This is a genomic window from Photobacterium alginatilyticum, assembly GCF_009910675.1.
GTDB classification, from domain to species: domain Bacteria; phylum Pseudomonadota; class Gammaproteobacteria; order Enterobacterales; family Vibrionaceae; genus Photobacterium; species Photobacterium alginatilyticum.
This window is the reverse complement of sequence record NZ_RSEJ01000018.1, coordinates 115,209-172,879: the sequence shown is the minus strand read 5'-3', so window position 1 is coordinate 172,879 and position 57,671 is coordinate 115,209. Positions and strand designations below refer to the sequence as shown.

The 57,671-nt window shown below is 46.6% G+C and carries 53 protein-coding genes and 4 pseudogenes (2 of these 57 cut by a window edge); 20 read left to right on the top strand and 37 right to left on the bottom strand.

Translation table 11 applies throughout. The annotated features are described in order from the left end of the window. A protein-coding gene (phaC, locus tag EIZ48_RS17170) for a class I poly(R)-hydroxyalkanoic acid synthase (protein ID WP_160653955.1) crosses the window boundary here: on the top strand, positions 1-37 show its end. Its footprint begins 1,784 nt before the window's first position; 37 of the gene's 1,821 nt are visible here — the last part of the coding sequence; its start codon lies off the left edge, out of view; it ends in the stop codon at positions 35-37. A gap of 76 nt (positions 38-113) precedes the next feature. Here phaC and EIZ48_RS17165 read toward each other — a convergent pair. Beyond that, positions 114-553, bottom strand: a pseudogene (locus EIZ48_RS17165) (CoA-transferase). A 252-nt stretch (positions 554-805) separates the two neighbouring features. On the opposite strand from EIZ48_RS17165, the gene EIZ48_RS17160 reads away from it, so the two are divergent. After that, positions 806-1,723 (top strand): TIM barrel protein, encoded by a 918-nt coding sequence (locus EIZ48_RS17160; protein WP_160653952.1) that lies wholly within the window; start codon positions 806-808, stop codon positions 1,721-1,723. Positions 1,724-1,728: 5 nt separating this feature from the next. Beyond that, a pseudogene (locus tag EIZ48_RS17155) lies at positions 1,729-1,962 on the top strand (hypothetical protein); the annotation flags it as partial. On the opposite strand, the pseudogene EIZ48_RS17150 reads toward EIZ48_RS17155, so the two are convergent. Next, positions 1,958-2,528, bottom strand: a pseudogene (locus EIZ48_RS17150) (LysR substrate-binding domain-containing protein); the annotation flags it as partial. The pseudogenes EIZ48_RS17155 and EIZ48_RS17150 sit on opposite strands and share 5 nt — an antisense overlap. Here EIZ48_RS17150 and EIZ48_RS17145 point away from each other — a divergent pair. Both EIZ48_RS17145 and EIZ48_RS17140 read left to right on the top strand, forming a co-directional pair. Continuing rightward, positions 2,494-2,689, top strand: a pseudogene (locus EIZ48_RS17145) (MurR/RpiR family transcriptional regulator); the annotation flags it as partial. The pseudogenes EIZ48_RS17150 and EIZ48_RS17145 sit on opposite strands and share 35 nt — an antisense overlap. A 125-nt stretch (positions 2,690-2,814) precedes the next feature. Further along, positions 2,815-3,699 carry a DMT family transporter gene (locus EIZ48_RS17140; protein WP_160653949.1) on the top strand — a complete coding sequence of 295 codons (885 nt, stop codon included), beginning with the start codon at positions 2,815-2,817 and terminating at the stop codon, positions 3,697-3,699. A gap of 109 nt (positions 3,700-3,808) precedes the next feature. On the opposite strand, the gene EIZ48_RS17135 is transcribed toward EIZ48_RS17140, so the two are convergent. From EIZ48_RS17135 to EIZ48_RS17085, 11 genes are all read right to left on the bottom strand, one after another. Further along, a complete protein-coding gene (locus tag EIZ48_RS17135) occupies positions 3,809-4,165 on the bottom strand; it encodes a DUF6404 family protein (RefSeq protein WP_160653946.1) in 357 nt (118 codons plus the stop codon). A 248-nt stretch (positions 4,166-4,413) separates the two neighbouring features. After that, positions 4,414-4,899, bottom strand: coding sequence for a prepilin-type N-terminal cleavage/methylation domain-containing protein (locus EIZ48_RS29765; RefSeq protein ID WP_160654066.1), 486 nt, complete (start codon positions 4,897-4,899; stop codon positions 4,414-4,416). Between the two features lie 1,152 nt (positions 4,900-6,051). After that, positions 6,052-6,351: a DUF6404 family protein gene (locus tag EIZ48_RS30095; RefSeq protein ID WP_369127478.1), complete on the bottom strand. Its 300-nt coding sequence runs from the start codon at positions 6,349-6,351 to the stop codon at positions 6,052-6,054. A gap of 155 nt (positions 6,352-6,506) precedes the next feature. Beyond that, positions 6,507-6,869 (bottom strand): DUF6232 family protein, encoded by a 363-nt coding sequence (locus EIZ48_RS17120; protein WP_160653940.1) that lies wholly within the window; start codon positions 6,867-6,869, stop codon positions 6,507-6,509. Between the two features lie 286 nt (positions 6,870-7,155). Then, positions 7,156-7,359 (bottom strand): hypothetical protein, encoded by a 204-nt coding sequence (locus tag EIZ48_RS17115; RefSeq protein WP_160653937.1) that lies wholly within the window; start codon positions 7,357-7,359, stop codon positions 7,156-7,158. Between the two features lie 114 nt (positions 7,360-7,473). After that, entirely contained in the window at positions 7,474-8,142 is a 669-nt protein-coding gene (locus EIZ48_RS17110) for a hypothetical protein (protein WP_160653935.1), read from the bottom strand. A 20-nt stretch (positions 8,143-8,162) separates the two neighbouring features. Further along, a complete protein-coding gene (locus tag EIZ48_RS17105) occupies positions 8,163-8,381 on the bottom strand; it encodes a DUF6500 family protein (RefSeq protein WP_160653932.1) in 219 nt (72 codons plus the stop codon). Between the two features lie 145 nt (positions 8,382-8,526). Next, on the bottom strand, positions 8,527-9,105 hold the full coding sequence (locus EIZ48_RS17100; RefSeq protein ID WP_160653929.1) for a hypothetical protein: 579 nt from the start codon (positions 9,103-9,105) through the stop codon (positions 8,527-8,529). A 100-nt stretch (positions 9,106-9,205) separates the two neighbouring features. After that, positions 9,206-9,778, bottom strand: coding sequence for an ester cyclase (locus EIZ48_RS17095; RefSeq protein ID WP_160653926.1), 573 nt, complete (start codon positions 9,776-9,778; stop codon positions 9,206-9,208). Positions 9,779-9,813: 35 nt separating this feature from the next. Continuing rightward, on the bottom strand, positions 9,814-10,341 hold the full coding sequence (locus tag EIZ48_RS17090) for a cytochrome b (protein WP_160653924.1): 528 nt from the start codon (positions 10,339-10,341) through the stop codon (positions 9,814-9,816). Between the two features lie 32 nt (positions 10,342-10,373). Beyond that, positions 10,374-10,982 (bottom strand): short chain dehydrogenase, encoded by a 609-nt coding sequence (locus tag EIZ48_RS17085; RefSeq protein WP_160653921.1) that lies wholly within the window; start codon positions 10,980-10,982, stop codon positions 10,374-10,376. Between the two features lie 103 nt (positions 10,983-11,085). Between EIZ48_RS17085 and EIZ48_RS17080 the strand changes: the two genes are divergently transcribed. Then, positions 11,086-11,976: a LysR family transcriptional regulator gene (locus EIZ48_RS17080; protein ID WP_160653918.1), complete on the top strand. Its 891-nt coding sequence runs from the start codon at positions 11,086-11,088 to the stop codon at positions 11,974-11,976. A 32-nt stretch (positions 11,977-12,008) separates the two neighbouring features. Here the strand turns inward: EIZ48_RS17080 and EIZ48_RS17075 are convergent, their stop codons facing one another. The 7 genes from EIZ48_RS17075 to EIZ48_RS17045 all read right to left on the bottom strand — a co-directional run bounded on the left by EIZ48_RS17075 (position 12,009) and on the right by EIZ48_RS17045 (position 18,062). Then, positions 12,009-12,380, bottom strand: a complete 372-nt coding sequence (locus EIZ48_RS17075; protein WP_160653915.1) for a hypothetical protein — start codon at positions 12,378-12,380, stop codon at positions 12,009-12,011. Between the two features lie 14 nt (positions 12,381-12,394). Then, on the bottom strand, positions 12,395-13,009 hold the full coding sequence (locus tag EIZ48_RS17070) for a CDP-alcohol phosphatidyltransferase family protein (protein ID WP_160653913.1): 615 nt from the start codon (positions 13,007-13,009) through the stop codon (positions 12,395-12,397). Between the two features lie 143 nt (positions 13,010-13,152). Beyond that, the gene (locus EIZ48_RS17065) at positions 13,153-13,551 is read right to left on the bottom strand and encodes a hypothetical protein (RefSeq protein ID WP_160653910.1); all 399 of its coding nucleotides are present in this window, start codon (positions 13,549-13,551) and stop codon (positions 13,153-13,155) included. A gap of 194 nt (positions 13,552-13,745) precedes the next feature. After that, positions 13,746-15,383, bottom strand: a complete 1,638-nt coding sequence (locus EIZ48_RS17060) for a BCCT family transporter (RefSeq protein WP_160653907.1) — start codon at positions 15,381-15,383, stop codon at positions 13,746-13,748. A 25-nt stretch (positions 15,384-15,408) separates the two neighbouring features. Next, entirely contained in the window at positions 15,409-16,524 is a 1,116-nt protein-coding gene (locus EIZ48_RS29955; RefSeq protein WP_160653905.1) for an enolase C-terminal domain-like protein, read from the bottom strand. 14 nt (positions 16,525-16,538) lie between these two features. After that, positions 16,539-17,714: a UxaA family hydrolase gene (locus EIZ48_RS17050; protein ID WP_160653902.1), complete on the bottom strand. Its 1,176-nt coding sequence runs from the start codon at positions 17,712-17,714 to the stop codon at positions 16,539-16,541. Positions 17,715-17,717: 3 nt separating this feature from the next. Further along, the gene (locus tag EIZ48_RS17045; RefSeq protein WP_160653899.1) at positions 17,718-18,062 is read right to left on the bottom strand and encodes a UxaA family hydrolase; all 345 of its coding nucleotides are present in this window, start codon (positions 18,060-18,062) and stop codon (positions 17,718-17,720) included. Between the two features lie 221 nt (positions 18,063-18,283). Between EIZ48_RS17045 and EIZ48_RS17040 the strand changes: the two genes are divergently transcribed. The 6 genes from EIZ48_RS17040 (at position 18,284) to EIZ48_RS17015 (ending at position 30,043) form a co-directional block, all read left to right on the top strand. Beyond that, positions 18,284-18,970 carry a GntR family transcriptional regulator gene (locus tag EIZ48_RS17040; protein ID WP_160653895.1) on the top strand — a complete coding sequence of 229 codons (687 nt, stop codon included), beginning with the start codon at positions 18,284-18,286 and terminating at the stop codon, positions 18,968-18,970. A 644-nt stretch (positions 18,971-19,614) separates the two neighbouring features. After that, entirely contained in the window at positions 19,615-20,907 is a 1,293-nt protein-coding gene (gene ltrA, locus EIZ48_RS17035; RefSeq protein WP_192928617.1) for a group II intron reverse transcriptase/maturase, read from the top strand. Positions 20,908-21,510: 603 nt separating this feature from the next. Next, positions 21,511-23,049, top strand: a complete 1,539-nt coding sequence (locus tag EIZ48_RS17030) for a flavocytochrome c (RefSeq protein ID WP_160653892.1) — start codon at positions 21,511-21,513, stop codon at positions 23,047-23,049. 25 nt (positions 23,050-23,074) lie between these two features. Beyond that, on the top strand, positions 23,075-23,539 hold the full coding sequence (locus tag EIZ48_RS17025; protein WP_160653889.1) for a cytochrome c3 family protein: 465 nt from the start codon (positions 23,075-23,077) through the stop codon (positions 23,537-23,539). 17 nt (positions 23,540-23,556) lie between these two features. Then, positions 23,557-25,272 (top strand): cytochrome b/b6 domain-containing protein, encoded by a 1,716-nt coding sequence (locus EIZ48_RS17020; RefSeq protein ID WP_160653887.1) that lies wholly within the window; start codon positions 23,557-23,559, stop codon positions 25,270-25,272. Between the two features lie 352 nt (positions 25,273-25,624). Next, positions 25,625-30,043 carry a hypothetical protein gene (locus tag EIZ48_RS17015; protein ID WP_160653884.1) on the top strand — a complete coding sequence of 1,473 codons (4,419 nt, stop codon included), beginning with the start codon at positions 25,625-25,627 and terminating at the stop codon, positions 30,041-30,043. A gap of 86 nt (positions 30,044-30,129) precedes the next feature. On the opposite strand, the gene EIZ48_RS17010 is transcribed toward EIZ48_RS17015, so the two are convergent. The 4 genes from EIZ48_RS17010 to EIZ48_RS16995 all read right to left on the bottom strand — a co-directional run bounded on the left by EIZ48_RS17010 (position 30,130) and on the right by EIZ48_RS16995 (position 37,825). Next, complete coding sequence (locus EIZ48_RS17010) at positions 30,130-34,020, bottom strand: non-ribosomal peptide synthetase (protein WP_160653881.1); 3,891 nt, start codon at positions 34,018-34,020, stop codon at positions 30,130-30,132. Positions 34,021-34,659: 639 nt separating this feature from the next. Then, positions 34,660-35,433: an alpha/beta fold hydrolase gene (locus tag EIZ48_RS17005; protein ID WP_240152997.1), complete on the bottom strand. Its 774-nt coding sequence runs from the start codon at positions 35,431-35,433 to the stop codon at positions 34,660-34,662. A 68-nt stretch (positions 35,434-35,501) separates the two neighbouring features. Then, entirely contained in the window at positions 35,502-36,737 is a 1,236-nt protein-coding gene (locus EIZ48_RS17000; protein WP_160653875.1) for an MFS transporter, read from the bottom strand. 323 nt (positions 36,738-37,060) lie between these two features. Beyond that, entirely contained in the window at positions 37,061-37,825 is a 765-nt protein-coding gene (locus tag EIZ48_RS16995; protein WP_160653872.1) for an AraC family transcriptional regulator, read from the bottom strand. A 134-nt stretch (positions 37,826-37,959) separates the two neighbouring features. Between EIZ48_RS16995 and EIZ48_RS16990 the strand changes: the two genes are divergently transcribed. After that, positions 37,960-39,111, top strand: a complete 1,152-nt coding sequence (locus EIZ48_RS16990) for a multidrug effflux MFS transporter (protein ID WP_160653869.1) — start codon at positions 37,960-37,962, stop codon at positions 39,109-39,111. Between the two features lie 108 nt (positions 39,112-39,219). On the opposite strand, the gene EIZ48_RS16985 is transcribed toward EIZ48_RS16990, so the two are convergent. The 5 genes from EIZ48_RS16985 to EIZ48_RS16965 all read right to left on the bottom strand — a co-directional run bounded on the left by EIZ48_RS16985 (position 39,220) and on the right by EIZ48_RS16965 (position 42,885). Next, positions 39,220-39,606, bottom strand: a complete 387-nt coding sequence (locus EIZ48_RS16985) for a carboxymuconolactone decarboxylase family protein (RefSeq protein WP_160653866.1) — start codon at positions 39,604-39,606, stop codon at positions 39,220-39,222. An 82-nt stretch (positions 39,607-39,688) separates the two neighbouring features. Then, positions 39,689-39,997: an AzlD domain-containing protein gene (locus EIZ48_RS16980; protein WP_160653863.1), complete on the bottom strand. Its 309-nt coding sequence runs from the start codon at positions 39,995-39,997 to the stop codon at positions 39,689-39,691. Then, positions 39,994-40,737, bottom strand: a complete 744-nt coding sequence (locus EIZ48_RS16975) for an AzlC family ABC transporter permease (protein WP_160654062.1) — start codon at positions 40,735-40,737, stop codon at positions 39,994-39,996. The genes EIZ48_RS16980 and EIZ48_RS16975 overlap by 4 nt, the downstream gene beginning before the upstream one ends. A 183-nt stretch (positions 40,738-40,920) precedes the next feature. Continuing rightward, positions 40,921-41,775: an AraC family transcriptional regulator gene (locus EIZ48_RS16970; protein WP_160653861.1), complete on the bottom strand. Its 855-nt coding sequence runs from the start codon at positions 41,773-41,775 to the stop codon at positions 40,921-40,923. 204 nt (positions 41,776-41,979) lie between these two features. Beyond that, on the bottom strand, positions 41,980-42,885 hold the full coding sequence (locus EIZ48_RS16965) for a LysR family transcriptional regulator (protein WP_160653858.1): 906 nt from the start codon (positions 42,883-42,885) through the stop codon (positions 41,980-41,982). A 110-nt stretch (positions 42,886-42,995) separates the two neighbouring features. Here EIZ48_RS16965 and accD point away from each other — a divergent pair, with 110 nt between their 5' ends. Continuing rightward, on the top strand, positions 42,996-43,862 hold the full coding sequence (gene accD, locus EIZ48_RS16960) for an acetyl-CoA carboxylase, carboxyltransferase subunit beta (RefSeq protein ID WP_160653855.1): 867 nt from the start codon (positions 42,996-42,998) through the stop codon (positions 43,860-43,862). A 128-nt stretch (positions 43,863-43,990) separates the two neighbouring features. Here the strand turns inward: accD and EIZ48_RS16955 are convergent, their stop codons facing one another. Then, the gene (locus EIZ48_RS16955) at positions 43,991-45,373 is read right to left on the bottom strand and encodes an aminotransferase-like domain-containing protein (RefSeq protein ID WP_160653852.1); all 1,383 of its coding nucleotides are present in this window, start codon (positions 45,371-45,373) and stop codon (positions 43,991-43,993) included. Between the two features lie 96 nt (positions 45,374-45,469). Here EIZ48_RS16955 and EIZ48_RS16950 point away from each other — a divergent pair, with 96 nt between their 5' ends. Then, the gene (locus tag EIZ48_RS16950) at positions 45,470-46,369 is read left to right on the top strand and encodes an EamA family transporter (protein WP_160653850.1); all 900 of its coding nucleotides are present in this window, start codon (positions 45,470-45,472) and stop codon (positions 46,367-46,369) included. 285 nt (positions 46,370-46,654) lie between these two features. Further along, positions 46,655-47,002: a RidA family protein gene (locus tag EIZ48_RS16945; protein ID WP_075767195.1), complete on the top strand. Its 348-nt coding sequence runs from the start codon at positions 46,655-46,657 to the stop codon at positions 47,000-47,002. Between the two features lie 168 nt (positions 47,003-47,170). On the opposite strand, the gene EIZ48_RS16940 is transcribed toward EIZ48_RS16945, so the two are convergent. After that, positions 47,171-47,662 (bottom strand): MarR family winged helix-turn-helix transcriptional regulator, encoded by a 492-nt coding sequence (locus EIZ48_RS16940; RefSeq protein ID WP_160653847.1) that lies wholly within the window; start codon positions 47,660-47,662, stop codon positions 47,171-47,173. Positions 47,663-47,754: 92 nt separating this feature from the next. On the opposite strand from EIZ48_RS16940, the gene EIZ48_RS16935 reads away from it, so the two are divergent. The 4 genes from EIZ48_RS16935 (at position 47,755) to EIZ48_RS16920 (ending at position 52,017) form a co-directional block, all read left to right on the top strand. Then, on the top strand, positions 47,755-48,960 hold the full coding sequence (locus EIZ48_RS16935; protein WP_160653844.1) for a multidrug effflux MFS transporter: 1,206 nt from the start codon (positions 47,755-47,757) through the stop codon (positions 48,958-48,960). Between the two features lie 118 nt (positions 48,961-49,078). Beyond that, positions 49,079-50,260, top strand: coding sequence for an HlyD family secretion protein (locus EIZ48_RS16930; protein ID WP_160653841.1), 1,182 nt, complete (start codon positions 49,079-49,081; stop codon positions 50,258-50,260). After that, the gene (locus EIZ48_RS16925) at positions 50,250-51,311 is read left to right on the top strand and encodes a DUF2955 domain-containing protein (protein ID WP_160653838.1); all 1,062 of its coding nucleotides are present in this window, start codon (positions 50,250-50,252) and stop codon (positions 51,309-51,311) included. Before EIZ48_RS16930 ends, EIZ48_RS16925 begins: the two co-directional genes overlap by 11 nt. A 418-nt stretch (positions 51,312-51,729) precedes the next feature. Next, positions 51,730-52,017 (top strand): DUF1496 domain-containing protein, encoded by a 288-nt coding sequence (locus tag EIZ48_RS16920; protein ID WP_240152996.1) that lies wholly within the window; start codon positions 51,730-51,732, stop codon positions 52,015-52,017. A 104-nt stretch (positions 52,018-52,121) separates the two neighbouring features. Here the strand turns inward: EIZ48_RS16920 and EIZ48_RS29095 are convergent, their stop codons facing one another. From EIZ48_RS29095 to EIZ48_RS16895, 6 genes are all read right to left on the bottom strand, one after another. Continuing rightward, positions 52,122-52,286 (bottom strand): hypothetical protein, encoded by a 165-nt coding sequence (locus tag EIZ48_RS29095; RefSeq protein ID WP_175577586.1) that lies wholly within the window; start codon positions 52,284-52,286, stop codon positions 52,122-52,124. Positions 52,287-52,649: 363 nt separating this feature from the next. Then, complete coding sequence (locus EIZ48_RS16915) at positions 52,650-52,949, bottom strand: YfcZ/YiiS family protein (RefSeq protein ID WP_160653835.1); 300 nt, start codon at positions 52,947-52,949, stop codon at positions 52,650-52,652. 123 nt (positions 52,950-53,072) lie between these two features. After that, positions 53,073-53,420, bottom strand: a complete 348-nt coding sequence (locus EIZ48_RS16910) for a hypothetical protein (RefSeq protein ID WP_160653832.1) — start codon at positions 53,418-53,420, stop codon at positions 53,073-53,075. A 99-nt stretch (positions 53,421-53,519) separates the two neighbouring features. Continuing rightward, on the bottom strand, positions 53,520-55,025 hold the full coding sequence (gene glpK / locus EIZ48_RS16905; protein WP_160653829.1) for a glycerol kinase GlpK: 1,506 nt from the start codon (positions 55,023-55,025) through the stop codon (positions 53,520-53,522). Positions 55,026-55,045: 20 nt separating this feature from the next. Next, positions 55,046-55,909 (bottom strand): MIP/aquaporin family protein, encoded by an 864-nt coding sequence (locus EIZ48_RS16900; RefSeq protein ID WP_160653826.1) that lies wholly within the window; start codon positions 55,907-55,909, stop codon positions 55,046-55,048. Positions 55,910-56,371: 462 nt separating this feature from the next. Beyond that, positions 56,372-57,671: the 3' portion of a RecQ family ATP-dependent DNA helicase gene (locus EIZ48_RS16895; RefSeq protein WP_160653824.1), read on the bottom strand. The gene runs 626 nt beyond the window's last position; only the last 1,300 of its 1,926 coding nucleotides appear in the window; the start codon falls outside the window, past its right edge; its stop codon occupies positions 56,372-56,374.

Below are 57,671 nucleotides of genomic sequence, written 5' to 3'. Positions count from 1 at the left end.
CGAACAGCATCAGCAGAAGGCAAGTCAGAAAGCTTAATCCTTTTACTTTGTCACAATTGAAAAGCCAGCAGGTTATCTGCTGGCTTTATTCGTTTTTACCGGAAAAATGTGGGTTACAAATCTGATGGCAGTGCCATCGTGGTCAACGATGGTGAGATGAATAGCGGGGCCTCGGTGGCCGCCTGAATCTCATCAATGGCGGTCAGAGGCAAAGAACATTGTTTGAGCAGCTTAGGTTTGCCTTTAACAGTATGTTCCATGGCCACTATGACTTTCTGGGCACCAACTACCAGGCTCCTGTGGTTGCTGTAATTGGCTGACCGCCTGCATTGACCAGATCCGGGTCAATATTGTGTTCGTCTGGCATCTCGCCGATTCCGGTAAGGCCATTTTTTGCTTGCAGCAGAATCTCAATATCACTGGTAACTTCATTGGCAACCAGCGACGGAAGACCGATACCGAGGTTAACGACATCGCCGTCGTGTAGCTCCTGGGCCACTCGCCAGGCAATCATTCGTCTGCTCTGGTGCTGATTGCGGTGATAGCAAACCATTAAAGCTGCCTATGGGGGTACGCTTGGCAGCAACGATATAGAGAGGTTCCATAGACTTATATCCTGTCAAAGTGCTTTTCTGCGTGGATTCAGTCTACGAGTGAGTGAAGTGCGAGCGTTATAGCCAAAGATTCAAAACCGTTTTGCATATATGCAATACCAAGGTGGGCTATGCATCACGTATTTTCTGGGCACTTCATTCTAGGCTATGAATAATTTCTCAATTTTATGAATGATAAGAAGGGTATACCTATGAGTAACTTGATTGCATGTGCGCCATGCTGCTGGGGGGTAGAGTCTGCTGACAACTCCTATAACCCCTCCTGGATGGATGTGTTGTCTGAAGCTAAGCAGGCACGGTTTGTCGGTACCGAGCTCGGGCCATATGGCTACTTGCCGCGGGAGGCCGACACGCTCAATACCGCTCTGCATCTAAAAGGGCTGGAAGTGTGTGCCGGTACTATTTTTGAGCCGCTGTCAGATGCGAACAAGCAGGCCGACATTTTAGAAAAAACTGAGCAGCTATGTACGCTGCTGCAACAAATCGGTACTGAAAGGCTGGTGGTCATCGATTGCGTGAATGATATTCGCAGCCACTTTGCTGGAGTTAGCGATGAAGCTCCGCGTTTGGATGATGCCCGCTGGACGCAGATGATGGAGACGATCCGCAAGATCAGCAACATCGCGAGTCAGTACCAAATCCGGGCAGTCGTGCATCCTCATGCCGGTGGTTATATCGAATATCAGGATGAGATCGAGCGTATGCTGGCAGACCTTTCTCATGAAGAAGTCGGATTGTGTCTTGATACCGGACATCTCTATTATGCCGGTATGGATCCCGCAACCAGCCTGGTGAGATATGCCGATCGTCTAGATTATGTGCATTTTAAAGATGTCGATGCAGCGAAGTATTATCAGGCCGTCGAGAAAAGAGTCGGCTTCTGGCAGGCTTGTGCTGATGGTGTGATGTGTCCGCTGGGTGAAGGGGCGGTTGACTACGGTGAAGTCAGTAAGGCTTTGCAGGAAATTGGTTATAAGGGTTGGATTGCCGTTGAGCAGGAAAGGGATCCTCGCCAAGCCGCAACAACCCTGCCTGATTTGAAGAAGAGCCGAAAATTCCTGGTAGATAATGGTTTTGTTGCTAGCTATTCAGGTAAGTACGAAAACTGATAACAATGATAGTGACCGATCCTTGGTTTTATCTTACTGTCGTACCTGCTGTATTGATATTCGGGATCGGAAAGGGTAGCTTGGGCGGCGCTTTGGGGATTATTGCTGTTTCCCTGATGGCGCTGGTCGTTTCTCCAGCTCAGGCCGCTGCTATTCATGCCGGAGGCGGCCCTGCCAGTATTTATCTGCTACCGTTGCGGCTCGACAAGATCACTCTCATTGCCACGATGGCAGTACTTCAGACTCGACAATAAAAGCTGGTAGATACGCAATACCGGCTCCCAACTTTGCAGTAACAAGTCGCTGTCGTTTACCTCGAGCGATTTAGGTACTTTAACAATCTGGCTTTCACCGTTTGGGTAAAAATCCAGTCATTGCTTCCTGTGAGAGTGGTCGCGAACAAGCACTGATGTTTGGCTAAATCTGCCGGGACATCAGGGGCAGGGTTTCGCGCCAGATAAACCGGGGAGGCCACGACAATAAACGGGCTCTGCATGATTTCGCGGCGCACAAGATGGAGATCTTTTTCTCGGTATCCCTGATAGCAGGCGTTGGCACTGATCACCAAGTCACTTTCACCTATATGATCCAGCGCCCAGGGAGTAACTTTAATACTGAAGGTAACGTCGCTGTTTTCGGCCATATACTGGCTGATTTTTTCCATCAGGTAGTGGTTGGCATACACCGGGGTGCAGGCAATATTGAGGTGACCTTTGTCATGGTGCTGAAAGTCTTGCAGGGTACGGCAAAGGTGCTCGGCATTGTCGACCATAGGAGAAAATTCGACGAACAGATTTTGCCCGGCCGATCTGGATACACTGAAAGAGCTGATTGTTAAGCGCTACGACAAACTCAGTCATCGCTTACAGCAGGTTGCGGACTATGTTGATGGCGCAGCCAATGCTCGTTGTCGTCGAGACAATGGCAACCATTGCCGAACAGGCGGATGTACCGCTGTCGACACTCTGCTTACATAAGAAAATACCAAATTAGCCCTGCAGCATACTTATTGGTTTTGGTAATGACTGCTTTGAAGATAGAATAGCCAGTCTTTGCAATATCGCCTCTCTTTCACACTTGTCAGGTACATTATGACTTTGGATCGTCGCGCTGATCTTATACTGATCGCTACAACTATGCTGGCGGCTGCCGGATGGATTTTCTCGAAAGAGGCCATTCAGGGTCTGCCGCCGTTTGGTTTTGTCGGTACACGCTTTGTATTGGCGTCGATGTTTCTGCTGCCATTTTGTTTTTCGGCGTTAAAGAAAGTCAGCCGCGGTGATTTATTCAGGGCAATGGGCGTTGGCTGTTTGCTAGGCAGTGCGCTGTTGCTATGGATCTATGCTGTTTCTGTTAGTGACACCCTGGGCGAAGGCGCGTTTATTATGAGCCTCTCTATGCTCTTTGTGCCCTTGGTTGCCTGGCCATTGTTCAGGCAACGTCCACCGCGGATGTTCTGGTTCTCTCTGCCGCTGGCTTTCGGTGGCCTGATGCTGCTATCGCTGGGCGGAGGCTGGCAACAGTCGGCTAGCCAGATATGGTTTGGACTGGCTGCATTGATGCTGGCCCTGCATTTCAATTTCAACAGTCGCTGTGCTCAGCGTATTCCTGCTTTATTACTGACATGTATTCAGCTGTTTGTTACCGGGAGCATGGGGCTGGTGGCTTCGCTGAGCTTTGAAACCTGGCCGCAGCATGTTGGCCTGGATATCTGGGGCTGGTTTGCCATGAGTGTAGTGATCGCAACCAGTTTGCGCTACGTCATGCAAACAACCGGGCAGAAGCACAGTACTGCCGCCAACGCCGCGATTATCATGGTGTTGGAGCCGGTATGGACAGTGTTTCTGAGTATTCTCTGGTATGGCGAGCAAATGCCGATAAACAAAGTCCTCGGTTGTAGCTTGATTTTGATGTCACTGCTGATTTACCGCGGCGGCGCAAAGATCATGGCAAAGTTGAAGGCGGTGCGAGCATAAACTTATAACCAGTCATAGGCGTTTATCCGCCGCAATCAAGGCAACGAACTGGGCTAGCTGGCCGGTCAGTAGCATATGATGAACTGCCATTTTGGTGTTTGGCTCTATCTTAGGTGAAGTCTTTATCTTTTAACCATTTCTCCCATTGATATAGCTTCAAACGCTTTGCTTTTCTTTTAACTTTGATGGCTAGAATGGCGCCGGTAGTAATACCAAATAATAAAGCGGCATATAACTGGGTGATATCTAACCCGATAAATTGCCAGACAAATAGCCACATGAAAAAGCCCCAAGATAATGTCCCCAGGACTGTTTCAAGCCAAAATAACTTCATGGGGCTTTCAAATAAACGTGGCTTACCTTTCTTTCCTGTTAACTTATAAAATAGGGCGGGAAAGGGTTTAACCTCATCTTTTGTTGCACCAAGTGAGATCAGATATACTTGGACAAATTCATCCTTTTCCATTGTCGTGTGCCTTAAAACAGAGAACGCAGGAAGGTGTTGTTATTACTATTATTGTTAGTAATAAGAGCGAGCTTACTGAGTTAACTTATGAATACAATGGCAAGACGATATATGAATATTATCTCTGCAGTTAGTGATCATGCGCTCACAATTCTTATTAGGAATAAGCGCATTCTGCCAGATGCATCACATTGTATAGAAATGAATAGTCATGAGGTGTTATTGTGAAATCACGTAATCGGAGAGTATTAACTGCGTTTAGCTAATTTAACCTCACCATTTATTTCTGAATAGGTTAACGTATATGGCGCATCAATAAACTTATATGTGCATTTATTGCCACCAGTATTATTGCCTGATGCAGTTGGCTTTTCGTAGTCATCTCGAGTCAGGCTGGAACCCGGTAATAGATTCTCAAGGATATCTTCGCAGCCTTGTAATTTGTCGATTATGCGAGGGTAGCCTGTTTCATTAAAATGCAGGTTATAAATCGTATAGCCCCACTTACCTTCTCGGCCTTCAGTCACATCAGGGTCGGGTTCTCCATCAACGAGCCATTTACTATGAAAAAGCTCAACAGCAGAATGGAATGATCCTTTCAGGCTTAAATACGTTGCTTCCCTTGCATCATCTTGTACATTTAAAAACCTTGGAGCAGCTGTTACCGAAATGATTGCCAGAAGAACAATAACGACAATTAACTCAATTAATGTAAAACCTTTTTGCAACTGCACCAACTTGCCCTCCTAGCTTCTGGGCAAGAATTATGCAATACGTTGAGTTGTCTTGTCTACTTCATGACAGCTAAGTTGCAGTATTTACGGGAATATTTCGGCAAAAAACACGCTCGAGTAGAGTTTTAACTCTAGTTTTATAAATGTTATTAATTGAGTGGTAAAGTTTAGAAATTTTCTTATTTTAAGATGGTGTGAACCTGTTGGTACTTGAAAGTAATATGAGCCATGGCTGTATTCGATAAACTATCAATACCAAAGAAAGTTCTTCCCCTTGAGCGATGGAGTAACTTGGTTGATGAAGCCAATAGAAGGGGAAGTTAGATGGGGTTGTTATGAATTATCGTCTGTTTGATACGATATTATTGAATTCGGTGTTACCAGCCTCCTCCAGCTCCCTCTTATATGAACAGTTGCTGCCAATTGGGTTTTACCGAACAAGGGGGAGGGCTGATCGCTGGAGCTTTGACTATTATTGTCAGTAGTAAATTCTATGTGCTAATAAGTAATAGGAGCCGTGGCTGTATTCGATAAACTATCAATACCAAAGAAGGTTCTTCCCCCTTGAGCGATGGCATTGCTTGGTTGATGAAGCTAATAGAAGGGGAAGTTAGATGGGGTTGGTGGTGGCGTTATGAGTTATCGCTTGTTTGATTCGATATTAATGGAATACGAATTGCCAACCCCCTCCAACTCGCCCTTTTTTTGAACAGTTGCTGCCAATTGGGTTTAACCGAACAAGTGGGAGGGCTGTTCGCTGGTGCTTTGAGTATTATCGTCAGTAGTAAATTCTATGTGCTAATAAGTAATATGAGTCATGGCTGTATTCGATAAACTATCAATATCAAAGAAAGTTCTTCCCCTTGAGCGATGGAGTAACTTGGTTGATAAAGCCAATAGAAGGGGAAGTTAGATGGGGTTGGTGGTGGTGTTATGAATTATCGTCTGTTTGATACGATATTATTGAATTCGGTGTTACCAACCCCCTCCAGCTCCCCCTTATATGAACAGTTGCTGCCAATTGGGTTTTACCGAACAAGGGGGAGGGCTGTTCGCTGGTGCTTTGAGTATTATCGTCAGTAGTAAATTCTATGTGCTAATAAGTAATATGAGCCATGGCTGTATTCGATAAACTATCTGAATGTAGTTTGGTTAACCTTCAAGCTCCTCCCACCTCGAAAGTGTGTATCGCTTCTTGCACCATTCGGCGTGGAAGGCGATATACAGGCAGTAGGTGACTGTCATCATCAGGCAGGACAACAGTATGCGATCAATGGAAGTATCAATCTGAACCCAGTTGATGAGCGTGATGACGATGCACCAAGGGATGACGAAGCCGAGCCAGGCGACGGCGATATTCATGAAGAAGGAGTTGTAAGGGAAGGGCCGGATACTGAAGCCCAGACGGCGAATACCTCTCAGGTAAGGCGGGTTATAGCAGGATTCTCGCATGCCTGTTAGTCCGAGTTCTCGGTGAGCGAGCCTCAGTTTATTCTCAAAGCACATAAAATCCCTTTAACATTAGCTTTTAAAGAGAGATATTCTACTCCTGAGCTGTATTTCATCAAGTTGCATATTGTTGAGTTTAGTTTTCAATAATCGTGATACTACCGGTCAATACTTTCTGCGATGGTTTTGAATAGGGCAAATTCCTCGGCTCTTCTGCCTCGGGCTAATGGAGCCCAATGATCGCCGCTTTCATCTGTGCCGCTGAATTCGGCCCGAAGCTCATATTTCTTGCTCGTCAAAACGGCAAACAAGGCACCGATAAGCATGAGAACAGGACCAACAATAGGAAGGAATGCCCAGCCAACCGCAGACACGGCAAGGGAGATACACAGTATCCGGATGAGCTGATCTTTAAGGCGTAGTTCTTTGGCTTCTATGGTCAGTATTTTTGAAAGAGGGTACACGTCCTTCTTGACTGTCAGTGTGTTGTCTTTTAAATAAATGTCTTGTTCTTTGTACATCGTTCGTCCTTACTGAAAATCTGAAGTTGTTACATACCGTGTGAACAAACCTATCAATATCAAACACTTCACTATACATACTCACATGGCAAATGAATTGCATCAAGATGAATATGTGTAACGGTTTATGAATGCTAATGAGTTTGTGAACAACAACAGGCTACATGCAGCAGATTTTCGCAGTAGTCATCAGATATTCCACACAAATCACTATTGGTATTATTGGTTAATGGTTGACTTGGTATGGTTTTGGTAAGAAACCTCACCACTTGAAGAAAGAGGGGGACTAGTCGTTGTTTAGGTTGCCTAACGGGATCACTTTCTCGACCACCCAACTTACTAATGAGTAGGTGGTAACGAAGATAGCGAGATTAGAGACTGCGGTGATGAAATTAAAACCTGACGATAAGATGCCGTGGTCTAGGCCTAACCCGCTTTTGACGGTAAAGACTAATAGCACCGTTATTACCAGAATAATTGCCGACTTCACGATTGGGTTTTTCCTGTTTTATTGTTGGTGTTTACGTAAATCTGGTAGCGAAATAACAAACCGCCCGTGCAAGGTTATCTCAGGTACCTGAATCACGAGCGGCTTTGTTGCTATTTAATTAGTCGTTTTTAGCATGAAGACTTGCTCTGATAGCAAATCTACACATTGATCAACGCCATTATCTAGATAGTTTTTCAGCAATGAAGCTTTGTTCTCCAATAGTTGTTCTTGCGTTGGAGGATTTTCATCATCGCCCTGGACTGTTGTACATAATGTTTCAGCTACAACTTTTTCGCTTGCAGACTCAATCAGTCGCAACCGTGCAGTATATGTCACTTTATAGTGTGACCAGTCAGACGGGTAGTAGTTAAACATCCAGTTAACCGTTTTTACATCCAGTACGTAATCTGCCCCGGAGAAGCTTTTTAGCAAGTTTGAAACGTTATCCTCGGTGGCAATATTGCTGTTGAGCACTTGCTTCATTTGTCTGGCTTTTACCAGGTTATCGCTAAGCTTATTAGCAATGGCTACAGCAGGATCTGGGATTTCATTTTGTTCAGTGATCTCGTTACCTTCGGATATCATTGCGGCGGCACCAATTGGGCCCAATGCGGCTTTGCCTGCGGTAAACGCTGAAAAATCTGCTTTGGGGTAATTGGCATTTACGATGGTTTTTTCAGTAAGCTCCATCGATTTTTCTTGAGACAAAGGGGTATGGTTGACTGTTGCACAGCCAGTAAGGCCAGTGGCAAGGATTGCCGTAAAGAGTAACTTCTTGAACACACTATTTCTCCATATTGGTGTTATTCTTCAGCTCTAACTAAGCTGATGATCTTTCGAGCTTTTTCAAAATGGTCCAGTTTATGGGTCTTAATCCACCAACTGGCTGCTTCCATCAATAGTTCCGGGTCATCATTCTTGTTGGCGAAGAATGCATAAAATGACACACCGACACTTTCGCCTTTTTGAGCAATTTTCTTTTGGCAGATCTCGATAACTTTCTTTCTTAGTGACTCACGCATAGCTTTTCAATCTCTTCTGGAGGAAATAATGGAGAGACGAAACCCTACGCGATAACAGTCATGAACTCAATAAAATACTGTGCTTATGTACAGTACCCGTTAGGGAGGGAGCATCTACTCCCTACATATGCTGGTGAATAAAGCGTTACGCACCAAAAAAACCAATCGAGTACAGCCAATGGAGAGGTGCGGCGACTACAATGTAAGAGCTCCAAAAACAGGCTATGGTGATACCAAAGACGCGAAAGCTTGAATGGAATGTATATTCTTCCGAGTCCATTATCTCATCTTTGTTGAGATGGAATTTCTGAGAAAGGAAAAATGCCAAAATTACATAGACAATGGTGAATGTGATTGCCGGGACTTCCTGCGGAACAAAAGGAGCGGCGAAAATGAGGGAGATAATAAATACAATTCCAAGAATAATGGTTGCCTTGGAGTGGTTTTCTTTTTTAAGTATCGAAAAGTTAGCCCACAGAAAATAAATCAACCCAACGGGCCCGCCAAGTGCACCGCATGCCACTTGTTTTGGTGTATAAATTCTAGTCGTAGCAGAATCTTGAGTATTGCTCATGTCTGAATAAAACCTTTTAAACGTAATAGTGATATCAGCAGAAGTGAAAAGATTTATAACTGATGGTTCTAATATCAATACGTTAAAAGCAGAGTAAAGCAGGGCTTTGTAAGCTTTCGGGTCAACTCTCACTATTTTCTTACTAACCACGACTGAACTCGATAAATTTGGGTCAAATTTATCTCCTGTGTTTATCAGACCGTGACTAGTATAAAGACCGAGTATTTCTACTCGGTCTTTAAGTATTTATCTATTCCAACCCAATCTGTTTATTCCAGTCGGCGTTATCCCAGAACAGGTATTCCTCGGCGATGCGTCCGTTTTCCCATCGCGCGATAGTGGCAATCTTTATTCGCACTTTTTGTCCGGTTGGTTGTTTGACCGTACCGTCTGGAAAGGTCAGCGGTTTTACCCAGCGGCCTTCAGAGATACTGATGCCTGCTGTCCACTCGCCGTGGCCAAAACCGACGATGTGATCGGTGACTTTGAAATCAAAGACATCGAACAGAAACTCTAACTCTTCAGAGTGTGGCGGAAATGGTGATGTTTGTGTTCCGTCGGGGTTGTGAACAATCACATTGTCGGCGTGTATTTCACCAATACGTTTCATGTCTCGGTTATTAAAGGCGACTAGATCCAGTTCGTCAAATGTTTCGAGGTGCTTGGCCGTTTGAGCCCGTTCTGCTTTGTGGGCATTAACTTGTGCCTGTAACTCGGCAATTTGCGCCTTGAGCTCGGCAACACTTTCAGATGCCATTGCTGTATTTGCCGTTATCCCTAGGGCAAGTGAAGCGATAAGTAGAGGTTTAATGAATGTGTTCATGTTGTGCTCCTTTTGCAGGTCTTAGTTACTTTTGCTTATAGAATTCGTTTGAGTACGTCATTTTCTTTGTCAAAGAGCCTGTGCTTGATAGCACCGGCGATATGGGCGACCAGTACGGCGATGAAGAGATAAGATGCCCATTTGTGAAGGACGTTGGTGACTTCAAAGACATTTTGGTCGTCGGCAATCAGCTCCGGCAGATCGATACCGAAGAAGTGGACGCCACTGCTGTATTCGTAAGCGCTAGATTGCAAATAACCGAGTATTGGAATAAGCACCATCAGTACATACAGAGAAGCGTGGGCAACTTTCGCTGCCAGCTTTTCATGCTTGGGCATGCCTTCAGGCAGCTGTGGCAGTGAGTGGCGCCGTCTGTTTACGAGACGGATAATGACAAAGATGAACGCCAGAATGCCGAATGATTTATGCCAGAAATACAATGATTCGGAATGTTCCATATTGTCCATATCGAAGGGAGTCATAACGATCCCCAGAATAAGAAGGCCGATGATCAAGGCGGCACTGAGCCAATGAATGGCTCGGATCGAAATTGGATATTTCATGAGTAAGTCCTGCTGAAATTAAAGAATGTCTGTTATTGGCCCGGTACCGGTAGTCCGCCCCATGCACGGAAAACCTTGCCTGTTGAATTGCCTTCAATGGCATCGATATAAAAGCTGGCAACCTGCTCGGCACTCACGAGCCCTCTGCCGGTACGTTCCGGCTCAACAACCGGTGCAGGGCTGACAACATTTAGCCGTAACCCTCGCTCTAACAAGGGAGCCGTGTGCTGGACAAACGCATCGATTGCGGCGTTGAACGGGCCGGTGGCGATGCTGTAGCCATTGGGATAATGGCTAAGGAAACCACTGGTTAATGTGATTGAGCCGTTGGGCTTCAGGTAGTTTTCTGCAATACGTACGATTCTGAATTGGGCAACCAGCTTACGCTCTGCGCCAAAGCGGAAATCTTCATCTGATAGTTCATGGTAAGGTTTGAACTTGCTGTCTCCGCCGACGACAACGACGACAGCGTCGAGTTCACCTAGCTCTTCAAACACAGACTGGACGGCTTCGGTATTGGTGTAGTCAGTGACGAAATCACCACTTCGAGAACCAATTCTTACGACCTCATGCTTGGGTGTTAGCTGATCGACCACTTTGTTTCCAATCTTTCCGGATGCGCCGAATACTGCAATCTTCATGATATTCACCTTGTCATCATTGTTGATAAGGGAAGTGTATGAGGTTTACTTGTTTTCCAGAATACGATTAAATGCGAAATGATTATTTCCAGAGCGCGAAATTATGGATAAGCTAAAAGCTATGGCGATTTTTGTTGAGATTGCCGAACAGGGCTCTATGTCGGCGGCTGCACGAAAGCTAGGCGTTGTGAACTCGGTAGTCAGTAAGAATTTGACTGAGCTGGAAACCTGGCTGGGGCGAAAACTGGTGTATCGGTCAACACGGAATATGCGTCTGACACAAGATGGCCATAAGCAGCTTGAACATTTCAGGGATATCCTGGATCGGGTGAATGCACTGGACGTTCACACGGATGAAGAGACAGTTCAGGGGGAGGTTAAAATAACGGCGCCAATCTACCTTGGACACCAACTGCTGGTGTCACATATTCCTGAGTTTCACCGTCAATATCCCTTGGTAAAGTTGCATCTTGAGCTGAGTGATGATTTTGAAAATATGATCAATGAGGGGTTTGATGTTGCGCTGCGTGCCTCGCAGATGCTTGACTCAAGCTTTATTTCTCGTCGTTTATCAGATGCTTCATTGGTTGTTGTCGCCAGTCCTGACTATATCTCTCAATATGGCGTTCCTTCTTCCCCCAAGGCATTAGTAAAACATCAATGTCTTGTTGAAGGGGCACTGGATAGCCAGCGGCGTTGGCGGTTTAAAAATAGCCGTAATGAACAGGTTTCAGTTGCTGTCGATGGGGCGGTTTCTACTAATTCGGGCACGAGTATTAAACAGTTGTGTGAAGCTGGATTGGGGATCGCGCAGTTGCCAAGTTTTCTTGTTGAAGAGAGTATCGCCAGCGGGAAGCTGGTGGAGGTGTTGCCTGACTATGCGTTAAGTAACTTTTACCTGCACTTGCTCTATCATCAAAAGGGAACCCGTAATCTGGCCGTTAAAGCGGTTGTTGAATACTTTGTTGCTAAGCTCTCTGGTAAGAAATACTAGCTGTTTTAGTTGTTTGATATTGCGGTTTGTCGTTATACGAATGCGTAGACAATGAAGGCCCCAAACGCCGCGGCGAGAGTGCCGCCAATACGTCCGTAAGGCTTTGCGAAAGACAGGGCCCATGCCATCAGACGGTGGAAGCTGCGCCGACCGATGGCGGCTAAAATGAAACCGGCAATGAGAGACAGCCAGCCAATGATCTCGATGATGAACGGAAACCTTGATACGTCAGATTGAGCGATCAGCAAAAAACCAATAATCAACCTGACAACAACGGCCAGTACGTGGATTTGCAGGCTGCCGAGGTGCCGTCTCAGATAACCAAACACCACTGTTGGTCTAACGAGAATGAAGCTCCCGATTAGAATGATTAGCAAGCCAAAAAGTATGATGATCGAAGTCATAATAATTGCGCCGTTTAAGGGTGCTGGCTGTGTTTGGAATGGTCTTGGTCTTGGTTTTGACTTCGGCTTTTGCTGCTATGTTCAGTGAGGCTTTTCTTTCCCCAGGTGAAGACATAATGTCCGCCGCTGATTATTACCAAAGAAATCAGCAGCCACAGACCAATTTCGAAAAAGATTTCGGGCAAAATAGGGTAGACCTGTTGCGTGATTAGCATGAGAGCAAAGGCAATCTGTACAAACGTACTTGCTTTGCCCCAAAAGCTTGGTGCGACTTCGTAGCGGCCAAAAAGGCAGTAATAGGCAACAGCCCCGACGAGAATGATCACATCTCTGATGATGACGATGACGGCGACCCACACAGGAACTAGCCCGACGATGGCAAATGCGATGAATGCACTTATTAGCATCGCTTTATCTGAAAGGGGGTCGGCGATTGCCCCGAAGCGGGTCATGGCATCCAGTTTGCGGGCTAACCATCCGTCAAGCCCGTCACTGACTCCGGCGAAGAAGGCAATCCACAGCACTGTCGAGTAATTTCTCTCCAGGATCAACAGGCAAATTGGTACCGCCAAAATGAGACGTAATGCCGTCAAGATGTTTGGAATTTGCTTGATCACACGACAGGCCATGATAGGTACCGTCCCCTGCTGCTGCCTCTAACACCAGTGTATACCATTCCCCGTAGTATTTTTTTTAACTGAGCCCGTAGGCCTTTCTCTAAGCCTGTAAATCTAGGTTGAGCGGTCGATACTTAGTTGGATTTTCTAGTAGCCTATAGCTCGCAACGGATCTCTGAGATAGGGACTTGTTGTTCGCCAAAGCAGACAAACCCCTCATGCTTGTAGCGCTTTCCGAATGAGATCCTGTCAGTCTGGTTGTCTTTCATTTTGAGGCTTTGTGCGGTGATTTCTTCTCCGTCGTAGAGTACGGCGGTGAATGAATCTCGGATGGTTGATATAAGGCGGCTCCCACTCCCCGATATTGTGAACTGAACACTGGCGCAGCGTTGGGAAGGCGTTTTCAGAATGCTCTGTACTTTGTTTTCTTCATCGAGGATAACGGATTGTTTTTCCGCTTTGATATCAACAGTGCTAACACTTTGCAGATTACATTGTGCGGCAAAAGCGGTGTTTGAAATAAAGAGCAGAAGGTAGAGTGCTTTGTGTAACATGTAGAAACCATAATCTATTAATGACCGGCAATCTTAACACATGTGCAAGCCATTTTGTGTATGCATTTGTACGCATTTGTCGTGTATGAACGGATGGCATAAAGGCGGCAAATGGTTGGTGCGCTCCTGAATAAAAAAATCCTCCGCCACTGGCAGAGGATTTTTGGTAGTAGCAGTAGTGTTATATTTGCCTTTTAACCTTCGTTAGTTGATGGCGACATATAGGCTGCTTGACTATCATCGGCACTTGCCGTTGTGTTGCTGGTTGACTCTGTCTTTGCTGCGTTAGTTACCTTGCTGGTAGACTGATTAGCAACGATTTCCGTTTCACCACCAAAGTCCTCTTTTAGCCACTTGTTGAAGCCGTAGAGCATGATGAATATAACTATCATCAGCGGTAGTGAGGTCACAATAGCCAGCGTCTGAACGGTATTTAGCGGAGCATCGATAAACATCATCGTCAGCGGTACAGCCGCCAGAATCAAACACCAGAACAGACGAAGTGCCGTTGGTGGGTTGGCATTTTCATCGAGCTGGTTTGCAGCTGTTGCAGCCAGAGTAAATGAAGCCGAATCCAGCGTAGTCGCCAGGAACAGTGTCGACATTATCGCGAAGATAATAATGAACAGCGAGCTTGCCGGTAGGGTATTTAGCACGGCGATAACGGTTGCAGAACCACCGTTTTCGGTAATTGAACGGGTCACATCAACAATTTCGGTCAGGTGTACATTCATGCTGAAGCTGCCCAGAACACCGAAGAAGATGAAACAACCCGCGCTGCCGCCGATAACCATGCTGCCGATCACTTCTTTCAGCTTGCGGCCTTTTGATACCTTAGTAACAAACAGCGCCATGAATGGTACATAGGTCATCCAGTATGCCCAGTAGAATACGGTCCATGAAGTCGGGAACGAGCCGCCTTCAACCGGATCGGTCCATAGGCTCATGCGAATGAAGTTCTGTAGCATCAGGCCGTAACCATTGGTCATCTGGTTGATGATGAATGAGGTTGGACCCACGATAAGAATAAGCAGAACAAAAATCACTGCCAGCTTGGTGTTCATATCGCTCAGTTTTGCCATCCCTTTTTCAATGCCGACATAAGAGCTGACAGAGAACAGTGCAGTGATGAATAGCATCAGACCGACGTTCATGGCAAAGCTGTTTTCAACACCGAGTAAGTAGGCAATGCCTTCTGTCACCATAGGGACACTCAGACCCAGGGTGATACCCATGGCACCCACACAGCTGAAGATGAAAATGGTATCAATGACTTTACCGATCACTGGGTTGTAGAAGCGGCCCATGATGCTTTCACACACCGCACTAAGCTTAAGCTGCGGGTTCTTCTTCACGTGGAAAGAGTAGGCGACGGGTAGCGAGGCAATACAGTACAGAGACCAGGCTGAGATCCCCCAGTGGAACATGTTATAGCTGGTTGCCCACTCCGCGGCCATTGGCGAGTAAGGTTCTACACCAAATGGTGGTGTCATGTAGTAGTAACCCCACTCGACAAACGCCCAATATACGGTTGCCGAGCCCAGTCCGGCGCAAACCATCATCGCCAGGTAGGTAAACTGGGAGTATTCTGGCTTGTCGTTTCCGAGTTTGATTTCACCGTATTTGCCAAGAGCAATCTTGGCGAGAAAGATGACACTGAAGAAGCCAAAGAAAAGGAATACCTCACCAAACTGGTTAGTCAGGGTGTTAAATAGTTGGCTGGCTAGCGCATTTCCCTGTTCTGGAAAAAGTGTCAGGCCAACAACTACAAAGAGAATAACCGACAGGCTTATTGCCATTAACGGTTTGTCTATTTTACGTTCACTGTACATAACTAAAAATCCTTCTACACGTTTCTTATATTCGGTATTTATTGATCACGTCTTCACTCAGTTCGATACCAAGTCCCGGAGAGTCCGGTACCGGTACGTAACCTTGTGAAAATGGCAGTCGGTTGCTCATGAGATCGGTAAATAAAGGACTGCTGCTTTGGGAGTATTCCATCAGCGTGCCGTGCTCACAGGCGGCTAAAAAGTGGACCGAAGCCGCAAGCAAGATGCCGGTACTGAACCCATGGGGGACGAGCTGGGTACCGTGTAGCTGGGCAAGATCGTAAATCTTCTTCATCTCGGTGATACCCCCGCAACGGGTAATATCAGGCTGGACGATGTCGACTTCAGATTGTTCTAGGAAGGACTTAAATTCATAGCGGGTCGTGAGTGATTCTCCGCCGGCTAGCTTGGGTTGGATCTGGCGAGACAGGCGCGAATAGCCAACCATATCATCTGCCAGTACGGGCTCTTCGACCCAATTTAGATTGAACGGCTCCAGGCGTTTGCACATTTGGGCTGCATGGCCGGTCGTACGCCATTTGGAAGCCAGATCTATCTGTACTTCTATTTCGTCGCCAACGGCTTCGCGTACGTGGCGAACAATTTGGTAGTCCGATTCCGGATCATCACCGAAGACACCGCCACCGAATTTAATACTGGTGAAGCCCTGGCGAACAAGATTCAGGGCGATCTCGCGGTTATTCTCCGGCTTGCTGTCTGGAATAAAAGTACCGTAGGCACGGATTTGGTCACGGTATTTTCCGCCCAGCAGGGTATGCACCGGTACGCCATAGAACTGACCGGCAATGTCCCATAGGGCGATATCGATCGCGCTGATGGCGTGGATCCCGGCACCACGGCGTCCCATGTAGTTGGACGCCCAGTACATCTTGTTCCACAAACGCTCGATTTCCAGCGGATTCTCGCCAATCAGCAATTCACGTAACCCGTAGCAATACAGGTTCGAATGCGGTGTTTCGATACATGCCTTGACGACAGCAGGGGAGCTGTCTGCCTCGCCAATACCGGTAACGCCGGCGTCGGTATGGACTTTGACGATAACGGCATCTTCGCCCCATTCGCAGGGCTGATCAGGCTCAGGTACTCTTAAGCAAATGACTTCTATATCTGTAATACGCACTGCTCAGTCCTTGGTTATTGAGGTTCGATACAAATGAGTTTTTCCAGACGCTGATCTTTTTGATACAACGTGCAGTAGGCGAAACCGATATCTTCGATGGCAGTCGCCTCACCCTGAACAATATTTTCCAGCGTGTGAATGATCCGGTCGGCGCAAGAGTGAATGCTGTCGGTTCCCTTCATGATCCCGCTGACATCAACATCAATGTCTTCAGTAATTTGGGCGGCATTACCGCTGACTCGGATCACCGGTACGATCGGGTTGTTGAATCCGGCACCGCCTGTGGTCCACAAGATCACCTGGGCACCGAGGGAGGCGAAATGCATACCGGAGCCGCCACATAAGTGCGTAGTTTCGGATAGGTACATCCCCGGCTTTGTCGGGCGTTCGGTCATCTTGGCATTGATCCTCAGTACATCCTGGATCGGACGGGTACCGGTTTTGTGCAGTGCACCAAGGGCTTTTTCTTCGAGTGTGGTCAGGCCGCCGACACTGTTGCCGATGCTCATGGTCTCGACATTAGTGCCTTCGATGTGCCAGCGTTTCTCTTCTTCATTGATGAGGCGATCGATCTTGTCGGCGATGTCGGGGGTAACAGCCCGCTCGCGCAGGATATCTTCACAGCCGACAAGTTCGATAAGCTCACCGGCCACGCAGGTGGCACCTTTATCAACCAGCAGATCGGCGACGCGACCGACTGAAGGGTTAGAGGCAATACCTGAACTGGTATCAGAGCCGCCGCACTTAATACCTACGACCAGCTCGCTGAGTGGGATAGGCTCAGGCTGGATTTGGCCGGCATAAGCCGTCAGCTCTTTTGCCAGCTCGGTGCCCATTTTGATGGTGCTGCGCGTTCCACGTGATTTGATAATCGACAGTGTCTGTACTGGCTTGCCTGCATTGCGGATAGGAGCGGCCAGGATCTCCGGGTCGATACTTCCGCATCCCATGTTCAGCAGCAGGGCACCAGCCACATTAGGGTTCAGTGCGGCGCCAACCATAGTGCCGACCAGCTCTTCGTTACCACCGTACATACAAGTGTTGTAGTTAGTGACCACAACCGTATCGGGCACTTTTTGGCTGATGGCGCGGGCAATACCTTCTGCACATTCATCAATGGCCAGAATGAGTACGTGATTTCGGATCCCCGCGCGGCCGTCGGGGCGACGAAAGCCTGAGAAAAACTGCATTCGTTACTCCTCGATCTGCATTTGTTCAATGATTTGCTTGATGATCGGTTCGGGGATATCAACCCGGGTGCTGCGGACGTTTTGTACATGCACCAACTCGCCGACAGGTATCGACTTGATGGCAACACCAATGTCGTAACCCGCTTTCTTGATTGCTTCCTGAGTCGAGATAGCGTTTACCGCGACTTTATTGCCGAACGTGATGGCCTGCTTGCAGGTCACAATGCCTTGTGCCCGGTTGCCGTCATCAATAATTTCAATCTGCTGTCCTTTTTCGACATCTGCGAGCAGGGTCGCCACGTTGTCATTCTGGGAAAGTAAAATTGCCTTGTTCAAAGGTGTGTCCATAAATCCTCATAGATTGCTCATTGTCGGACAATCGACAGTTGGCAATCTTAATGAGTAATTCCAAAATAAATGCGACCCAAATCACTTTTTGTTTTATCCATACGATTTTTGTATGATTGTCTGACAATCGTCACGTTTTATTGATTATGCGAATTGTTGACTAATCCGGTAGAATTAAGGCAACTGCGGTATTCCGCTATCTGTAGATGTATGGAAAGATAATGAAAATCGTAAAACAGAGCTTAGAGGAGCAGGCCGCTGGGTATCTGCGTGAGCTGATCCTCAGTGGAAAATACGGAATGGGCGAAAAGCTGGTGGAGAGTGCACTGGCGAAAGATTTGGAGCTGTCGCGCAGTACAGTGCGGATGGCACTGAACACCTTGGCCCATGAAGGTTTGGTGGTTCAGAAACCCTATGTTGGTTGGCAGGTGATCAATATTACCGAGAATGACCTGTGGGAGCTGTACCACTTACGTGTCGCTCTGGAAACGCGCTCTGCCTGGCTGGCGGCTGAGCATATTACCGAAGAGGGCAAAACCCGACTGCATGATTTGATGGACTATTACCTGCAAGTTGGCCGCAGTGAAGGTGTCACTTGCCTGCAAATCAGTAAGCTTGAACTTGAATTGCACACATTAATCATTGAGCTAAGCGGCAATATGCGCTTGCACCAGATTTACCGCAATGTCGCGAACCAGATGCTGATTTATTTCAATATTGACCATGCAAGCTATGACCCGGAAGAGAGTGCTTTAAGTCATCTTCCTTTGGTCGAGGCAATTTGTGCCGGTGATAGTGGCAAAGCGTTGAAACTGGCTGAAGAGAATATTACTGTTTATTCAGTGATCGGACATAAATTCAGAGAACAACACCTGAAACGTTATTCAGAACAACAAGGCGATTCTTGATAGTGCTATCGAAGTAGCTGGTAGTAGATATCAATCATAATATTATGGGGCGAAGGTGATTTTAATTACCTTCGCCTTTTATTGTGCGCCGAGCATGGCGTTGTTCTAGGAGGTGAAAGTCCTCTACGGGCTCAGTCGAGCGAGAACCGTTAGCCTATGCAAGGGTGTTCACCGTGAGGTGAAATCTGAAGGAAGCAAATGGTAAAACTTGGTTGTGACGAACAGAAATCTGATAGTAGGCCTATGCAACTTGGGTAACCTAGCAATAGATAGAATAGCCCAATGCCTCGACGGGAAGTGTGTATAGGTAAATCAGGCACGACCAAGCGAAAGAACAACGTCTTACCTCGGGAGATCTTATCGCCTGTCTCAGATGAGACTAACGCAGTAGTGATGCTGCGTGACGGGTGGTAAGAAGTCAGCAGAAGGCATAGTACCTTGAGGAAGTACAACTCAAGGGAAGGCCTGAACTGAATATATCAAGAAGCAGTCACTAGACACTCAATCATGTGGAGTCATAGCAAGATGAAAATCATCTCTACGTCCCAATGGGCGATACCGCAAGTAAAGCTCATGGTTACGAAGAATGACAAGCATGGTAGGCGTAGACAGGAGGACGAGTCTTGGTGACCTCAACTTCGTTGATGGAGCAAATCTGTTCCTCAACCAACTTGAATCAAGCTCTTAGACGCGTGAAGAAGAACAAAGGATGTGCAGGTGTCGACAAGCTCGACATAACTGCCACTATCTCAAGGCTTCGACAAGCTTCAAATGGGCAAGAACTTCGCCAGAGCCTTCTGGATGGAAGTTACCAACCTCAGCCCGTTCTGGGTGTAGAAATCCCCAAACCTAGAGGTGGCGTAAGGCTGCTGGGTATCCCAACAGTGCTTGATAGAGTTGTCCAACAGGCAATTACCTCAGTACTGTCAGATATCTATGACTCCATGTTCTCCAATAGTAGTTACGGATTTAGACCAAACCGCAGTGCTCACCAAGCAGTAGCGGCAGCCAGTCGCTACATCCGAGAAGGGCGAGGTTATGTAGTAGATATCGATTTAGCGAAATACTTCGACACAGTCAATCACGATAGACTGATGCACAGACTGTCACAGGACATTGCTGATAAGCGAGTGTTGAAGCTAATCCGGTCATATCTACAGGCAGGTATAATGCGAAACGGGTTAGTTGAACAGAGACAACGAGGCACACCACAGGGTGGACCATTATCTCCGTTGCTATCCAACATCGTATTAGATGAACTGGATAAAGAGTTAGAGCGTAGAGGGCATAAGTTCTGTCGATATGCAGACGACTGCCAAATTTACGTGCGTAGTGAGGAAGCTGCTCATCGAGTCAAAGAGTCGATAACGGAATTCTTGGAGCAGAAACTGAAACTCACGGTAAACCGAGAGAAAAGCGCAGCGACAAGAGTGACAGAGCGAACTTACCTAAGCCATCGCTTCCAGATAAATGGAACTATCCATATATCGAAACCAGCGCAAGCTCAAATGAAGAAGCAAGTGCGGCAGATAACGAAGCGAAACCGAGGTCGAGAGCTGAAGGTTATCATAACCGAGTTAACTCAATACCTAAGAGGTTGGCAACACTACTTCAAACTCGCCATACGGAAAAGCAGCATGCAGCGCTTGGACGAATGGATACGGCGACGGCTGAGATGCTATCGACTTAAACAGCGCAAACGCAGATACAGCATAGCGACATGGTTACAGCAACAAGGTGTAACGGAGCGCAATGCGTGGAAGCTAGCGATGTCAGATAAAGGTTGGTGGCACTTAGCACTAACGCCGCAGGTGAATCACGCTATGCCAATCAGTTGGTTCGAGGAGTTGGGGCTGTACTCGTTACAAGATGGGTACGAGTCACTGAAAGTATATTCGGAACCGCCGTATGCGACCCACGCTTGTACGGTGGTGTGAGAGGACGGAGGCCGCGAGGCCTCCTCCTACTCGATTTTTCAGCCGATTGTCGCTATAAATTCTCATAAGAGCATGCCTAATTTTAATTCATTGATATTAAAATTCGTTATAGCCACTATCAATGAATAAAAGTGTGATGTTCATCAATTGTATTCCTTGCCAAGGTATTACGTGATTTTTAGTTATCAGCAATGGGTTTTTGTGTTGTTTTGGTTGTTGGTTTGTGCCCGGTATGTGTTTTTCCGAGAGGTGTTTGTAATGATTTGTTTTAAATACGGTTTGTTATGCATTCCATGCAAGTTATTCATGACTGCTATGCAGTAAATGATCTCGGCGCATAACATTAATGACTATTCATCATTACCTCTTAATAGGTAAATAAATTTACAATTCATGCACGAGTTAATCGACATCTTTTTATTCTGTTCAATCAATGAACCGGAACGATTAAATATATAACAATATCTATAAATATAAATTTTGCTAATGCGGCAAATGAAGAAGTTATTTCCTGATACGCCATAAAAAGCCCATTAGATGTGCTTTTTAATCCCTCATGCCGCCTGTTAGAAAGAGTTTTTTATCTGAAATGGAAGCACATTTATGAGTAATGATAATTGCCAAAAGGTAGATGTTTCGCGACGAAAGTTATTGGCTGGTGGCGCTGCTGCAGCAACAACTATGATGCTTGGCAGTGAGGCAAGTGCCAGTCAAATTAATAATGCCATTAGTTGGGATAAAACGTTTGATGTATTAGTTATTGGTAGTGGGTTTGCTGCTTTGTCAGCTGCGATTGAGGCTCGTCGCAAAGGGCTTGATGTCATGATCGTAGAAAAAATGCGTGTCCCGGGCGGTAACTCAACCATTAACGGCGGGCTGTTCGCTGTTGCCGGCAGTGAGTTACAAAAAGAAGAAGGCGTTGAAGATAGCGTCGAGCTTATGGTTCAGGACATGATGGCTGCCGGCCGCGGGATTAACCATCCTGAGCTGACAAGAGCGATTGCTGCTGGCTCGCCGGATGCGTTTAAGTTTGTGGTTGAGTGCGGTGCCAAGTTTAAGCCCAAGCTATCGTGGCTGGGCGGCCATTCGGTCGCCCGAACTTACCTTACGCATAATGCCTCTGGCTCTGGCATCGTCAGGCCGCTGGTCAAAACCGCCCGTAGAGAAGGTGTTGTTATTCGCACTGAATGCAAAATGCTGAATTTCATTACCAACGATGACAAACGTATTATCGGCATCCAGGTCAAAGACGGCTACCGCTTCCCTGATGAAGAGACAGGCATAGTAAAACACTTTAAAGCCAGGCGCGGGGTGGTTCTTGCTTCCGGTGGCTTTAGCCGTGACACCAAGTTTTTATCTGCTCAAGATCCGCGGTTGGGTGGGGTGATAGACAGTACCAACCAGCCGGGAGCAACGGGAGAGGCGCTTCGTGCTGCATTTCGGATCGGTGCTGTACCCGTCCAGTTATCCCTTATTCAGCTTGGCCCATGGGCATCACCCGATGAGCAGGGTTTTGGTGTTGCTTCAATGTTTAACATTCAATCAGGCTTCCGTTACGGGATCATGGTCAAGCGGGCGACAGGGAAACGTTTTGTCAATGAATTGGCAGACAGGAAGACACGTGCCGATGCCATGATCAAAAACGTCAAGGAAAGCGGCGAGCCTGATTACCCAATTATTCTCGTCGACAGTGTGGGTGCCAAGGCATGCCCGACACTGGATCGCTGCCTGCAATATAAGGTTGTGCACGCGTTTGACCGTCTGGAAGATCTTGCCAGTCATTACCAGATCCCAGCAGAGGGACTCATTGAGTCAGTGACTGCCTATAACGAGTATGTCAAAAACAATGACGACTTGGAGTTTGCTAAACCTGTCTCGACAGCAACGCCAATCATTAAGCCGCCGTTTTATGCCGTCAGAGGCTGGCCTAAAGTGCACCACTGTATGGGTGGGGTTGAAATTAATCCGAGTGCCCAGGTATTACATTCCGAAACCTTTGAGCCGATTGCCGGGCTTTATGCAGCCGGAGAGGTAACAGGCGGTCCTCATGGTGCCAGTCGTCTTGGAAGCTGCGCGATTACCGATGGTTTGGTGATGGGACGTATCGCAGGCAACAGTGTTGCTCGTAATGACGATATTTAGTCTTCTCTGATTTGGAATGAAAACAATGAATAACACGAATAAGTTAATTACACCGCTATTAGTATTCGTTCTGCTCTTAGGGTTGGCATTTAATGCTTTTGCCTCGGATACAAATGCCTCACCGAAGAACAATGCAGAACAAGTGCTGGAACAAAACGCGCTGCACCAGAAAATTTTAGATTATATCGACAATAAAATTTACAACCAGGTACCGGTAAAAAGCTATCACAAGAAGGTCCACCAAAACGGAAATAGCTGTGAGCTTTGCCACGGTTCCAGCGAACCGGTTACGCCTGCAGATACCGCAAATTGCGCTAATTGCCATGGCAGCCCTGAAGCGGTTGCAGAGTTAACCAAAGAGCTTGAGCCCAACCCGCATAACTCTCCGCACTGGGAAACAGAGCTTCCGTGTGATTCATGCCATATGGAGCACAGTGAATCGAAATCTGTATGTAAACAGTGCCATCAGTTTGGCTTTAAGACACCATAAACTCGCTGAGGTAACAAATGTTAAAAATCAATAGTAAAACATTTGGCATGGTGTTGTTGGCGGCAATGTTTGCTTGCCATACTCAGGCGGGCCAAGCTGGGACTGACAACTTTGGTGATCAGGCCAGAGAACTGAGAGCCCAGATGGCAGAAAAAAATACGCAATGCCTGTCATGCCATGCCAGCGATACGATTAATGATGAGTGGAAGACAGAGCGGGGCAGAACCTTAGACTTGCATACCGATGTTGTTGGATATAACGACTCGGTACACAAAGATCAGAGCTGTCTGAATTGTCATGAGGGAGCGAATGACAGTGCGTTTGAGGAAGCGCCTCACCAGTTCAAAGATGATGTAATAAGCCGCAGTTGTGATAGCTGTCATAACACTGTGTTTCAAAATATCAATCATCAACTGGAAACAAGCCACCATACTAAGACAATTGTTGAGCAATTCGGTCATCAGTTCGAGTGTCAGGAATGCCATAATGCGCATACCTTTAACTTTCCGGGCCGCACTGAGGATATTGCCCACAGCATTGAACAGGCTAATGAGCCGTGCTTTGCCTGCCATAATGACCTGCAAGGTTACGAGAAGCTGACAGATAAAAAACTGTTAGATCAGGATATGGCGCACTGGTTCTTGCCAGAGAAAAACAAGCATTTCAGTGCCGTTCGATGTGTCGATTGCCATAGCGAAGGCGAGGGTGTGAAACTACATACCATCACTCCGGCTGAGGATGCAGTCAGAGATTGTAAGCTTTGTCACAACGAAGATTCTGCGATAACGACGACCTTGTATAAGTACAGTAATGAGCAGAAAGCTTTTTCTATGTTAGATAAAGGCATCTTTGATGACAGCACTTTGCTTGAGCAAAACGCAGATGCCATTGCTGCCGAGAAAGGGAAGGCAGACTCACCTTACGGTTTCATGAATGAAAAGCTGCTCGATGACCGCTACCTTATTGGTGCAACTCCAATAGGGTGGGTTGATGCTATCTTCGGGATAGCTCTGTTGGTTACGCTGTCACTCTTGGCATTCCATGCTCGCTTAAGAAAACTAGGTTATAAAGAACAAGGTCATAAAGAGCCTGGCCAGAAAGGTCCAGGCCAGCGAGAAAAGGTCGAGTTGGTAAAAACGTCCACTGTGATGTTCCCGGTAGGGGTTAGGTTATGGCATAACACTAACGTTATTGTGTTTATCATTCTGCTGCTTACGGGACTGTCGATGCATTTCTCGGTTGTTGCCTTCGAGTTTGCGCAAAACAGTCACAATATCCTAGGTGCTGTACTGATAGTGCTATGGGGGCTGTATTTGATCTACCTGGTCCTTTCTGGGCAGATAAAGCAGTACTTGCCTCGACCGAATTTTGTCAAAGACAGTATCAGGCAAGCTCAATTTTACTTGAAGGGCATTTTTAGTGGTGATGAGAATCCTGCTGGTCATGATCCGAAAAAACGCCTGAATCCGTTGCAGCAAATGGGGTATTTATCGATTGTATTCGCTGCTTTCCCGTTATTAATTTTGTCCGGTATTGCACTTTTCTTTAATGAACTATTGCCGAAAGAGATTATTGGCTTTGATGGAAAAACACTGATGGTCATATTACACGTGGCAATGTCGCATGTGATGGTGTTGTTTATTGCTGCGCATGTGTATCTATGTACCACAGGGACGACCATATCGGAACACTTTATGAGTATGATTACGGGGCGCGTATTTAAAGTTAAATAGCGGTCGCATATGATCTTCCAAGCCTTTTGTTAACAATTTTAATGATTGTTTACAAAGGGCTTTTTTAATATGGATACTCAGAAACAAAGTTTGGCAGCTTTATTGGGAGGCTATATACATCATGAGGCTGGTGAAAAGCTATTGATTATTGCGATATAAGATTTCAATAATATCCTCGTCCCCCGTAAATCCTGCTCGTTTTTCCTTTTTTCCAAAAAAACACCCTTCAAAATGAGTGCTTTATTACTTATACTTCCACGGTATGAACGGTGTTCATAATTGTTCAATATAAAACATTACCGTCCAAGCGAAGGCGGAGCATTCTAAGAAAAGTATGTAAGGTTCATTCACAATGCTTAAGCTGAATATATCAGTGCTATTTCTTCTTGCAGGGTCGGTGCATGCAATGCCGATGCAAGAAACAAACGCGATGGCGTTTCCTAACAGTCTCAGTTGTAGTGCCGGATCATCGGTTGGTGAAGCCCAGGGGCGAAGCTTGCTTTCGGATGTGTTGACTCAAGCTGGCAGTATTTGGCAACCGGATGACTTTCAATTTATTGCTCAGGTCGACGGGGTAGATAGCCATCATCTGGTGTTTAATCTTCATCACAATAACATCCCGATTGAAAAGCAGGAGCTGATCTTATCAATCGATAACAATTGTCAGCTATTTCGTTATCAGTATCGGGTGGTTGATTATCGGCCAGCAGAAGATAGCAACAACAGTAGTAAAATAAAGAGCATTGATGAAGCCATCGACTCGCTTAAAACTATCTTGAGTAACCCCAATGCGCCATTAACATTTTCTATCCAGTCTCAGGCGAATAGGTTACGGTTGCTCAATAAAGCCGATCAGAAACAGCTACCTGCAAGCTATGTTGCCGATGAAATAACAGGTTCACCGCTATATCGGATATCAAATAAGAAGTTGGTGCTTGGTTACCAGCTGAATTTGCCGTCACGTAATCCTGATGGATTATTAGAATTGTGGTGGAATAGTCAGTTATCAAGTCCATCTGCTTTACCACGCTTTCCATATGCAAAACGCAGCGATAAACAAAGTATTCCGCCTGTGTCTCCTTGGCAGTGGCAAAGTTATGGTCAGCATCCTCAGCGAACGCTTGCTGCAAATTATGTAGCCAATTTCTGGGAGGTGTGGCCGCCTATCTCTCAGACTTTATCGATAAACACGACGAATAAACTGCAGACTGCGAATCTTGTTTTTCTCGATAGTTTGGATTTTTCATGGGACTTTGAAGATCGTACGTTCGCACAGTTATGGAGTGACGCCGATAGCGATGCGGATTCGGCTGCAGAGAAAAAGCGAAAGCTGACAAGTATTATTACCAATGTTGCCTATGCGGATAAAGGGATAGATTACGCTTCAAATTCACTGGGTTATGCGCACTTGTTGCCAAGCAAACCGAGTTTGGTGTTATCAACTACTGCGAGTGGCGGAAGCAGTATTTACAAACCGGCATTCGATGTTATTCAGATTGTTGATAATAACTGTAGCGCCTCGCTCTACGATCCCGGTGCCACCCTACACGAACAGGGACATTCAGTTTTTGTTCGATTGCAGGGTTTGTCGCGATCCAACCCGGTTAATACCGCGATGAATGAAGGGTTCGCCGACTATTGGGCGGCGGGTTTCTTGCGCCAGGATCCTAAATGGAATGGCAGCCTTAGTGACTTTAGAAGTGGCGCATGCGGCAAAACGAGTGCTGATCGACAGCTTCGTACTCAGCTCTATGACTATTTCGACGGTATGGAGGAGAAAATTTCTTCTTCCCATGGTGGTATCACAGGACCGGAAGGCAAGGTCTTTTTTGAGCCTATGTTAGCTCAGCCGTTACTGGCCGCGATGGAAGACTTGATCGCTATCCACGGTGAAGAGAAAGGCAGAAAACTGGCGGATCACATTGTGCTGGAGACGTTTACCGGTCTTTCTGTTGATGCCTCTTACCGAGAGCTTTCTCAGGGCTTGCTAGCAACGGCGCGTCGGCTTGACTCAAGCTTGAAAGCCGAACAGATTTATCGTCTGCGTCTTGCTAATTCCAATCTATTGCCACGTCAGGTTGAGCCGGAATCACGAGTTGCCATTGCTTCTCTGATGCCTGCGGAAACCACGGTAACCTTGGTTAACCGCGATAGCGCTAATAAGGCTGAACGTGTCGAGGTGGCACTGCCGAGTCAGGTTGAACAGAATATAGAACTGGCTGCGGGTGAAAAGCGGGCGCTAACATTACCAACACCGCAACTCACCTGTGGTGAAGCGAGCTCGCAACCTCTTACGGTTCGCCATTGGCAGGACAAAAAGCTGGTGCAGGATAAGACTTATCCGTTCACCTTGATCGGCGGTCACCAAGCTGGTCTGGCTGCTTTTGAAAAAGTGAATAATGCCTGGTCGTTAACTCTCAATAAGCCGCTGGCCTGGAAGAGCGATAATGTCCGCCATGTGTTGCGCCTGACAGGGGACAACCAATCTAACTTGTTGCCGAAATTGTCCAACAGTGAAAAGACTATCGAGTTGACGTCATTGGCACGTACCGGTGGAAGTTTGTGGTTAAGTATGGATAACAATACTGAGCTAGCCGATGGGAAGTGGCAGCTGACAGGTTATTCTAGTTATACTGCGGCCGAGTTGGTGACCTTGAACTGTGTCCCTGCCTTTACCATTGATGGTCCAACATCGGCGTCTGAAAAATCGACACTGACTTTTAAGGCGATGCTCGCGGGCTCACCGATTACGGTGCAGTGGCAGGTTGTCGGTGAAAGTAGTTCATCTAGCGGTGAGACGTTTAGCCTAACGGTACCAGATCTTGCGCAATCTAAACGCTATGAGATTGATGCGGTGTACACCCTGAATGGTGAGAAGCGTACTGTTCGTCATACCGTTGATGTCGATGGTGTTAATCAGCCAGCAACCTTTGAGATTAATGCACCGACTGAGGTGTCAGAAGGGCAGAGTGTCACCTTCGCTATGGACAAATTATCGGATCCGGACAGTGAAGGTTTTGTACAGGCAGATTGGTATATTGATGGTAAGTGGATCGGGCAGGGCCAGTCTATTCAATGGCAGGCGCCGGCATCGGACCAAGACCGCACTATCGAGTTGTCACTGAAAGTCAGAGATAGTCGTCAGCCAGCCGAGTCTGCAGTCAGCAAATCGGCATCTATTGTGCTGAAGCATGTGAATGTTGCTCCGACTATCTCCCTAAATGCGCCTACAGAGGTTCAGGCTGGCAAATTGCTTGAGGTTTCCGCACTGGTTAGCGACAAGGAAACAGCAGCGGATAAGTTGATTGTAAGCTGGACGATTTCGGGTATTGATTCACCGGCTTTACCTTCAGGTAAGCAATTATCATGGACTGTGCCTGCATCTGTTACGGCAAGTTCGTTGACAGTTACTGCTGAAGTCAGTGATGGTGTAGCAACAGCCACTGCGACTCAAGCTATTAACCTAAAACCGGCAAATAAAGCGCCGGTAATAAGCCTGACTGGCTCGGCAACTACCCTGGCTGGTCAATCGGTAGAGGTTAGTGCAAATTGGACTGACGAGACGCCGGAAAATGTAAAACTCACCTGGCAAGTAAAAGGAGTGAGTATTCCTTTTGAGCAGCTCAGTAACGAGAAAATTCGGTTGAATATTCCCAAGAGCCAGGGCGCGGGAACGGTACAAGTTCAGGTAACCGCTAATGATGGTGAAGCATCATCGGTCGCAACACATAGCGTTTCTTGGGGAGCTTATGTCAATCAAGCACCGACGGTTACTATCGCAGGTCCGGTTAAGGCTAATATCGGCGATAAGATTACACTGACAGCCAATGCGAAAGATCCAGATAATTGGCCTGCAGCACTTCAGTTTAAATGGAGCCAGATCTCCGGTCCACTTGTCGTGCCTGTCGCTAAAGGCTCAACCTTCGAGTTCACGGTACCTGCAAGTGCTTCAGGCAGTGCACAGACGTTTGAGCTTGATGTGTTTGATGGCCAAGCTCACACCAAGAAACAGTGGCGTATTGAAATCGCTAAGTATGTTATTCCAAGCCCGGTTATCACATTGAAAAATGAAAAAGCCGGAACATATAAAGCCAATGAGTTGAGTGAGCTGGTTTTGGATGCTTCGCCATCGACAGGTATTGGTAGTGAAACGCTTGTCTTTAGCTGGAAGCAATTAAGTGGTCCTGCTTTATCTGATCTGCCGTCACAAGGAAAGCAGATTAAAATCAAGTTACCTGAAGTGGGTGCTTCGGCGGATATCGAGCTTGAGCTGACAGTTAGCCAGGGGAGTCGCATAAGTCGTAAGATCATCCGAGTAGCTGTCGGTGATCTGGGCCCTGCCGCTAAACCGGAAGCAGTCGAGTTAAAACCTGCAGGCGCTAATCTGGTGCTTGACGCAGACAGCGTGGCAGATTTGGAAGACGGTATCGCATACCAGTATCACTGGGAGCAGGTGAAAGGGACAAGTGTGGTTATTGCCAATCCTGATGCCAAGGTCTTGAATGTTGCATTGCCTTCATTAGCCAAAGAGCAAGAACTTGGTTTTTCACTGACGATTACCACGCCGGGTAAAGGTGTACGAAATTATCCTGTTAGCCTGAAAGTGGCAGCAGCGTCTGCACCTGAAACGACTCCTGAGCCGACAACAGCACAAACTCCGCAAGCGCCTTCATCGTCAGATGGAGGGAGTGGTGGTTCATTTGACTTCTTTGGTGTGTTGGCACTGTTTGGCATGATGCTATTGAGAAGGCGAGAAGCTAAAAGCAAGTAATAGTTGTGATCTTTTCTTTTCAATAAAGAAAACCTCAATAAAAAAACAGCATAGGCGTTAACCTATGCTGTTTTACTTTTTAGCGCTTACACATCAGCGACTTGTTCACTGTTTAACGCTTCAGACTGGCGTTTGAGCAACTCACTAGCAAAGTGGTCACCGAATTGTTCCAGGTACTGACGTTGTAGTAAGCACTCGTGGGGAGCATCAACTTCGTACTCGATAAGTGATCCCGAAACGTAAGGAGACCAAAGTGATGGCTGTTGCTCTTCTGTCCGTAAAATATCAGTTGTTGCTCTGATAAAGAGCAGATCACCATCAAAGCGGTCGTATTGGCAGTTGGCAAGCAGATCCAGCATCAGCTTGGAATCTTCCACAATGCGCGTCAGGAAGTCATCGCCAACGTCATTATTGCCAAGGACCTCATCCATGGCACTTTTCAACCCTTTCATTCCGGCGCGGGGTGTGCCGACAATGGCTCGTGTCATGCGCGTAATAACCGTTGCATCATCGAGTTTGAGCGAGGCCTGTCCACCTTGCAGCGGATAGCTGTCAAACATACACAGGAAGCTGACTTGCTGCCCCTGAGCCTGAAGCATCGCGGCCATCCGTAGTGACAGGTTTCCACCCACTGACCAGCCTGCTAATTGATAAGGGCCTTCAGGTTGGATTGCCTGAATCTGTTGTAAGTATTCCTCGGCAAGCTCATCCAATGAACCCACGATACGGTTCGGATCGCGAAGGATTGGCGACTGGATAGCATATACCGGCTGGTCTTCGGGCAGGAAAGGCAAGAGACCGGCATACGGCCAGGCAATTCCTCCGCCCGGATGGATACAGAATAATGGCGGACGGTTACCTTCAACACGCAGCGGCAGCATGCTGTCGAAAGGATCGCTGTAGCTGACACTAGGATCCAGACGTTGAACTAACTGGCGAGGAGAAGGGGCAGCAAGGAAGTCACTGATCCCCAACGTGACGCCAAACGCTTCATTGATACGGTTGATGAGCTGCAGGCCCAGTAGCGAATGACCGCCGAGCTCGAAGAAGTTCTCGTTGGCATAGACTTGGTTGCGTTCTAGTGTTGAGGCAAACAGGCTGCACATTGTCTCTTCTTCAGCGGTTGTGGGAAGAAGTTTTTCTGTACTGTCGATAATGACCGGTGACGGTAGTTGCCTGACGGCGAGTTTGCCGTTTGAAGTCAGCGGGAACTCTTCGACAGTCAATATAACACTGGGGATCATGTGATGAGGCAACTGACGGCTGACGGCTTGCTTCAAACGGTCGCTTTCAAGTGCCGCCCCTTTACAGACCACATAACCGATAATGGCCGGCCCATGGGGGAGTTCACATAGAAGCGCAACGGCATCTTCTACATCGCTACAACTGAGCAGGGCGTTCTTGATTTCATCCAGTTCAATACGCAGGCCACGGAGCTTGACTTGGTTGTCCTGACGTCCGAGGTAGTGAATGCGTCCCTCGGAATCAAAATACACCCGATCGCCTACGCGGTACATGGTGGTGCGTTCATCAAGCAAGTCTGGCACGAAGCCTGTTGCTGTCAGCTCAGGTTGGTTGCGGTATCCTTGCGCAACGCCGGGGCCGCCGATGAACAACTCACCCCATGAACCCGGAGGTAGCAGCTGCTGTTGTTTGTCGACCACATAGAGGCGATTGTTGGCTGTTGGCGGACCGATTGATAAGTCGTTGGTACCAAACTCAGCATTGATTGAGGTGGCGAATGAGGTTTCAGTCGGGCCATAGACATTGAGCAGTCGGCAATGCGAGAAACGTGATAGCAAAGCCGGTGTACATGGTTCGCCGCCGAGCAAGAGCCTGGTTCCCTGCCGAAAGTCTTCTGTTTTATGGTAGGCCAGCAGACTCGGGGTCATGACAAGCAGGCCGATATCTTCGCGCTTGATCAGTTTGGCCAGCGGTTTACCCGGTGTACTTGCAACCTTGTCGGTGATCACCAGGGTTGCCCCGGCCAGCAGGGTCATCATAATTTCAAGAACGGACATATCAAAGCCTGCGGCGATGAACTGCAACACTTTCTCGCCGGGCTGAAGGTTAGCTGCCTCTATCGCTGTGCGGGCAATAGGGACAAGGTTGCGATGGGTGACTTCCACGCCCTTGGGTTTACCGGTAGAGCCGGATGTGTAAATAAGGTAGGCCAGCGAGTTAGGATCAACGTTATAAACAGATTGCCGGGCCGTGGGCAATTGTTCGAATAATTCAGCTGTTAGGTAAAGCACCTTTTCGATCGGAACGTTTACATTAAGTCCGCACCCCGGAGAGACAAGAATCTGAGCGGGCGCTGCATCTGAAAGGATGTGTTCGATACGGCCTTCTGGTAGTTCCGGGTCGACGGGAACGTAAGCAGCACCAAGTTTGAACAGGGCCACGGCAGCAACTGCCCATTCGATACTTCGTGATACGACCACCGCGACGCTGTCATTTTGGCTGACGCCTTGTTGTTGCAGATGGCTGGCAAGGCGATCGGCATAGTCATTGAGCATTGAATAAGTGATCTGGCGGTTGTCCTGAGAAAGGGCGAACCTTGATGCGTGCTTATTTACTGAGGTATTGAAAGCATCGGCAAACACAGGTAACTCAGCAGTATTGCACGGAAGTGAATATAGCCGTTCATATTCACCATCGAAGAACAGGTTATAGTCAGCGGCAGGTGTATTAGGCGCTTCGACAAACCGTGTCAGCAAAAGAGTGAGTCGCTGATAATGCATCTCTAAGGCTTCGTTCGAAAAGAGTTCGGCATTGGCATTGAAGCCGATTTCCAGACGGCCATCTTTATTACGGTCGAAGATATCGATACCCAAGTGTGACGCAGGACCGTTGGCGACATTTTGGATCCTTGTTTCACCGCCATCAAAGTTTGCTCCCTGATCATAGGCGACCACATTCAGCAATGTTTTGAATAGCGGTTTGTTTCCGCGCTCATCATACAGATCCCGGATCATTTCTTCGAAACGGTAGGTTTGGTGCAGTAGGTGGCGTCGCAGCTGCCGTTGAATATTTGAAGCGACGGAAAGCACCGTACTGTTCTCGTCAAAAGACAAATGCAGCGGAAGGATGTTAGCTACCATCGAAGGCACATCGCGTAGGGCTTTGATTTGCCTTGCGGCGACAGGCATACCGACAGCAAGTTCAGATTGGCCGGTCAGGCGATGCAGGTAGGTGGCGCAGAGTGCCATCAGAACGGAGGACATTCGCAGTTTATGCTCAGAGGTGACCTCCCGTAGCTGGTGTAACACAGGGCCGTCAAATACTTTTCTCAGACGGTTTAAGTTAACTAAAGGCGCATCTCCCGGAACAAGCTGTGTGGGCTCTGGCAGGGCTAGGCAATACTTTTGCCAGTATGCCTGATCCTTCACCATCATCTTGCTATTTCGATACTCGTTTTCAGCGGTAAAAATACTGCTTAGAGGCGGTAGGTTTCGCGTTTCTACCGTCTCGCCGCGGCACAGTTTATTGTAATGGGCAGCAATATTGCCGGATAGAATACCGTGTCCCCAACCATCAACCACCAAGTGGGATGCCAGCTCGATGATTCTGTATTGAGCCGGTGCCAATCGAACAACAATATATCGGGCAAGCGGTCCGTTTATAAGGTCCATATCCTGACTGAGCAGGTTGTTAAGAAGCCGTTCGTATTCCTGCTCAGGGTCTTGTGATACCGAGATGTCATGGAAATCGAGTTTTTTCCCTGCTTGAGTCTCAGGTGCATGGATGAATTGTGTGAAGAGCCCTGTTTCTGCCTGTATATCGAGCGTTGTTCTTAGGGTTTCTGTTTCAGTGAATTGAACCTGAATTGCCTGTTCTAGTTTTGAAAGGTCTAGTTCGCCGTGAAATTCAAGTACGTCGCATAAGTGATAGTTGAGATTATGCCCTGATTGGCTGATAGCCAGACAGACTTCTTGCTGTGCTGCACTTAGCGAACAGCTAACTTTATCAAACATCAATGATCCTTTAATACCAGTAGCTTGTTAGTAGAAACTGACAACGATTTATATAAAGGTTTTGTCAGTTAATAGGGAGGCTCACCAATTTTTAAATTAGTGAATGGTTTTATTTTCATCTTTGTTTATAGTTACTTCTGTTTATTTGTTTACCTTATATTCTACAAATCGTATTGATTGCTTGGTTAATAGGCCTGTTTGTTATTTGTATTTGTTGTAGTGATGATTTTTGTGATCTATATAAGACAGACGGTTGATAACCTAATCTGTGTTTATATTATGTCGATGATTTTATTCTAAAGTTATAATTTGAGTTGGGAAATAATGGAAAGAGACTGACTTGTTACGCTAAATAGTGCGATTGACAACAAAGTTCAGAGTGAATATATGAAGCTGGTCGGGCCAAAATAGAATGAAAGATTGGGCTTTTATCTGTATTTGTCAATATTGTAATTATCAATTTACTAAATTGTGTGATTACTCATACTTAGATGGAATGCTCTAATATTAAGCTTGTTATTATATGGCAGAGTCAGTGAGGCAGTGCACGATCTGATAAGAAAGATAAAATATGGTGTTATAGCTAGCAGAGTGAAAGGGCTAGCTTTAGATATGAGCTGTTTTGACCTATTCAAATGATTATTCAGCTAAGAATCTTTGTATAACTGAACAACATATTTGTGGACACTCTTTATGCGCTTCATGTTCTGCAAAAGCAATATTCATGAATGTAGTATTGTCTATCTGATCTACTAGCTCAACCGCTTCTTGAAGAGAAAATAAGAAGTCATTGTCACCACGCATTATAAGTGTCGGGCACTTTATATTACGAATATCTCTACTGGGATATCCGGAGCGTGTTGTATCCATCCAGACTGTTTTTATCTCATTGACGAGGCGGTCAAAATCCGGTTGTGGATTAACTTTGTTATAGTAGGCAACGGAATCCGGAAATATGTCTCGCCAGTCATTGGGAGTAACATGTGCTAAAAACTCGATGGATGGATCATTGTCTTCTAAGCGCCATTGCGAGCCTATCGTTATAAGTTTTTCAACTTTTTTATTGAATAGAGCAGCCAAGCGATAACTGACAATACCTCCGTCACTAAAGCCTAGAAGAGAGAATGTATCAATAGCTAAATGTTTGAGTATTGCTTCAATATCCTTCTGATATTGTTCGTAACTCAGTGGTGTTGTCCCCTGCGTTGATTTACCGTGACCTCTGAGATCAATACCGATAATTCTATAGCTGTTAGGTATAGCCTCAAGAAGGCAGTTGAGATCTGTGATATAACCTAATCCCCCATGGATTAATACAAGTGGCTTTCCGTATGGGTTGCCTAAGGTTTCGAAATAAATATCGGCGCCATCAGTTGTATAGTAATTGTCGCTGTTATGAGTAAATTCGGTCAAAGTCGCGTTCCTTATAGAATTTAATAGCCGAGTCAACGTTATTAAGGGAAATATGAGCATTGAACAGCTTATGTTTCAGGTTTTGGTTCTTTAGCAAATCGCCTGCTTTTATTCAAAGCCGGGAGTAGAATGGTAAAACAACATAGGGCCAAAATAACTTCAGTTGAAATAGAAAACATAAACGGCCCTTTACTTCCTTGCATTTGCCAAAATAAACCACCAACTAAAGGCCCTGAGATCGCTCCGAAGTTACTAATGAAGCCTTGTAGACCAAAAGCACTACCTTTACTATTGCCCGCGACTTCACTGATTAGTTTTGCCAGCACAAGACTTGAAGACATAATGATGCTTGCATCTACAGTGAATAGGACGCTGATGTGCCATAACGATGTCGACTGTAGCATTAACCATGTCGTAAAGGCGCCAGTTAAACCTGCAATAGTCAGGTATATAGCGGCATTCATTTTGTCAGCATAGTACCCAAGCTTGGGGGCAAGCAGCATTGAAACGATTCCTCCTGGGATGTAGGCCATAGATAGATCGACGATGCTTGTTATTTTTAAGTGCTCTAGCAAGTACACTTCGAGAAACGGTGCTACAAGTGACCCAGATAGTTGGCCAACAAAAATCATCGAAAAAAGAAAAATAGTGATAGTCGAGAAAATGATTTTGTCAGACTGCATGGTGTCAGGTGTGACTTCTTGATTGGCAAGAATGGAAATTGCTTTGAAACTCATCATTCCGGCGATGGCTGATGCAATGGCAAACACAATAAGAGAGATATACGTAATAAACGGCGGCAGCGAGAAGTATTCTGAGACGGCTATCCAACAAAATGCAAAGCTGGAACCCCACATAATTCCAATACCAGCGTGTTTAGATGCGACTCCTAACGCTTCAGCTCTATTGTTGTATGCACTCAGTTGGGCAAAGCAGGTTTTCCAGACTAACCAGAAAAGGCCAGCTCCAAACCCTAACGTAAATGTCGCCACTACCATTAGGGTATAACTCGATGAAAGAATCGCTGAATACAAGAGAATGTATGCAAGCATCTTGATGATGCATCCAAGACGAATTAAGTTAGCTCTGGTATTCCAATAATTGACCCTTTTGGAGAAAAGCAATGCACTACAGCCTGTTCCAACCGCTTGAAGAGAAAACAATATTCCCATTTGCCAACCGTTGGCTTCGAAGTTCTGGTGGGCGATAATCGGAATTAGAAAATTGATAAAAAAAACGCCTAAAGAATCCAACCTGATAGGTACTAGTAGTGGTGTGAGTTTCATGGGAAAAGATGATTTCACATAATGTCCTTACTATAAAATTACCAATATCATCGATTCAGTAAGTACAAAACAACTCATGGAATCGTAGAAGTCTTTCACCGAATATAAGACTTAATTTAGAGACTAGGGTCATTAGTACTTCTAAAATGCTCTATCGATTGTTTCTCTCCTCAACTTGAAGATGATACGCAACTTATAATGTAAAGCTATGTTTGTGGTGATTGATAATTTGTAGTCTCTCGCAAATATTAGAACAATAAAATATTGTGAAGAATGTAGTTAATTCCGAGTTGGATGCGAGTGAATTATAGGCTTAAATATTAGGTTAATGGCTGTTTGTTTTATAAGTATTGAAAAGGAGTAGTGCCCGTTTGTTGTTTAAAGAAACTGACAAAGGCACTGTCGCTTGAGAATTCGAGTTGGTAGGCCACGTCGTTGACTTGCAGTCCTTCCGATAATAGCTCGATAGATTTTAATAGCCGCCATTGTTGTCTCCATGCCTGATAAGCCATTCCTGTTTCTCTACTAAATATTCGGCTGATGGTTTTGCCGCTGGCTCCGATAGACAGGCATAGCTGATTAAGAGGCGGAACGATATAGGTCGGGTCATTGAGTTGATCTAGCCAGTCATGCAATCGGCGATCTGTCGGCAAGGGTAGTTGCAGTAGTTCTTCTCTGGCGTTAGCCAGTTCTTCGAGAAACAGAGCCGTGGTGTTCGCTTGTTCGCTTTGCGGTTTATCCCACTCCCAAAAGGCCATTCTTTCAATCAATGCTTTAAGCAATGGGTTAACTTCTACGATTTTTAAAGACGAAGGAAGAGACGCATTTAGCGACGGATCAAAATAGAGAGAGCGATATTCGACCACATTCGTCATACGTGCGTAGTGAGGTGTCTTGGCCGGGATCCAGGCGGCCCGTGTTGGCGGCAGTACACACTTTATACCGTTTAGATAAATACTCATGCAGCCCTCGGGGGCATAGAGAAGTTGCCCTTTCTGATGTTGATGCATTCCGGAATCATGCTTGCCGACACGCGTAGCAATGCCAATGACCGCATTTGCCATCTCATCGACATTAAAGACGCTGTGTTCATTAAATTCTGCCATTGTCCTTATCTTGATGTTTTCTGTTTTAGTTGTGTTATTTGACCATAAGAAAGGCTCGTAAACTAGCTGTCATTCAAATAGAAGTGCATTGCTCGAAAAATATGAGCTTTGCTATACAGTTAGAGGTTTATGAGATGAAAACAAAACCAGCGCTGGGTTTAATGGTGGTGCTGATAATGTTTCCGCAGATTGTTGAAACCATTTACAGCCCGGTATTACCGCATATTGCCACCAGGTTTGATGTAAGTGTCAAAGCTGCAAGCCAGACGTTGTCGGTATATTTCTTGGCGTTTGCGTTAGGTGTCATTGTTTGGGGAGTGGTGGCAGATCTATTAGGTCGGCGAAAAACAATGTTACTCGGGCTGTCTGTTTATGCGTTAAGTGCTGCCGGTGCGGTGGTTGCCCCTAGTTTTGAACTGCTGATGGTAGCGCGAGGCTTGAGCGCATTCGGGATTGCCGTAGGATCTGTTGTTACCCAAACCATGTTGCGTGATAGCTATGACGGACCAGCACTAAGCAAGGTGTACTCATACATGGGAATGGGGATCTCTATTAGTCCGGTTATCGGCATGATGTCAGGAGGGTTTCTGGCAGAGTGGGGCGGACATAGCTATGTCTTTGTAACGCTGAGCGGCTTGGCGATCACATTGTTGGGGGTCAGCGTTATTATGCTTCCGGAGACGATGCCAGAGATAATGCATGGGACGACTCCTGAGAGAACGGCGTCCTCAGTATTGGGTGATTTGTTTCGACAGATGATAAAAGATAGCGATATATGGCGCAGTGCGCTACTGGTTGCGATTTTTAATGTCTTGCTGTTTTCTTACTATCTGCAAGGGCCATTCTTGTTTGAACAACTTGGCTACGGTTCTATCGCATTTGGCCGAAGTGGAGTTGTGCTGGCTATTGGCACCTTTGCGGGTAGTCTGTTAAACAAGCAACTGATACAGCATGGTTTCACCCTGAAGAGGCTGGTGCTAATTGCGACGTTACTTGGGGTGTCAGGGGCTGTCGGGGTATTACTGCTGCAAGGTTCACTTTGGTTCTTGCTTCCGATGACCCTTGTTGTGATGGGCTTTGGTATCGGTATTCCTAATATTCTTAGTCAGGCGCTGGTTAATTACCGCTCTCAGGCAGGCAGTGCAGGAGCTATGTTGGGACTATTGTATTACCTGATGATTGGCGTCGGGCTTGCTGCTGCAGGAACCGTTCAAAACTTGGGAGCCGTATTGGTCACCTGTGCTGTCGTTGCGCTGGTGGTTGTAGGAGCCAGAGCCAGGACGTAATTGTCAGTCACTGTTTACCGGATACAGTTGTACCAATGGCGTTCAGCCTGCTGAAACTGCTGGTTATAGTCCAACAGGCTGAATTGCGTACCGGCTTGTGTCTTGCGGTTATTTGGCAGTTATGATCCCGCGAGACTCAAACACTTCTTTTGCGGCTGTCATGCCATTGATGGCTGCAGGGAACCCGGCGTAGACAGACATTTGCAGGATCACCTCGGTGATCGCCTTAGGTGTGCAACCCAGATTCAGGGCACCGCTGATATGGCCTTTGAGCTGTGGCTGGCAATTGCCCAGTGCTGTTAGCGCGGCAATCGTTGCCAGCTCACGGGTCTTAAAATCTAGCCCTTCGCGTTGCAAGACATCGCCGAACGGATATTCAATGGTGTACTTTGCCAAATCCGGGCAGATGTCACGGAAGCTTTCAATCAGTCCTTCAGCTGCGTTGGGATCAAGTTCATTGAGTTGCTTCAGGCCTTTTTCGTATCTTTCGCTCATGTCATAACCATGTGGGTGTTATTCGTATTGCGCTGAAAAATAACATTATCAATAACAGGAGCCAACGATAATTTCAGCCTTGTTAAAAAGCCGAAAGCAGAAAGAACACAGCCATGCTGATAACGGCGGTAAGCAGCACGTTTTTTAGTTTCCAGGCCAGTAATACCGCGACAATCGCAGCAACCAAATAGGGGTTATGCCAAGATAGTGCAAGCTCACCTTCGGGCAAGAAGACGATCGGTGCCCAAATTGCTGTGAGAACAGCTGGACTGGAGTAACTCAGTAATTTTTGTGCCTGAGCGTTTAGTCGCAGGGGAAGCCTTGGCTCCAGAAACAAGTAGCGACTTGAGAAAACAAGCAGGGCCATAGCCAGAAGAGTTAACCAAATCATGCGTCTTCTCCTTTTTCTTTTTCGATAGGACTACCCACGTATTTGTCGTAGCTATAACCTGCGATCATTGCAGCCAGGCTTGCCAGCATTAATCCACCTTCGACGTTATAGGCTTGCAATACAACAGAGAGGATCAAGGCAACAACCACTGAAACCAAAACGGAAGCATTTTTGACTGTCGGGACTACAAGGGCAATGAAGGTCGCCGCAATAGCAAAATCTAATCCGAGGCTGTCGAGGTTGGGGATGAACTTACCTGCAACGATGCCTGCCAGCGTAGCCAGGTTCCAGCAGATGTAAAACCACAGGCCGGCCCCTAGGGCGTACCAGCGATTGAATATCTTGGGAGACTGGTGGCCGCATAGGGCAAACAGCTCATCGGTAAGTAAAAATCCCAGGCCAATTCGCCATTTCAGCGGCAGCGAACTGATCTTGTCGCGCATTGTGATGCTGTAGAGCAGATGGCGCGAGGTAATAAACAGGGTTGTTAGCAAGATAGTTGCCAGACCGGCTCCTACTTTCAGTAACCCCGTCGCAACTAGCTGGGCGGAGCCCGCAAAGACAATGGCTGAGAGCGCCTGACTCTGAAATGGGTCAAGGCCGATATCAATCGCGAATGATCCGGCCAGTAATCCCCATGGGATCACCGCAACGCAGAGCGGGCTGACGGCCAGTGCTCCTTGCCTGAATAGAGTGCGCTTTTCCTGTGATGTCTGCTGTTGGTTACTGTTATCTGTCATGTTCTGATGAGTGGCTTCTGTTCTGTCAGAAACGCCTCTGTCATTAGTTTCGGTTGTGATAGATGCTTGCATTGCGTGTTTCTTCTTTGTTATCAGTCATGCCTTTTACTTTAAGAATTAACCACGATACAAACTTGTACGTTATTGCTCAATAGAAGGAGCAATAACGATGCAGTGTGCTGACTAGCGAGCCACTTGCTTGGCAAACTGGCCGGGAGTAATACCCATGGCTTTTTTGAAATGTCGATGGAGGTGGCTTTGATCGTGAAAACCGGATTCTTGTGCAGCATCCGAGACGGTGTGTCCTTGTCGAATTAATTGTTTTGCCAACCGAAGCCGCGCCTGAATTTGGTAGGCGTGGGGTGGGAACCCATATTCCTTCTGAAATGCCCTCACAAGGTGATAAGGGCTGAATGAGGCCAGATTTGCCAGCTCCTGAAGGGAGATGTCGGCGCTCGGGAAATCATCAAGAAACTCTTTGACCAGTTTTAGCTGGCGCTGCGCCTTCGATACATCCTGAGGTGCGGTGGGTCGCTTGCCGTGCTTGCACATTAGCTTGGTCATTACACCGTAAAGCAAGGTCTCCCGCAGCAGGCGATTGTCTGATTTCTCTAACGTTTCAAAGACCAGACGAAGCTGGCTGGCGAGCTCGGGATCATAAACTACCGGCGAGGGAAAATACGGTGCTCCGTTACTCGATAACCCCGCAGCCAGTTCGTGGCTAATGGTCTCAAACTGATCGGGGAGGGGATACATCGCCTTGTATGACCAGCCGCCTTCAGTGGCAGAATGGCCGCTATGCACTTCATCGGCATTAACTAAGATGATACTGCCTTGCGGCGCAACATGGTTACCGCCGGTTCGATAGAATTGTTGGGCACCGTTTTCGATCACACCGACGGTGTAGCCTTCATGGCTGTGGCGCGAAAAGTTCTGGCGATGATAATCGGCATCAAGCAGATCAATGCCGCCCAGCTCATCGGCAATACTATAGGTAGCCCTTTCCTTTTTCGGCGATTGCTTCTTCTTTGAATCCATTTATTGCTCTCTCCATCGCCTGTTACGCTTTCTATCGATGAGTATAACGAAGTGATGGCGAATGCGTTTGTACAAAATTGCTCTTTGTTATAAGTGACTAGATCTGACTGATTGCCTTAAATCACTTCTGTCCCGAAACAAGTTAGGTCAGATTCCTTTATCAAGTTGGACGAGAGAGGTTTGGCATACTTGTACTTATGGTATCTAGGTACTTGTATCTATATTCACTTGGCGCTGTAAGTGTTCGATGAACATTGGGATCTTTTTTGCTAAATGCTTTCTGGAAGTGTAAAAGACATATAAAACTAAGTCTTCAGGCTCGTATTCCAATTCTACGATTTCCAGAGTGCCAGAATTTATCTCATCACGACATGATTCGGTTGGTAGTATCGCTAGCCCCAAACCAGCTAATGCGCCTGACTTGGCAAGGTGTCCACTGTTGACCTTAAATGAAGACTGTACCTTTTGAGTTATAAGCCCACCTCTAGCATTTTTGAAAACCCATGGCGTTCCATTTAATGCGGTAAAGCTATTGATGCACGGAACGTGCTTCAAATCGGTAATCTGAAAAGGTTTGGGAGACGTGCGCAGAAGCTGAGGGGATCCTACAACAGAACTTGGCCAGCGCTTAATCTCTTTAGCAACCCAATTATTGTCTTCGAGCTTTCCACGGTGGAAGCTTAGAATGACGTCAAACCCATCAAGCAAATCCTCCTTAGGGCTGATGCTTGTATCACAACATAATGAAATTGAAGGATGTTGGGTACAAAAAGAGACCACTGCTTGGGCTAAAGCTGGTGAGTCTGGCATTAAGACTCTAAGTTGTCCCATGACTTCTTTAGAGTGTTGCGTCACCTCCTCCAGTGCATCATTTAGCTTGTCCAGCAATGGTTGTGTGCGCAAAAAGAGGTGTTCCCCTGCATCAGTCGGAGAAATTCGGCGTGTGGTTCTGTCAAAAAGTCGAGTATCCAGACGTTCTTCAAGTAAAGCGATATGGCGACTGACATTTGATGTCGGTAAACCTAGAAATTCCGCAGCCCGTTTAAAGCTGTTGTTCTCATAGACACAATGAAAGCTTTTAAGCCACTGCTGGTCAATCTTATCAAGCATTTACTATTATCCCACTGGGTTGGATTATGAGGCCAAATAATAGCACTTTATTCCCAACAATAGGCTTATACAATATTGCTGACTAAAGTTAATTGCACAAGGTTTCCCCCATGAGTTGGTTAGAAAGACTATTAGATAAGAAGAATGTAGTCAGCAAACGTAAAGCGAAGATTCCAGATGGTGTATGGACTAAATGCCCTTCATGTAGCCAAACCCTTTACCGCATCACTCTTGAGGAGAATCTGGCGGTGTGTCCGAAATGCAGACACCATATGAGGATGGCGGCACGCAGCCGTTTAGATAGCTTTTTGGATAAGAAAGAGCGCATTGAGATTGCCAGTGAGCATGAGCCTAAAGACTTACTGAATTTTAAGGATCTGAAACGCTACAAGGAACGCCTTGCTATAGCCCAGAAAAGTACAGGCGAAAAGGATGCCTTAGTTGCGATGAAAGGCAAGTTGCTGGGTTTACCTGTTGTTGCCTGTGCATTCGAATTTTCTTTTATGGCTGGCTCAATGGGCTCTGTTGTCGGTGCCCGTTTTGTTCGTGCAGTTGAAGTCGCGATTGATGCAAATTGTGGGTTAGTTTGCTTTTCAGCCAGTGGTGGTGCTCGCATGCAAGAATCGCTTATGTCATTAATGCAAATGTCAAAAACCAGCGCTGCGTTAAATCGTTTATCCTGTGAAGGGCTCCCGTTTATATCGGTATTAACAGACCAAACACTAGGCGGCGTATCAGCTAGTCTAGCCATGCTAGGAGATATTAACATCGGCGAGCCGAACGCAATTATTGGGTTTGCTGGGCGACGCGTTATAGAGCAAACCGTTCGAGAGAAATTGCCTGAAGGCTTTCAGCGAAGTGAGTTCCTTTTAGAGCACGGCGCTATCGATATGATTGTGGATAGGCGTGAGATGCGAAATCGAGTCGGTGGCCTAATTGCTAAATTGACTGATACTCCCATTAGATTTGACGAATAGTTGTTCATCCTCTTGCGAATCTGAACAAATCCTTTGGCTGCAAGGCTCTATGTCGACTGATAACGTCTGAGAGCAGACCAGAAAGCATTAAGAAAGACGAAGTGCTTTATATAAGGCTTCTGCGCCTTTTAACTCGATTGTTTTATAGCGCCTATCAACAGATTCAACTCATTCTGCACATCTTTTGTTAGCTTAAATCCGATATTTATCCTTAAACAGTTATTGTAGAGCGACAAAGTACTAAATAGCTGGCCCAAACGAATATCAAGATTATTATTTTCGATAAGTGCAGTGAACTTGGCTACATTGAGTTCAGGAACCTGCAGCCAGAGAACCATCCCTCCCTGTGGATGGCTAATGTTGACTTTATCAGGCAAGCGTTCAGACAAAAAACTGAGATACGATTGCCTTAAGTTAAGCAACTTGCTGCGACGTCGTTTCAGTTGTTTGGCATAGTTACCTGATTCAATATAATCAGCCACTGCTAGCTGAATGGGGAGTGAAACACCAAAGTAAGAAGCCGTATGTTGCTGGCGATAGTGCTCTATGTATCGACCCGGCAAACACCACCCCAGACGATAGCTGGGTGATAAGCTTTTAGATACAGACCCACACCAGAGAATGTAACCACCTTGGTCGTAATACTTCGAGGGTAACGGGGTGTGTTCTGAGTAGGAGAGCTCTAGGTAGACGTCATCCTCAATCATCGGAACTTGGTAGCGATTTGCTATCTCAGCCAGTTTTTGCTTCTGTTGAACAGACATGGTGATACCTTGAGGATTCATGTGCGAAGTACAGAAGATGCCGGCCTTAACGCTCCCTTGTTGTAAGTGCAGTTCCAATTGGGGGAGGTCTATTCCGTCGTCCAGAGATGGGATCTCTACAATGTTACGCCCCATTTTCCCAAGTAAATCTAAAATGCCACTAAAGCAAGGTGAGCTAATTGCAATTGCGTCGCCCACTTGAGTACAGGACTCAAGTGCTGCTTTGATGGCAGGCATACACCCTGACGTAATGACCAACTCATCTGGGTTTAAATGCAGCCCAAGTTTTGCAAAATGAACACTTAATGCATTACGTAGTAAAGGCTCGCCTTGAGTATTTGGGTATTGATTGAGTCGACTGCCTAGCCGCTTGCTTGCTCTACGAAAACTACGTTCTAGTTCATTAAGCGACATCTCGTCGATATCTGTACTTGAAACCCCAAGTGGTCCGTTATGTTGTGAGTTAATAGTGAAGCTTTGATTGACCTTAGAAACCTTACTAACAAAGCGCGCCCACTCAGGTGTGTTATGTTTACTTTTTCGTGGAGAAACGTAATACCCCGCTTGAGGGCGCGCATGGATCCATCCTTGGGATTCAAGCTCTTGATAGCAACTGACAGCTGTCGACATACTCACTGCTTGCTGCTTTGAGAGCTGTCGTAATGAAGGCATACGACTTCCTTCAGTCAGCTTACCCGCTTCAATTTCACGTATAAACTGACTTGCCATCGTCTTGTACATACTCATAGGCTATAACTGTACTGCTTTTTGTATGAAAGATTGTATCTGTACCGGTAACTGTACTCAGGTAATACTATTTTTCAAGCAAAAGGGAGGACAGTTATGATAAGAAACGATTTATTTTTGGCGATTTTTGTTATGGCAATTTGGGGATTCAATTTCTCGATGATCAAACTGGGGATTACTGAAGTGCACCCATTATTGGCGACAGCAGCCCGATTTACTTTGGCAGTGGTACCAGCAATATTCTTTATTCGAAGGCCGAATGTTGCTTGGCGCTATTTGTTTGGCTACGGCTTAGTGTTTGGCGTAGGGATATGGGGTATGGCTTCTTGGTCAATTACTGCAGGTCTCTCTTCAGGCATATCTTCTGTACTGCTTTCATCTAACGCGCTAATTAGCATGGCAGTAGGGGTATTTATTCATAAGGAACTCGCTTCAAAGCGCAAAGTCATTGGAGCAGCGACTTCGCTCGTTGCTCTTTTGGTATTGGTGTCTGCGACCAATGGCAATATTACCGTGCAGGGTTTGATGTTTATCATGATCGCCGCTGCTTGCTGGACAGTTATGGGCATGATCGTAAAAGCGTCGAAAACCACTCAGGCATTCGCGTTTAACGTGTGGGGAATGCTATTTGCGCCTATCCCTTTGGTTCTTTTTGCCATAAGTCTTTACGGGCCAAACATAGCAATGCATGCATTCGATAGTTGGGATGTGAACACGACAATAGCGGTTGTCTTTCAGGCATATCCAACTACATTGTTTGGCTATTGGGTATGGAATCGACTACTGATTCGTTATCCGCTGAGTACAACGGCACCGCTGACTTTGCTGGTCCCTTTGTTTGCCTTGATTTCCGGTTACTTTATGTATGATGAAGTGTTGAGTGTTGCACAAGTTGTTGCTTGTGTACTGTTTCTTGTCGGGATTGGTCTAATCGTTAAGCCTGCATCAAACGTAAGCCGAGTGACTACCAAGTCGCTAGCAAACCCAGCGCAATAAAATGAAAAGGTTCTATGGTTGAACAAACCACTTATTCCGGGCAAACGGTGGCATTTGGGCGTGCGGTTCCGGTAAATGCTTACCCGCATTAAAGGTTGACGTGATCGAACAAAGTGCCGGACATTGTTCCGGCGCTTTTTTGAATAAAATCTGTGATGGTGAGCCTTAATTTATTGTCAATAAGCACAGTTATACCGGTTTCAACTCGGAGCGATTAGGACTAAAATGTGCCTTCTCTTCGCCCATACCCTGGGCTGTTATCCTTATAATGAAAAAGGCGATAGTATGATCGAACGTCTGGAAACCAAGCAACGCATGAGCCGTATTGTTAAGCACAACGGCACTATTTATCTTTGTGGCCAAGTGTGTGCTGATGCCACGCAAGGTATCAAGGAACAAACAGCAACAATGCTGGACAAAGTAGAAGCCTTGCTTGAACAGGCTGGTAGTGACAAAGAGCACATGCTTTCAGCCACTATCTATATCAAAGATATGAAAGACTTCGCTGAAATGAACGAAGTTTGGGACAACTGGGTACCAGAAGGTCACGCCCCGGCTCGTGCATGTGTTGAAGCGAGCATGGCTCGTGACGCACTGTTGGTTGAAATCTCTGTCGTAGCTGCAGAGAAATAAGCATCACCATTTTGATGCACTTACAGCGGCCAATACAGCTGTAAGAAACAATAGGCAGGTCTGAGTTTCAGACCTGTTTTTTATGGTTAGTCTTCGAACCTAATTCAGGTTTGATAAACCTGCCTCACTCTAGCTAGTTTTAGACAGAGCTGTTTTCAGATAACAGATTTATTCCCTGCCTGTAAGTAACTTTTCCAATAGCGAGTTGAGTTGCTCCTGTTCCTTTTCCGACAAAACAGAGACGAACTCTTGCTCATGGTTGTGTAGCTGGTGAATGATTCTGTCGATCAGCTCTTTTCCCTTTTCCGTCAGTTTGACTAATTTGCTGCGTTTGTCTTCCGGGTTGTCGAGTCGCTCAATAAGCCCCAGCGTGGTGATACGGCTGAGCACTTTTGTCAGTCCGCCGGAGCTGAAAAGCATAGAACGGTAGAGTTCGGTAGGGGATAAGCAGCAAGGCTCTCCCTGTCGGCGAAGTGCTGCCAATACGCTGAAATCAGCCCGTTGAAGATCATATTGATCGAGGATTCCGATCAAATCCTGCTGATGATAGTCATGAATGCGGTGGAGACGAAGGATCGCCGGAGAACATTTTTCAGCAGACTGAGGCCAGTTATCTTCGATTTTCTTCAATATGTTAGCGACTGTTTCTTGCTTGCTCATGACTTACCCTCTCCAGTGGAGGTCTAAATATATCTTGCTGGAAAGATAATTACTAGCTAGTATCTTTCTAGAAAGATAAATAAGAGGTTTTCATGAATAAAAAAATGCCAACGTCGCTGATCATCTTGCTTGCGGCTGTTTTCGCCATGTCTCCCTTTGCGATAGACAGCTATTTACCTGCGATTCCCGTAATGGCGGATGACCTACAGATTGATATCTCTATGGTGTCAGTGACGGTTAGTATTTATGTACTGGGTATGGCGATAGGGCAGTTAATAGGCGGCCCGCTATCGGATCGGTTTGGCCGCAGATCGGTGATGGTTGCGGGCTTGCTGATTTTTGCTATAGGTAGCTTGCTGATTGCCACGGTGGAGTCGATGGAAATGCTATGGGCATGGCGAGTGGTTCAGTCTATTGGTGGCGGGATTGCAGTTGTCGGGGTTCCTGCAACCATCCGAGATAATGCGGAAGGAAAAGAGGCGGCTCGGTTGTTCTCTCTGGTTGCCCTGATCATGATGTTGGCACCGTCTATTGCACCGACTGTCGGTACGGTGATACTCAAAACATTAGGCTGGCACTGGATATTTATCATGCTCAGTGTGATTGCGGTTGTTGTCTCCTTTGGGGCTGTGATGGTAATGCCCAAAACAAACAAGTTGGCGAAAGCAGAGAAAAAGAAAGGGGGGTATTCTTCAGTTATCAAGGAGCGGCGAGCACTGGGGTACTTGTTGGCACAGGCATTTGGCTATGCGGTATTGATGACCTTTATTACCAATGCACCGTTTGCCTATATCGAGTATTTCGACGTAAGTGTGGAGCTCTTCTCCGGATTATTTATCGCCAATGTTATTGGTATTGTGATAGTTAACCGTACCAATAGTTTGTTGTTGAGAGCTTACGAGCCAGCCACTTTGTTAAAAGCTTTTCTGGGTATGCAGGTGCTTGGCGGTGCGATTCTTGTCAGTTCCCTGGTTATTGCGCCAGAAAATCTTTGGTTTGCAGCAGCTGGTTTTGTTATTTCAATTGCTGCAAATGGCGGCATTATGTCTAACTCCAGTGCCTGTTTCATGCGGTATTTTTCCCATAATGCCGGTGTTGCGTCGGCGTTGCTGGGGGCTGTGCAGTATGCCGTCGGGGCAGGTGTCAGTGCTTTGGCTGCAATGTTATGTGTAGATACACTTTGGCCAATGGTACTGGCGATGTTTATCTCAACGCTTATTGCATTGACTGGGGCTGTTATTAGTTCGGGCAGTTCGAGTGAGAAGGTCTTCCCTAAGGCTGGGCAGCAAGCGGGATAAAGGGCGTTTCTCTTTGTTAATGCATGATGATTTACATACATGACTATTCTTAAAAGCATGCGTATTGAATCACAGTACAGGTTGGTGATCGACTTAGAACTGTCAGCGGAGTCAATGTATGTCAGAAGAGAACATGCCGAATGTTCAGGCTGAACCCGGCGAGCGAATAGCGCCCAAGGCGGGAAAGCCTAAGCGGGTAAAAAAAGAGCGTGTCGAAAAGCCCAAGAAAGACAAACCACCGGTCGATAAGGTCAAACGACTCACGGTGGTGGTATTACTGATCTGTGTTGGTCTATTTGTATTCTACGTATTGGCTGATCGCTATATCCCGTCAACAGATATGGCTCGGGTGAGGGGCTACGTGATCCCTGTTACGCCTTTGGTGTCCGGACGGGTGGTGGATGTGTTGGTGGAGCCGAATGATGTGGTGCAGGCCGGTGACCCGCTAGTTCGGATTGACCCGGCTGATTATCAGCTGGCGGTTCAGGAAGCAGAGCAAGGCTTGGTTAAAGCTGGTCAGGGTGTCGGGGTGCAAACCGCGTTTGTGGCCTCGGCACAAGCCAAGCTGTCAGAAGCACTGGCGAATCAGGCGCATGTCCGTACTCAGGCATCACGAATTTTGGCCATGGCGAAAAAAGGCATAATGCCAAAGGCCGAGGCTGATAAATCCCGGGCTGCGTTAGCGAGCGCCAAAGCTCAGGTTGAAACAGCGCAGGCCAATCTGGAGCAGGCTAAAAAACAACTGGGGTCAACGGGTAAAGAAAATAGTGCTGTGAAGTCGGCGTTGCTTAAGCTGCAAAAAGCCCAGATTGATCTTGAGCGAACGGTACTACGAGCACCGGCAATTGGCGGCGTCTCCAATTTTAGGTTGAATGAGGGCTTCTACGCTCAGTCTGGTCAGCCGTTGTTGACCTTTGTTTCCGGTGAAGATGTCTGGGTTGATGCCTATTTTCGTGAAAATAGCCTGGGGAATATGATTGTCGGCGACGAGGTTGAAATTGTCCTCGATTTTGCGCCGGGCCGAGTGTTCAAAGGCAAGGTGGCCAGCATTGACTGGGGCATTAGCTGGGGGCAGAGCGAGCAGGCCGGACAGTTGGTGTCGGTAACCCCGCAAACAGGTTGGTTGCGGCAAACACAGCGATTTCCCGTTGCGATACGTTTTGATGATGATACCGCCCGCGGGTTTCGTCGTGTCGGAGGCCAGGCTGATGTCATTGTCTATACCCAGGATAGCTCGGTACTGAATATGTTTGGTCGGGTGTGGATTCGTATTATGAGCTGGCTATCGTATGTCAGATGATAGTGAGCTTATAGGTCAAAATAATAGTAGCTCGAACGCTAATAGGTCAGATGAGCAGCGGCGTTACTATCGTCGGGTTACCCGTTATGTAGTGGGTGTTGTTGTCGCATGCGGGCTGGCTTTCGGCATTGGCTGGGGACTGTCATTTATCTTTCCGGTTTTTCTGGCGAAGTTTTTGGCTGACTTTCCGGTATCAAACCGCGAACGTTTTCAGCAACTTTTGCTCGCTATGGTGCTAACGGTATTGATTGGGCTGAGTGTCAGTATGGGCGTGACTAATTACCCGGTGATCTTATTATTGCTGGTTGGCCTATTGATGTTCTACGCCTATTATCTGTTTTTGGATCCGCAGTGGAATTTCTTTGCCACTATATTGTTGATTGCTGTTTTGTTACTGCCTTACCTTGGTATCACAAATTCAGGATTGGCGATATATGTTGGTGCCGGATTGATTTTTTCGGGAGTACTGGCGGTAATTGCCTTTGCTGTTCTTCATTGGCTGTTTTCTGAAGAGGAGCAACAGAATGATTTAGCCACCGCCTCGCCGGATTTATTGAGCCAGCAACAGCGAGTTCAAGAGGCTATTAAGGCTCTTATTGTTGCCTATCCTGTGGTCGTCTATTTTTATTATTTCCAGATAAACGGTGCTATTTTGACCATGGTGTTTATTGGCATCTTGTCGCTGCAGATAACAACGGTGAAAAGCATCAAAATCAGTGTGTTCTTGTTGCTAACCAATGGGGTAGGAGGCCTGCTTGCCCTGGTGTTATATGAACTGATGGTTACTACCCCTGAGTTCCTGCTTTTGTTGGCTTTGTTGAGCCTGGTGAGCTTGGTTATCGGTGCCCGGATATACCAACAGCCAGAAAAGGCGCCAATTTGGGCTGGTGTGATGTCGGCGATGTTGGTGGTTCTGGGAGGTGTAATATCGTCAGATAGTAAATTCATCGAAGTCAGCTTTTATGCTCGAATCACGCAGATCATACTGGCATCTGTCTACATGATACTGGCATCACTATTGTTTGACTTATGGCGTAGCCGTTCCAAGTAACCCCATCTGTCGATTCTTATTCATCCGCTTTATACGGCGGTTGCCGTAATTATGACCTATTGCCAAAACTGGCGTTAAGTTAGTACCTATTTATGTCGCCTTGTAGGATATACCCAAGCTACCTCAAGATGCTCGTTTCAGCGAGAATTACTTGGCTTGTAGGCTAGGCACCGATTAGAAAATCTAGTGGCTCTAAATTAATAATCGGTAACAACGCATAGAAGCCAAGTAAACTCGCCCTTTGGGAGTGAGCCAGTTGGTTCGGCACTCCGACGCCCATTTCTGTGTCAAATAACGTTGAAAGGGAAAGCCATTCCTACCGTCATTTTCCTTGAACTGAGCTCGCTGGTCTCACTCTGAATCCTGCATCTTGAGGTCGCTTGGGTATATATAAGCGTAGATAGAATAGGGGGCACGAATGAAATTTAGTCATATAAAGAAATGCTTGTGGGTATTGTTGCTGCCAATAATGCTAGGTGGATTCTCTGTTTCGGCAGCGAGCAAGGAAGTCACCGTTAAGCATACGCCTGAGATCACCATTCAACCAAGCAGTGTGGGTAACCGAGTATGCTTATATGAGGGCAAGCATTATTCTCTGGGTGCAATCGTTGTAGTTGAGAACGTGGTATTGGAATGCGGACCTGAGAACAGCTTTGAAACTAACGGGCGCTTGAAATGGCACAAAGTTGCCAAGGATGGGAAATAGGGCTTTCAAATAATATCAATGATTTAACATATTTAGCGGATATGAAAAGCGCAGTGCTGTAGCAACACTGCGCTTAAGAATACAGTTTCTATCAACAAGCGACGTTAGCGGACCATACGACCCGAATTTGGTGCCAGCTTGCCAGTACCGCCTTTGTGGTGCTCTGTCGTTGCCCCCATCTCTTGCATCAACAACTCTTTCATTGCTGCTGATTCACGAGAGTTGGTTGGCTTCCAGTTTGCAATTACTTTTGCTTTATTACTATTCATCGGACTATTCCTTTTCTTTCATATCATTGAGAACAAAGATATGTGCCATTTGATTCATAATATGCTGTCATTTTCATACAAAATGAGCTGTTTTGCCAGTACTAAATGCGCCTAAAGCATCCATGTGCGCATAGTTTTATACTACTGACAAAAGTATAACTTTGCATATCAGACCAGTTAGTCGGTTAATCATTCGTAATTGTCAGAAAATCAGTCGGTCAGCTGTAAATTTAGACTCTTTCGACAATAAAAAAGCCAATTCCGCATGGGAATTGGCTTTTGTATAAAATTTAGAGTTTTGTATGGAAATTACATTAGCTTAGACAAGTATGCTCCTGCCTATCCATGGATTACCATTACTCTCTACTTAGCGAGTGAGCGACTTTTTAGTTCAAAAATCAGCTTCTCAGCACTGCATTCAAACTGGATTCGGGCTACAAGCTCCTGACTGTCTTCAGAAAGCTGTGTTACTTCATGCTTGAAGTTGGCATTAACTTCTTTTGCCAGAGCAAGGTAGTTGTTTAGCTCAGCTTCCAGTGCGTCTTTACCATTGGCATAAACGCGGACTTCAGCGACATCGTCACCTTCTTTGATGATAAAGCCCATTTCTGCTGATACGCCACATGCTTCACAAGCTTGGTATTCTAGATCTTCGTTGGACATGACTTTCTCTTTATTCCCATGGATTTATGAGGCTATTTTAAAACTTCGTGACCAAGATCGCTATTTAATAATGCTGAAAAGTATGTTTGTCGTATTGCCAGTGTTTTGCAGCATACAGGCTGGTTACTGAATCGTCCTGTTAAAACCATGAATCATCTTAAACTTGGCTTCTGCTTCGCTGGTGGCGGTATCACAGAGATTCATCAGTTCGTCATTGAATGGTGTGCCATTTTTAACCCGTTTCTTTACCTGAATAAGGAATGACCGCTCGGTTGATTCGGCAATCTTTAACATGGTGAGATCATGTCGCCGGTAACTTGTGATGAACTTTAGGGACAATAAGCTTGTTAGGGCGATGAACGAGCTGAGCATCACGATGGCCGGGTGGGAAGAGTAGAAGCAAGAAATTAAGATGCTACAGCATAGGATTGTTTTGGCGACAGTTTCGGCGATTTTTCTTCTCTTGTTCATATAGCGTTCCTTTTCATGCTTGCTTCAAATGAGCAATAGGTAGTAAGTGAAAAAGCCCATCACCTGGTAGGTGACGGGCTTAATAGTAAAATTGGGGGATTAGTGTTCGATCCAGCCTCTTGAACTGGCAACGGCACGTTTCCAGCCGGTGTATCGGCGTTCTCGTTTCTCCTGATCACCATCAGGGATGAAGAGACGATCTAGCTGCGCTTTTTCTTTCAGCTCGTCTAAGTTGTCCCAGAACCCAACAGCAAGTCCGGCAAGATAGGCGGCACCAAGTGCCGTGACCTCGGTGACGACCGGGCGGTGGACATTGGTATCGAGCAAGTCAGCCTGGAATTGCATCAGGAAGTTATTGGCAACAGCGCCGCCATCAACTTTCAGGCTGTCGAGGCGAATACCTGAATCTGCCTGCATCGCGTCAAGTACATCACGGGCCTGATAGGCGATACTTTCCAACGTGGCGCGGATAATGTGGTTGGCATTCACGCCTCGGGTCAGGCCAACAATGGTTCCGCGTGCATAGGCATCCCAGTATGGTGCACCAAGGCCAGTAAAGGCCGGCACGACATAGGCACCGTTTGACGTTGCGACTTTTTCGGCAAAATATTCCGTATCGCTGGCATCGGTGATCAGTTTTAGTTCGTCACGTAGCCACTGAATAGAAGCACCTGCCATAAATACTGCGCCTTCCAGTGCGTAGCTGACATCACCTTCCGGACCACAAGCCAGTGTTGTCAGTAGTCCATTGGCCGAGCTGACTTTCGAATCGCCGGTATTCATCAGCAAGAAGCAACCTGTACCATAGGTATTTTTGGCTTCGCCTGAGTGAACACACATTTGTCCAAACAGAGCAGCCTGCTGATCGCCTGCAATGCCTGCGATTGGAATACGGGTTCCGCCTTTACCACCAAGGTTAGCCATGCCGTATACTTCCGATGACTTCTTCACTGACGGCATCATGCTTAGCGGAATATCAAATTCTGACAGTAGCTTCTCGTCCCATTCCAGGGTGTTGATGTTGAACAGCATGGTACGAGAGGCATTGGTATAGTCGGTAACGTGTACCTTGCCCTGAGTCATCTTCCAGGTCAGCCAGGTGTCTACTGTACCGAACAGGAGCTCACCAGCCTCGGCTTTTTCTCTTGCACCTTCTACATTATCCAGGATCCATTTCACCTTGGTGCCGGAAAAGTAGGGGTCTAGCACAAGTCCGGTATTTTCCTTGATGTAGTCTTCAAGGCCCCGAGATTTAAGCTCTTCGCAGATTTCAGCGGTACGACGACATTGCCATACGATGGCGTTGTAGACAGGCTTTCCGGTTGTCTTATCCCAAACAATCGTCGTTTCACGTTGGTTGGTGATACCGATTGCCGCCACTTCATCTGTTCTGATCTCGGCTTTGGCCAACGCTTCAACAAGTGTAGAGCTTTGCGTGGCATAAATTTCGAGCGGATCATGTTCAACCCATCCGGCTGTCGGATAAATCTGGGTGAATTCTCGCTGTGCAGAGCTGACAACATTGGCATCATGGTCAAGGATGACGGCACGTGAGCTTGTTGTTCCCTGATCAAGCGCTACGATGTATTTTTTCTCGGTAGTCATAGTGTTCTCCTTGTCTATGATTAGGCTTTGTCAGCAATTTCTGCAGTATTGATGTCAGCGTTGGTTTGAGCTTGTTCTGCTTCGCTATTGCCTGCTTCCGGCAGGTAAAGAGCGATGGCCTTCGGGTATAGCCAGGCACCGAATGACGCGCCGATAATTGGGGCGAAGATAGGTACAATGAAGTAAGGGATGTCTTTACCACCAGTCAGGGCGACGTCACCCCAGCCAGCAAGAAAAGCAAAGAACTTAGGTCCGAAGTCACGGGCCGGGTTCATGGCAAATCCGGTTAGCGGGCCAAGCGAGCCACCGATAACAGCAATTAGCACACCGATGAGAAGAGGCCCCATGGCACCGCGAGGCGCACCGTTTTTATCGTCAGTAATACCCAAAATGGCAAACATGAGTACTGCTGTGATTACAACTTCAACAGCGAAGGCACCACCGAATGACAAAGCAGAGTGTGGGTAGGTCGAGAAGATACCTGCCGTTGCCAGGCTGGCTTCTGTGCCCCGAATAATTTGGTTTGTCGCTTCGTATTCAGTAAACAGGTTGCTATACAGGAAGTATACTAATGCCGCTGAACTAAATGCGCCAAGTAGCTGAGCCGCAATGTAAGGTCCCACTTTTCGTTTGTCAAAGCCGTGGAATAAAGCCAGCGCAATGGTTACTGCCGGGTTAATGTGTGCACCAGATACGCCTGCGGTACAATAGATAGCGATGGTGACACCCAGGCCCCAAGTAATGCTAATTTCCCATTGTCCAAAATTGGCGCCTGCCAATACCAGAGCGGCGACACATCCAACCCCGAAAAATATCAGTAAACCTGTACCAATAAATTCCGCGATGCATTCTCCGGCAAGTGTTTTTCTATCTTGATTACTCATAAGAGTTCCTCTTCATTGACGTATATTCGTCCTTGTTTGTTGTCCAGATGTTTCCGCTTAACATCTGTGTAACGGAATATAAGTCAGAACTCGACTGAATGTACACAAACAAACATTAAAATTTTCGTTTTCGAGTTATTAGTGTGAGCCGGATCGTTCATTCGAGCATTTGTGTAATGATTGCGAAGGAAAAAGCAACACTCCTGTTTACAAAGTCGCCATGGGACGGCTATTGGCAAAGGAGCTAATATAGGGAGTTATGTTATGAGAGCAGTAGATATTAGCTGAAGAGGGTATCTTAATTAACAGTACATTTACTTTTTTGACAAGGTTCAGGGAAGAGGAGTTGAAGTGTAATGTTGGTCTTTGTTCGATAACGAACATTCTGAGCGGTTAAGTTAAGGTTCTTTGTTCTGTTGCCAAGCCTGCTGGCTTGGCAACAAGTGATTCTCAGTGGCAAACTTACGCTAAATGAGGGTAGACGCCAGCAATCAATGCCTGAGTTTGCCGGAAGGGATAGGCTTCCAGTTTGGCGAATCCACTCATCTGGCGGGCTTTTATTTTAGTATTCAGTGGTGATGTCATTCCGCACAAGAAGCGGGTGACGGCAGCAGATGACGGTTGTGAAGCGCACGCCGATATAAAGGGATCACACCATGCTTTTAATGCGTTCTCAGAAATATCTGATAATTCAACGGTTCCCGGTAGGCTGGCTACATGTCCGCGGCATACCGAGCAATGTCCGCATTGTTGCGGAGCATTGTTATCGGCAAAATAGCCAGCAAGGGTAGAGCTCAGGCACTGGTCGCTTTCAAAGAAGCCTAACATGCGCGTAATACGCTCGATCTCGCTGTCCTCTTTTTTCCGGAAAAGCTCGTAGAGACTCGCTGCTTGCTCCCGGATGTCGAAGTGAGGATTTTTGACGCGATAGACATCTGTCATTTGCTTGCTTTCAAGCTCGATCCAGCCTTTTTCACTGAAATAATCGATAGCTGCTACCACACGTTTGCGTTCAGTTTGGCTGCTTTGCCATAGAGCATCAAAATCAACGGTGTGCCAGGTGCGGGCTTTGGGTGAACAGGCAAAAATATGGCTGACGAACTCACGACGTTCGCCCTGAAATTGGTCAATAATAAATTGCTGATCTTTAACCATCTTGAAGCGGTAGTCGGCAAAGTACGTATACTGGGGCTCAATGATCTGGTGCATTTCCAGATACACCAGCAGGGTTTTTAGCGGAAGCAGGCGAATGTTACTGTCTTTTGATAGCCGCGTTAACATCACTTCCCATTGGCCGGGACTTGCCTGTATCTGGCTGAGTACCGTTTCTATCGCGGCCTGATCGGGCGTATCGCCATAGACAAAGTTTTCAAGGACGTTCAGTCCCGACTTGTTAGCTAGCAGGGTACAGTTTGAAGAGAGCCCGTCGCGTCCGGCTCGGCCTATTTCCTGACTGTAGTTCTCAATCGATTTGGGTAAATCATAGTGAATAACCTGGCGGATATCGGCTTTATCGATGCCCATTCCAAAGGCGATGGTGGCAATGATGCAGCTATGTTGTCCAGCCATAAAGGCGTGCTGGATCCGCTGCCGTTGTTCCGAGTCCATGCCTGCATGGTAGGCTTGAGCCTGGTACCCTTGTTGATTTAGCCAGCTAGCTAATTGCTCAGCCGTTTTTTGTAAAGTGACATAGACAATTGTTGGCTGGCCGGCTTGTTGTTCCAGCTGGCTTAACAGTGCCTGCTGTTTGTTTTCTTCTTCT

Excerpts from the sequence above, each read along its gene's own strand:
- EIZ48_RS17160 (WP_160653952.1), top strand. The coding sequence starts at position 806 with ATGAGTAACTTGATTGCATGTGCGCCATGCTGCTGGGGGGTAGAGTCT.
- EIZ48_RS17140 (WP_160653949.1), top strand. The coding sequence starts at position 2,815 with ATGACTTTGGATCGTCGCGCTGATCTTATACTGATCGCTACAACTATG.
- EIZ48_RS17135 (WP_160653946.1), bottom strand. The coding sequence starts at position 4,165 with ATGGAAAAGGATGAATTTGTCCAAGTATATCTGATCTCACTTGGTGCA.
- EIZ48_RS30095 (WP_369127478.1), bottom strand. The coding sequence starts at position 6,351 with ATGCGAGAATCCTGCTATAACCCGCCTTACCTGAGAGGTATTCGCCGT.
- EIZ48_RS17120 (WP_160653940.1), bottom strand. The coding sequence starts at position 6,869 with ATGTACAAAGAACAAGACATTTATTTAAAAGACAACACACTGACAGTC.
- EIZ48_RS17105 (WP_160653932.1), bottom strand. The coding sequence starts at position 8,381 with ATGCGTGAGTCACTAAGAAAGAAAGTTATCGAGATCTGCCAAAAGAAA.
- EIZ48_RS17095 (WP_160653926.1), bottom strand. The coding sequence starts at position 9,778 with ATGAACACATTCATTAAACCTCTACTTATCGCTTCACTTGCCCTAGGG.
- EIZ48_RS17090 (WP_160653924.1), bottom strand. The coding sequence starts at position 10,341 with ATGAAATATCCAATTTCGATCCGAGCCATTCATTGGCTCAGTGCCGCC.
- EIZ48_RS17085 (WP_160653921.1), bottom strand. The coding sequence starts at position 10,982 with ATGAAGATTGCAGTATTCGGCGCATCCGGAAAGATTGGAAACAAAGTG.
- EIZ48_RS17080 (WP_160653918.1), top strand. The coding sequence starts at position 11,086 with ATGGATAAGCTAAAAGCTATGGCGATTTTTGTTGAGATTGCCGAACAG.
- EIZ48_RS17075 (WP_160653915.1), bottom strand. The coding sequence starts at position 12,380 with ATGACTTCGATCATCATACTTTTTGGCTTGCTAATCATTCTAATCGGG.
- EIZ48_RS17070 (WP_160653913.1), bottom strand. The coding sequence starts at position 13,009 with ATGGCCTGTCGTGTGATCAAGCAAATTCCAAACATCTTGACGGCATTA.
- EIZ48_RS17065 (WP_160653910.1), bottom strand. The coding sequence starts at position 13,551 with ATGTTACACAAAGCACTCTACCTTCTGCTCTTTATTTCAAACACCGCT.
- EIZ48_RS17060 (WP_160653907.1), bottom strand. The coding sequence starts at position 15,383 with ATGTACAGTGAACGTAAAATAGACAAACCGTTAATGGCAATAAGCCTG.
- EIZ48_RS17050 (WP_160653902.1), bottom strand. The coding sequence starts at position 17,714 with ATGCAGTTTTTCTCAGGCTTTCGTCGCCCCGACGGCCGCGCGGGGATC.
- EIZ48_RS17045 (WP_160653899.1), bottom strand. The coding sequence starts at position 18,062 with ATGGACACACCTTTGAACAAGGCAATTTTACTTTCCCAGAATGACAAC.
- EIZ48_RS17040 (WP_160653895.1), top strand. The coding sequence starts at position 18,284 with ATGAAAATCGTAAAACAGAGCTTAGAGGAGCAGGCCGCTGGGTATCTG.
- ltrA (WP_192928617.1), top strand. The coding sequence starts at position 19,615 with ATGGAGCAAATCTGTTCCTCAACCAACTTGAATCAAGCTCTTAGACGC.
- EIZ48_RS17030 (WP_160653892.1), top strand. The coding sequence starts at position 21,511 with ATGAGTAATGATAATTGCCAAAAGGTAGATGTTTCGCGACGAAAGTTA.
- EIZ48_RS17025 (WP_160653889.1), top strand. The coding sequence starts at position 23,075 with ATGAATAACACGAATAAGTTAATTACACCGCTATTAGTATTCGTTCTG.
- EIZ48_RS17020 (WP_160653887.1), top strand. The coding sequence starts at position 23,557 with ATGTTAAAAATCAATAGTAAAACATTTGGCATGGTGTTGTTGGCGGCA.
- EIZ48_RS17015 (WP_160653884.1), top strand. The coding sequence starts at position 25,625 with ATGCTTAAGCTGAATATATCAGTGCTATTTCTTCTTGCAGGGTCGGTG.
- EIZ48_RS17010 (WP_160653881.1), bottom strand. The coding sequence starts at position 34,020 with ATGTTTGATAAAGTTAGCTGTTCGCTAAGTGCAGCACAGCAAGAAGTC.
- EIZ48_RS16995 (WP_160653872.1), bottom strand. The coding sequence starts at position 37,825 with ATGGCAGAATTTAATGAACACAGCGTCTTTAATGTCGATGAGATGGCA.
- EIZ48_RS16990 (WP_160653869.1), top strand. The coding sequence starts at position 37,960 with ATGAAAACAAAACCAGCGCTGGGTTTAATGGTGGTGCTGATAATGTTT.
- EIZ48_RS16985 (WP_160653866.1), bottom strand. The coding sequence starts at position 39,606 with ATGAGCGAAAGATACGAAAAAGGCCTGAAGCAACTCAATGAACTTGAT.
- EIZ48_RS16980 (WP_160653863.1), bottom strand. The coding sequence starts at position 39,997 with ATGATTTGGTTAACTCTTCTGGCTATGGCCCTGCTTGTTTTCTCAAGT.
- EIZ48_RS16975 (WP_160654062.1), bottom strand. The coding sequence starts at position 40,737 with ATGACAGATAACAGTAACCAACAGCAGACATCACAGGAAAAGCGCACT.
- EIZ48_RS16970 (WP_160653861.1), bottom strand. The coding sequence starts at position 41,775 with ATGGATTCAAAGAAGAAGCAATCGCCGAAAAAGGAAAGGGCTACCTAT.
- EIZ48_RS16965 (WP_160653858.1), bottom strand. The coding sequence starts at position 42,885 with ATGCTTGATAAGATTGACCAGCAGTGGCTTAAAAGCTTTCATTGTGTC.
- accD (WP_160653855.1), top strand. The coding sequence starts at position 42,996 with ATGAGTTGGTTAGAAAGACTATTAGATAAGAAGAATGTAGTCAGCAAA.
- EIZ48_RS16955 (WP_160653852.1), bottom strand. The coding sequence starts at position 45,373 with ATGAGTATGTACAAGACGATGGCAAGTCAGTTTATACGTGAAATTGAA.
- EIZ48_RS16950 (WP_160653850.1), top strand. The coding sequence starts at position 45,470 with ATGATAAGAAACGATTTATTTTTGGCGATTTTTGTTATGGCAATTTGG.
- EIZ48_RS16945 (WP_075767195.1), top strand. The coding sequence starts at position 46,655 with ATGATCGAACGTCTGGAAACCAAGCAACGCATGAGCCGTATTGTTAAG.
- EIZ48_RS16940 (WP_160653847.1), bottom strand. The coding sequence starts at position 47,662 with ATGAGCAAGCAAGAAACAGTCGCTAACATATTGAAGAAAATCGAAGAT.
- EIZ48_RS16935 (WP_160653844.1), top strand. The coding sequence starts at position 47,755 with ATGAATAAAAAAATGCCAACGTCGCTGATCATCTTGCTTGCGGCTGTT.
- EIZ48_RS16930 (WP_160653841.1), top strand. The coding sequence starts at position 49,079 with ATGTCAGAAGAGAACATGCCGAATGTTCAGGCTGAACCCGGCGAGCGA.
- EIZ48_RS16925 (WP_160653838.1), top strand. The coding sequence starts at position 50,250 with ATGTCAGATGATAGTGAGCTTATAGGTCAAAATAATAGTAGCTCGAAC.
- EIZ48_RS16920 (WP_240152996.1), top strand. The coding sequence starts at position 51,730 with ATGAAATTTAGTCATATAAAGAAATGCTTGTGGGTATTGTTGCTGCCA.
- EIZ48_RS29095 (WP_175577586.1), bottom strand. The coding sequence starts at position 52,286 with ATGAATAGTAATAAAGCAAAAGTAATTGCAAACTGGAAGCCAACCAAC.
- EIZ48_RS16915 (WP_160653835.1), bottom strand. The coding sequence starts at position 52,949 with ATGTCCAACGAAGATCTAGAATACCAAGCTTGTGAAGCATGTGGCGTA.
- EIZ48_RS16910 (WP_160653832.1), bottom strand. The coding sequence starts at position 53,420 with ATGAACAAGAGAAGAAAAATCGCCGAAACTGTCGCCAAAACAATCCTA.
- glpK (WP_160653829.1), bottom strand. The coding sequence starts at position 55,025 with ATGACTACCGAGAAAAAATACATCGTAGCGCTTGATCAGGGAACAACA.
- EIZ48_RS16900 (WP_160653826.1), bottom strand. The coding sequence starts at position 55,909 with ATGAGTAATCAAGATAGAAAAACACTTGCCGGAGAATGCATCGCGGAA.